Source organism: Micromonospora sp. WMMA1998, assembly GCF_027497375.1.
In the GTDB taxonomy this organism is placed as follows: domain Bacteria; phylum Actinomycetota; class Actinomycetes; order Mycobacteriales; family Micromonosporaceae; genus Micromonospora; species Micromonospora sediminicola.
In genome coordinates this window covers 3,956,145-4,012,318 of sequence record NZ_CP114911.1, presented here as the reverse complement: position 1 = coordinate 4,012,318, position 56,174 = coordinate 3,956,145, and the positions used below count along the sequence as shown (strand labels likewise).

The following is a 56,174-nucleotide window of genomic DNA, read 5'->3' as shown; positions in this document are numbered from 1 at the left end:
CCCTCGGCTGGGGCTGACCGGTCCCCGGCGCGTCCCCGCTCGGCTGATCCCGTCGGTTGCGCCGGTCCCCTAACCTCCGGATCAGGCACATCCCGATGCAGGAGGAAACCCCATGCGCAGCGCGCTGTTCTCCGCGGAGAACCTCGAGAAGGAGTCCCAGCAGCCGGGCATGCGGCTGCAGAACTCCAAGATGCTGAAGATCGAGCTGAACGGCGAGGCGATGGCCCGCGTCGGGTCGATGGTCGCGTACCAGGGCCAGGTGCAGTTCCAGGCGCTCGGCTCGGGCGGCATCGGCAAGTTCATCAAGCAGCGGCTCACCGGTGAGGGCGTCCCGCTGATGAAGCTCTCCGGGCGCGGCGACGTGTTCCTGGCCGAGCTGGCCAAGGACGTGCACATCATCGACCTGGAGCCCGGCGACGCGCTGTCCATCAACGGCTCCAGCGTGCTCGCCTTCGACTCCACCCTCCAGTACGACATCAAGATGGTCGGCGGCGCCGGGATGGCATCCTCGTCCGGCCTGTTCAACTGCGTCTTCAGCGGGCACGGCCGGATCGCGATCACCACCAAGGGCACTCCGGTGGTGCTCAACGTGGACGCGCCGACGTACGTCGACCCGCAGGCGGCGGTCTGCTGGTCGGCCAACCTCCAGACCGGCTACCACCGGGCCGAGCAGCTCGGCCTCGGCACGCTGCTCGGGCGCAGCACCGGCGAGGCGTTCACGATGAGCTTCGCCGGGCAGGGCTTCGTGGTGGTGCAGCCGTCGGAGGAGCCGCCGGTGGCCGGCAGTGGCGCCCAGCAGCAGCAGGGTGGCCTGCTCGGCGGCCTGCTGCAGTGACCGGCCGCGCTGGGTGCGCCCTGGGGAGCACCCGGCGCGGTCTCAGTTCAGCTCGCCGGCGCGCAGCCGGGCCAGCCAGGCCGCGGCGTCGGCGTAGTCGGCGTCGGAGAGGCCGGCCGGCGCGGGCGTCGGCCGGTCGGCCGCCGCCGTGCCCCAGCGGTGCCGGGGGTACGACCCGAGGAAGCGCACGTCGGCGCAGACCCGGCGAAGCCCGCGGAGCGCCTCGCCGAGGCGTACGTCGGCGACGTGCCCGGTGCAGTCGAGGAAGAACACGTAGCGGCCGAGCGCCTCGCCGGTCGGGCGGGACTCGATCCGGGTCAGGTTGACCCCGCGCACGGCCAGTTCCATGAGCACCCCGAGCAGCGCGCCCACCCGGTCGTGCGCGATGTAGACCGCCAGCGAGGTGAGGTCGTCGCCGGTGGGCGGCGGGGGCGGCCCGGGGCGGGAGACCAGCGCGAACCGGGTCACCGCGTCCGGATGGTCGGCGATCTTGTCGGCGAGGACGCTGAGCCGGTGCCGGGCGGCGCCGATGGGGGCGCAGATCGCGGCGTCGTACTCGCCGCTCGCCGCGCCGGCCGCGGCGGCGCCGTTGGAGAGCACGTCGACCACGGTGGCGTCGGGCAGGTGGTCGCGGAGCCAGCCCCGGCACTGGGTGGACGCCTGCGGGTGGGCCGCCACGCTGCGCACGTCGGCCGGCGTGACGCCGGGTCGGCCGGCGAGGACGAACTCCACCGGTAGGACCACCTCGCGGGTGATCACCAGCGGGTCCCCCTCGGCCAGCTCGTCGAGCGTGACGCCGACCGCGCCGCCGATCGAGTTCTCCAGCGGCACGAGGGCGGCGTCCGCCTCCCCGGCCCGTACGGCGTCCAGCGCCTCGCCGACGCTGCGGGCCGGTGTCCGGTCCCCCCGCTCGGCGGCGGGCACGGTGCGCAGCGCCTGCTCGGCGAAGGTGCCCTCGGGGCCCAGGTAGACGAAGCGGGTCGGCGGTGTTCCCGGCATGGCGACCAGCCTACGCACCCGGGGCGCCGTCGCAGGCCAGGGTGCGGATGCCGGGCGGACCGGCGGCGCGCACCTCGACGCCGCACACGTCGGTCCCGGCGGTGACCAGGGTGGGTGCGCCGGACGGGCCGCGCGTGACCACCTGGAGTTCCTCGTGCCCGGTGACCGCAAGGACGGTGTAGTGCCAGCCCTGCGCGCAGAGCGGTCCGGTGCGGACGGTGACCTTCACGTCCCGGGGCAGCACCCCGGCGGAACCGCGCAGCAGCGCCACTATCCGGTCGCCGGACGGCTTGCCCCGGCAGGGTGTGGCAGCCGGATCGGGGGTCCGGGTGGTGGGCGGCGGCGCGGCCGGGGTGACCGGTGGGATCGGCGGCGCGCTCGCGGTGGGGGTGGCGGACGCCGAGGCGCGGGGGCCGGCGGTGGCGACGGGCTCACGCAGCTCGGGCGGGGTGCCGCACGCGGTGAGCGCGAGCAGGGCGAGCAGCGTCACCGGGGCGGACCGGCGGCGGGGTGCGGTGCGGGGCACTGGGCAGTCCTCGACATCGAGGGGCGTCGACGCGGCCCGAGGGCCGAGCCCATCGTAGGAGGATCATCCGCCGGGGTGAAGCCCGGTGGTCAGACCACCGAGAAGAACGTGAGGGACCCGGCCACCGAGGCGCCGGTCAGCACCGGTGTGGAGATCGCGTCGACCGTGGTGCCGGCGTCGGAGCCGGGCCGGCGGACCCGGAGCAGCCCGCGGGCGAGGCGGCCGGAGTGCAGCGCGAGCAGCGGCGGGATCTTGTCGGTCTCCTGCTCGGTGAGCTCGCTCGGGCTGGCGGTGAAGTCGACCAGGCGCAGGCCGCCCTCCAGCAGCGGCAGGCCGATCACGTCCTCCGGCGCGCCCAGGCAGAGCAGGTCGCAGCCGGACGAGGAGATCGCCACCACGCAGGTGTCGGCGTCGATCAGCAGGCACGGCTCGGCGGCCCGGGAGACGGTGCCGGACCACTGCCCGACGTTGTCGGACCCCTGCTCGGCCGGTGCCTCCCCGAACACTTCCGAGAGTGAGAGCTCGACGTGGGCCACCGCGCCTCCTATGTACACCGACGGTCTGTCCACGCTAGCCGGTCGGCACGGCGGCCTTCCGGCCGCGCTGCGCTGCCGGTCGCCGGTGCCACCCGTGGTTCGGACGGCTCGGGGACCGGGGGACAGGCGTCGGTGCGACGGGAACCCCGGGGCCGGGCGGCCGGCGACGACGCGGACCGACGGAACCGGTCGGGGCGGAGCCGTGGACCGCGTGGCGTCGTCGGAGACGTTACCGGCGGGCGGCCCGCTTGTCAGCGGCCGTTCGGCCCTCGTCATACCACCGGTAGTCGGCGGATGGACGGTACGTGCCGTTGAGCCACGTCGACGGCGCCTGGGCGACCCGGGACAACTTCTCGGCGGTGGCCGGGCTGATCCGGTTGCCGGCGGCCACGAGCAGCCGGTCCAGCTCCCGGTGGGTGGCCATGAGGCAGTCCTTCGGCAGGCCGTAGACGCTGATCACCCCGGAGCCGACGAATGTCAGCACCGGGGTGACCGGGATCGGCAGGCCGACCGCGTCGGAGAGCGCCTTGCTGGCCCGCTTGGCGTCGCGGCGCGCCTCCGCCACATAGGGCGGACGCTTGCCGTTGATCTGCACCACGTCGCCGGCGACGAGGACGCGGGCCCGGCCGTGGTCGGCGATGGTGACCGCGAAGAGCCCGCTCGGCCCGATCGCGAGGAACCCGGCCCGGTCGTCGTGGCCGTGGTCGAAGAGGGCGTCGGCGGGATCCGTCCGGGGCCACTCGATCACGTGCCACGCGGGGCCGAGGTGGTCGAGCTGCCCCAGGGCACGGGCCCCGGCCGCTTCCAACCGGCGGGCGCCCCGCTCGGCCCGACGGCGGCGCGCCCACTCCAGGGGAGTGGGTCGGGCCGGCTCGAGCACCGACGTGGCCTCGACCCGGGGATGCGGCACCGAGCGGGGCGGCAGTGCCCGGCTCGGTACGGCTCGACGAGCGGGAAAGACAGTCATCGCGACCTCCGGCAAAAGGTCTCTCGAAGTTATGTCTCCACTACCCTACGTTGAACCCCGGGGGGCTCGGCAAGTTGGAGCGCCGGAGTGAGTGCGGATGAATGCCATATTCATTCACACTTCTTTTCCGGATGGTGCGGAAGCCTGCCCTACGCTGCGAGGGTGACCCACTACGTGGACAGCGAAGTGGCCCGACTCGGCACGGTGCTGCTGCACCGCCCGGGACCGGAACTCGCCCGCCTCACCCCACGCAACAACGACAGCCTTCTGTTCGACGCTATCCCATGGGTGGGACGGGCGCAGGAGGAGCACGACGCCTTCGCGGCCGCCCTGCGCTCGCGCGGGGTGGAGGTGCTCTACCTGGCCGACCTGCTCGCCGAGACCCTCGCCGTGCCGGACGCCCGGGCCGAGCTGACCGAGCAGGTGCTGCGGTCCCGCCGGCTCGGCGACACCCTCCGCCGCCGGGTCGCCGACCACCTGGCCTACCTCGATCCGGCCGCCCTGGCCGACGTCTTCGTCGCCGGGCTCGCCCACGAGGAGCTGCGCGTCGGCGCCGACCGGCCCGGCGGTCTGGTCTGGACGCTGATGGACCGGCACGACTTCGTCATCGACCCGCTGCCGAACCTGTTGTTCACCCGCGACTCGTCGGTGTGGATCGGCGACCGGGTCGGGGTCACCAGCCTGGCCATGCCGGCGCGTCGGCGGGAGACCACGCTGACCGACGCGATCTACCGCCACCACCCGCGCTTCGTCGGCACCGAGTTCGTCTACCACCCGCGTCTGGAGCACCTGGAGGGCGGCGACGTGCTGCTGCTCGCCCCGGGCGTGCTCGCCGTCGGCGTCGGCGAGCGCACCACCCCGGCCGGCGCGGAGCGGCTGGCCCGGCAGGTGTTCGCCGCCGGGCTGGCGCACACCATCCTGGTGGTGCCGATCGCCCAGGAACGCGCCACCATGCACCTGGACACGGTCTGCACGATGGTCGACGTCGACGCGGTGCTGATGTATCCGAACATCGCCAGCGAGCTGTCCGCGTACACGGTCATCGCCGGCGCGGACGGCGACGAGCCGCGGGTCGACGGGCCGGCGCCGTTCCTGCGGGCCGCCGCCGACGCGATGGACCTGGACCAGCTCCGGGTGATCGACACCGGCCTGGACCCGGTCACCGCCGAGCGCGAACAGTGGGACGACGGCAACAACACGCTCGCGCTCGCGCCGCGCCTCTGCGTGGGCTACGAACGCAACGTGGAGACGAACGCGCAGCTGGAACGGGCCGGCATCGAGGTGATCGCCATCGCCGGCTCGGAGCTGGGCTCCGGCCGGGGCGGCCCCCGTTGCATGTCCTGCCCGCTGGTACGCGAGCCGCTGCGCGGGTGAGACCGGCCCGGCCGGAGCCGCTCAGCGCAGGGTCAACTGGCGACCGAGCAGGCCCTGCCGGGCGCGGCGCCCGGCCGCGTCCAGCGGCTCCCGCTCCGCCACCGCCTCGGCGTAGCGCTTGGCGAACTCGGCGACCGGCGCCTCCCACTCGGCGGCCGGGGTCTCCTCCGGCAGGTCCCAGACCGGCACCAGCCGGCCGTGCGCCCGGAACATGCCGGCGAACCGGGTGTCGTCGCCCAGCCGCAGCGAGCCGGCCGCGGACAGTCGGGACAGCGCGTCCAGCGCGGTGTCCTCATCCTCCGGCAGCACCCAGCGCACGTGTGCCTTCTCGGTGACCTGGCACCAGTACGCGGCCCGGGCCGCCGCCAGCTTGACCGTCGGGTAGATCGCCGCGTTGGCCCGCTCCAGCGACGCCTGCACGTTCGGGTCGTCGGCGGCACCCGGGTCCAGCCAGAACTCGAACCCGTCGTGCATGCTGATCTCCAGCGGGCCGTCCACCAGGACGTCCTGGAGGCGGGGGCCCGGCCCGGGCAGCGGCGGCACGCTCACCTGGCCGCCCGGCTCGGTGCGCAGCGCGCTGAGCAGCGCGTCGGCCAGGTCCCGGGAGACGTCGCCGGACTGCTGGTGCCGCTGCAGGCCGATGAAGACCCGCCCGTCCGGCTTGGTCATCGCCGGCGCGGCCATCGGCAGGACGGTGGCCAGGGTGACCGGGCGGTCGCCGTACTCCCCGACCAGCTCAGGGGTCAGCCGCAGCGGCGCGGACGCGGCCGGCACCAGCTCGCGGAGGGCGATCCACTCCGGCTCGTCGGCCAGACCCTCGAACGGTCGGGGCACGAAGACGTCGCGCACCTTCTCCCGCTTCGGGGTGGCATCTGCGGCCCGTTGGCTCTTTCGACGCTTGCTCACGGCCCCACAGCCTAGATGCCGATCCGGACCCGCCGGGGGCGGACCCGCGGGCCCGGCCGGCTCAGCCGGCGGCGACCAGGTCCGGTCGGTGCGATCCGGCCGGGTCGAACTCCGCCCAGACGCTCTGACCGAGGCCGTCCCGGTCGACGCCCCACCGGCTGGAGAGCCCGGAGACGATGTGCAGACCCCGCCCGTCGACCGCGTCCGGGGACGCGATCCGCATCCGCGGGCCGGCGCCGGAGTCGCCGTCGGTCACCCGGAGCTGGACGCTCGGCCCCCGCTCGGTCGTCCGCAGCCGCCAGGCCACCCGCACCACCCCGCCGGGCAGCGGGTCGGCGTGCCGGACCGCGTTGCCGACCAGCTCGGCGAGGACCGCCACCAGGTCGGCCAGCAGGGCCGCGGGGACGAGGCCGGTCAGCTCGTCGGCGAGCCGGTGCCGGGCCAGGCGCGCACCGGTCGCGTGGTGGGGCACCACCACGCACCACGATCGTTCGGCCGAACCCGTCGACACGTCGTTCCTTCCACCCCCGTGGGCGCCCGGGTCAACCCCGGGGCAGCCGCACCTCCGCGACCGTACCTCCACCGGCCCTGGGTCGGAGGGATACCCATCCATTCTGCTGTTCAACGATCTGGCGGACGAGATAGAGCCCCAACCCGGCCCCCGGATAGCGCCGACGGTCGCCGGACTCTCCCTGCCAGAACCGGTCGAAGGCGCGTTCCACGTGCTCCGGTCGGATGCCGATGCCGCGGTCGGCGACCCGGAACGACACGGTCCGTTCGTTCGCCTCGGCCCGGATCTCGATCGGGGTGTCCGGCAGCGAGTACTTGCCCGCGTTGGTGCCCAGCTCGGTGAGCACGGTGGTCAGGCTGTGCCGGTCGCCGAGGGCCTTCGGCAGGTCGGCCGGCAGGTCGAGCACGACCCGGTGCCGGATGTCCGCCGGCAGGTCGGCGACCGCCGCCCGCAGCGCGTCGACCAGGTCGAACGGGGCGGTCGGCTCACCGCCGGAGCGGTGTTCGGTGGCGGCGGTCAGCAGCCTGTCGACCAGCCGGGCCAGCTCGTTGGCACGCTGCCCGATGATCCGGGCGGCCTGCCGTCGGTCGTCGTCGCTGAGCGACTCCCAGTGGTCGGTGAGCGTGTCCGCGTACCCCTTGATCACGGTGACCGGGGTACGCAGCTCGTGACTGGTCACCGCGACGAACAGGTCGCGGTCGTGGTCGCGCCGCTGCTGGTCGGTGATGTCGCGGAAGGTGACCACCCGCAGCGCGGTCGGGCCGGGCAGCTCGCCCGAGGTGATCCGCAGCCAGCGCCCGTCCACCATCCGGTGGTCCAGCACCTGGCCGGGCGGGGGCAGCGGGAACGGCAGCGGCCGGCTCAGCGCCTCGTCCGCCGGCCGGCCGGTCACCTGGGCTGCCGCCGGGTTCCAGAGCCGGACGCGGTGGTCGCGGTCGACCACCGCCAGGCCGTCCGCGAGCGCCGCCACGACCGGGCCGTCGCCGTGCACCGGCAGGCCGGTCTGGTCGCCGTACATGTGCGCGATGCAGGCGGCGACGTAGCCGACGACGGCGCGCTGCGAGGCGTCCAGCGGCTCGCCCGCCGGGTAGAGGGCGTGCAGGCTGCCGACGGTCAGCCCGCCGATCTCCGCGCGCGCCACGATCATCCGGCTCAGACCCCGGCCGGCCACCTCGTCGGCGAGCGCGCCGGGGATCGCGTCCACCCGGACCTCCCGCACCGGTGGGCCGGCCAGGAGGCAGACGGTGGCCGGGTCGGTGGCCGGCAGCGGGCGGCCGATCACGAACTCGGCGCTGCCGGTAGCGGCGATCACCCGACCGCCGGCCGGGGTGAACTCCACGAAGACCAGGCCCGCCGCGCCGATCGCGGGTTCGACCTCACGGAGCAGGCTGGTGAGCACGGCGAGGCCGGACTCGCCCGAGTTGATCATCTTGATCACGGACGTGTGACCGGCGATGAGGGCGGGGTAGTCGGTTCGCTCCGGCATGTCCCGAGTGTGCCGCGCCGTCCGCGCCGTGGACACCCCCGCCCGGGCGACCGTCCGCCGGACGGATCGACGAGGCTCACCGGCCCAACCGGGCCAGGGTACGGGCGGGCCGGTCGGTGATCACCCCGTCCACCCCGGCGGCGAGCACGAGTTCCAGGTCCTCCGGCTCGTTCACGGTCCAGACGTAGACCGAGTTCCCGGCCGCCCGCAGCGCCGGGACGAGCTGCGGGCGGGCCCGCACCAGCTCCACCCCCGGCCCGGCGATCCGGCTGCCGAAGGGCAGCCGGCCCAGCCGCAGCCAGCGCGGCAGCACCTCCAGCAGCAGCACCGTGGGCAGCGCCGGTGCGAGTTCCCGGATCCGCCGAACGGCCAACGGGGAGAACGACATCACGGTCACCTGGACCGGGTCGTCCGGGCCGGGCTCGGTGAGGCCGTGCCGGCGCAGCAGGGCGACCAGGCGACGCTCGACGTCGCCCCGGTGACGCGACGGGTGCTTGGTCTCGATCAGCATCCGGACCGGTCGCCCGGCGGACAGCACGGCGTCGAGCAGCCGTTCCAGCGTGAGCAGCCGGGTGTGCGACTCGTCGAGCGGCGCGGCGCCCTCGGCCACCGCCGCGGCGGGGTGCCAGGAGCCGAAGTCCAGCGCCTCCAGCTCGGCGAGCGTACGCGCGCTGACCAGTCCACTGCCGTTGCTGGTCCGGTCCAGCCGGCGGTCGTGCACGCAGACCAGGTGACCGTCGCGGGTCAGCCGGACGTCGCACTCCAGCCCGTCCGCACCCTCGTCGAGCGCCCGCAGGTAGGCGGCGAGGGTGTGTTCCGGCAGGTCGTGCGAGGAGCCGCGATGGGCGAAGACCAGGGGGGCGGTCATGGCCGGGAGGTGCCTCAGGCGACCCGGCCCGGCTGCCCGTCGTCGGTGACCACCGGGCGGCCGGCGGCGGCCCAGTCACCCATTCCGCCCTCGACGTTGCGGACCTGGTCCCAGCCGTTGCGGAGCAGGTAGCCGACGACCTGGCCGGAGCGCCCGCCGGAGCGGCAGATCACCGCCACCTCACGGTCGTCGGGGATCTCGGCGAGCCGGGCCGGCAGCTCGGTCATCGGCAGGTGATGGGCGGCCGGCGCGTGACCGGCGGCCCACTCGTCGTCCTCACGGACGTCGAGCAGGTAGACGTCGTCGGGCACGGCCGACGCGGGGACGCTGGGAAGCTGGGCTCCGAACACGATTGCCAAGCCTAGCCGCCCGGACCGGTCAGAGCCGGGTGACCCAGCGGGAGTTGGCGCCGGCCCACTCCGGCACCCGCCGGTCGCGCAGCGCGGTGAAGAGCCCGTCGCCGCCGTTGTCCAGCACCACGTACGAGACCTGGTCGATGGTCTGCGGGTAGGAGGGGACCCGGACGCCGCGCAGGGCGTCCGCGGGCAGGCCGCGGAGCGCGAACAGCAGTTCGTCCAGGGGTACGCCGTTGGTGTCCACGGTCAGCGCCCCGCCGACGGCGCGCAGCACCCGGTCCAGTTTCACCGGGTCGGTGCGCAGGTGCGTCTCGCCGGCCCGGTCGAGCACGGCCCGCAACATCTGCTGCTGGTGCCGTTGCCGGTCGAAGTCGCCCCCGGGCAGGTCGTAGCGCTGCCGGACGTAGTCCAGCGTCCGGGCCCCGTCCATCCGCTGGCAGCCGACGTCGAACCGGGTCTTCGTGTGGATCGAGCGGACCGGCGTGTCCACGCACATGGTGATGCCGCCGAGTTGGTCGATCACCTGCTTGAAGCCGGAGAAGTCGATCAGCGCGGCGCCGTCGAAGCGGATCCCGGTGAGCCGGGTGAGGGTGGCGCTGAGCAGGCGGGCCCCGCCCTCGCCCCCGCCGCCGTGCTCGTACGCGGCGTTGACCTTGTCCTGGCCGCCCGGGAAGCCGGGCGCGGCCGGGACCGCCACCAGCAGGTCGCGCGGGACGGAGATCAGGTACGCCTGCCGCATCCCGGCCGGCACGTGCACGATCAGGATGCTGTCCGAGCGCTGGTCCTCCGGGTTGGCGCCGGGGCGGTGGTCGGAGCCGATCAGCAGGTAGTTGAGCGCCCCGTCCAGGTCCGTCCGCTTCTTGCGGGCGGTCGGGTCGAGCAACTGTTCCTTGGCCACCGTGCGGTCGTAGCGGTGGGTGAGCCAGTTCAGCCCGGCCACGCCGAGCGCGGCGAGCAGGACCAGGGCGAGCCCGGCGCCGAGCAGGAACCGGGGCCAGCGGGCCGGTCGGGCCGGCCCGCGTCGGTTCCGTGCTGGCCTGGACGTGACGATCCCCCCGTGGTCGCGACATGAGACCCGCTCACGTCAGGCTACGGGGGGATCGGCCGGCGGATGCCGGCTTCGGTCATTTACGGGTGGAGAGAACGGTCGGGTTGGCCACGATGAAGTCGGCCAGCTTGTCGTTCTTGACCGCCTGGAACATCTCCATGGTCGTGGCGTTGAACGTCTCCCGGCCGTTGCCGTTGCCGGCGAACGTCCCGCCGTTGGTGCGCAGCGTGACCAGGTCGTTACCGCTGAGGTTCTTGAGCGTGAAGATGAAGTCGGCGATCGGCACGCCGCCGGTGTCCAGGACGAACGCCTTGCCGGCCGCCTTCATCAGCGAGTTCAGCTTGATCGGGTTGGTCAGCATGCCGCCCTCGGTGGCCTTCTTGGCCATCGCCTTGATCAGCTGCTGCTGGTTCTGCTGCCGGTCGTAGTCGCTGTTCGGCAGGCCGTAACGCTGGCGGGAGTAGTCGAGCGCCTCCCAGCCCTCCATCTCCCGGCAGCCCTTCTTGTGCACCACGGGCTTGTAGGGCTTGCCGGTCTTCTTCGCGTCCGCGTTCCACATCGGCTTGCCCTCGACCATCGACATGTGGTGGGAGGGAACCTCGTGGCTGACGCAGATCCGCACGGTGCCGAGCGCGTCGATGACGTTCTTGAACCCGCCGAAGTTGATGATCGCGGCGCCGTCGAAGCTGATCCCGGTCATGCCCTTGATGGTCTTGGCCATCAGCTGGGCACCGCCCTCCCAGCCGCCGCCGTTCTGCGCGCCGTGGAAGAAGGCGGCATTGATCTTGTCGGTGCCGCCCTTGTAGCCGCTGTCCTTGAACGCCGGAATGCGCGCCTCGGTGTCCCGCGGGATCGAGATGAGGTATGCCTGGTCGTGGCTGGCCGGGATGTGCAGGATGATGATCGTGTCCGACCGCACGTCGTCGGCCGCCCAGCGCGCCCGGGCGTCGACGCCGAGCAGCAGCATGTCGATCGGGCCCTCCAGGCTGCTGCCGCCCTCGGCCTCGCTCTTGCCCGCCTCGCCGAGCAGGTTGCGCTGGGCGATGTTGTTGGTCGCCTGACCGATCACCGCCTTGCTGCCGACGATCGCGATCCCGCTGGTCACCATCAGGACGGCGCCGAGAACCAGGGTGAGTTTGGCCCAGAGCGGGTCCCGGCGCTTGGTGCGCTTCTTCTTCCCGCCACCGGGTCCACGGCCACCGGGGCCGGGCTGGGTGGGGATGATCGGGGGGACCCGCCCGGATGATCCGGGCTCCAGTGAGTGCGGGCGGCGGCTGGTCTGGACCGACATGCGTGCTCCAGCTCGATGATCGGGGGCGGGACCACTGTACGTATCTGTTGCCGTTCTCGCGACCTCCTGAGGCGGCTATTCCCGTCAATACCGGCCGATCTCCCCGAGTTGTGGCCGAACGGGCGAGGGAGAGCGACCGGACGACGGTTGGCCGGTGTGGCGCCCGCAGTGGGGTCAGTCGCCCGCGCTCTTCTGGTTGGCCCGCATCCACTCGGCCATCTTGTCCCCGACGATCGCCTGGTACATCGCCAGCGCCTTCTCCCGGTCGGAGACCACCACCGACTGGCCGTCGATGGTCTGCCCGCCCAGGTTGGGGCTGGTGACGAACGTCAGGTTCTCGCCGCGCAGACTGCGGAACTGCACCGCCATGTCGGTCAACGAGAACCCCTGGTCGACCGTGACGGCGGCGGTGACCGCCTTGAGGAAGTCGTTCAGCTTCTTCGGGTTGCTCAGCGTCCCGGTGCTCGCCGCCTTGTCCATCAGCGCCTTGAGGAACTCCTGCTGGTGGCGCATCCGGGCGAAGTCGCCGTCGGGGAACTGCTTGCGCTGCCGGACCCAGTCCAGCGCCTCGGCGCCGTTCATGTGGTTCACGCCCTTGGTGAACGTCCGGTACGGCTTGTGGATCGAGGTGATCGTCCGCTCCACCTTGAGGTCGACCCCGCCCAGGGCGTCCGTGACGTCCTTGAAACCGGCGAAGTCGATCGCCATGACGTGGTCGATCCGTACGTCGGTGAAGCACTCCACGGTCTTCACCGCGAGCGGGAGGCCGCCGAACGCGAACGCCGCGTTGATCTTGTTGCGCGAGCCGGAGTCGCAGGTCGCGCCCGCGTTCTCCGGGATCGGCACGTACAGGTCGCGCGGGATGGAGACCAGGTAGGCGCTCTTGTGGTCGGCCGGGATGTGCATGACGATCACGGTGTCCGCGCGCCACTTGCCGGCGCCGTCGACCGGGGCGTCCGGGTCCCGGGAGTCGCTGCCCACGAGCAGGATGTTCAGCGCGCCGTCGACCTGCTTCGCCGGCCGCCCGCCGGTGATCTCGGAGAACGGGTCGGTGCGGGCCAGGTCGCCGTCGAGGTTGCGGGCGTAGAGCCAGGCGCCGACGCCGCCGAGCAGCGCCAGCACGAGCACCGCGATGCCGGCGACCAGGCCGATCCGGCCCCAACGCGGGCGGGGGCCGCGCCGACCCGGTCCGCCCGGGCCGCCACCGGATCCGCCGGGCCCGGTCGGTCCCACCGGGCCGCCGGGGCCGCCCGAGCGGGGCGCCTCGTCGGCCGAGGGGTACCAGCGGGCATCCGTGGCGCGGGCGCGCGCGGTGGCGCCCCGGCCGGAGCCGGGAACCTGGGCGCGGCCCGCTCCGCGGTTCAGGGGACGCGGGAACGGAGCGCCGGCAGACGAGGTCGCTGACATGTAACCGAGGGTAGGTCGGCCGGGCCACCGTCGCCCTCAGGCGCGCACCGGTGTCAGCCGGCTGCCAGCCGGGTTCAGTACCCTAGCCGCCCGCGGAAGTACTCGATCGTGCGTCGGAGGCCGTCTTCGGGCGTCACGGTCGGCTCGTATCCCAGCAGCTCCCGGGCGAGCGTCAGATCAGGGCGGCGCATCTCCGGGTCGTCCGAGGCTCGAGTGATGTAGCTCACCTCCGACGTGCTTCCGGTGAGTGACACGATCGTCTCGGCCAGTTGTCGCATCGACATCTCGTGCTCGGTGCCGCAGTTGATCGGGCCGGTCTGCGTCGAGTCGAGCAGCAGCAGGATGCCGCGCACCAGATCGTCGACGTAACAGATCGAGCGGGTCTGGTCACCGGTGCCGTGCACGGTGATCGGCTCGCCGCGCAGCGCCTGGGAGATGAAGGTCGGGATGGCGCGGCCGTCGTCCGGGCGCATCCGCGGGCCGTACGTGTTGAAGATCCGCACGATCGCGGTGTCGGTGCCCCGGCTGCGGTGGTAGGCCATGGTGGCCGCCTCCGAGAAGCGCTTCGCCTCGTCGTAGACGCTCCGGATGCCGATCGGGTTGACGTTGCCCCAGTACGTCTCGCGCTGCGGGTGCTCCTTCGGGTCCCCGTACGCCTCGGAGGTGGAGGCCATCAGGAACCGGGCGCCGTCGGCGGTGGCCCGCTCCAGCAGTGCCAGCGTGGCCACCGAGCCGACCCGCAGGATCTCCACCGGCAGCTTCTCGAAGTCGGTGGGGCTGGCCGGCGACGCCATGTGCAGGATCGCGTCGAACCGCTCGGCCACCGCCGGGTGGTCGGTCGGCAGGCCGTCCGAGATGTCCGCCTCGACCAGCGTGAAGGTCGGCTCCTCCAGCAGGTGGACCAGGTTGTCCTTGGAGCCGGTGACGAAGTTGTCCAGCACCACCACCGTGCAGCCGCGCTCGACGAGCCGGTCGACCAGGTGGGACGGGACGAAACCGGCGCCGCCGGTGACGAGGATGCGGTGTCCGGCACCGAAGCGGGGAGCGACGTTCATGCCGGCCAGCCTATACAGGTGAGGAGGGGCCCCCGCCCATGACGGGGGCCCCTCCTGTCCATCGTGTCGATCAGTGCGCGCCGGCGCCGGTCAGCGAGCGCACCTCCAGTTCGGCGTACTTGTCGTCGTCGCTCTCCTTGGACAGGATCGTGCCGAGCCAGCCGCACAGGAAGCCGATCGGGATCGAGATGATGCCCGGGTTCGACAGCGGGAACCAGTGCCAGTCGTGGTCCGGGAACATCGCCGTCGGCGCCCCGGAGACGACCGGGGAGAAGAACACCAGCAGCACCGCGGAGACGAGGCCGCCGTAGATCGCCCAGACCGCGCCCGAGGTGTTGAACCGCTTCCAGAACAGGCTGTAGAGGATCGCCGGCAGGTTGCCGGAGGCGGCGACCGCGAACGCGAGCGCGACCAGGAACGCCACGTTCAGGCTCTGCGCGAAGATCGACAGGACGATCGAGACCGCGCCGATCACCAGGGCGGAGACCCGGGCGACGGTCACCTCCTGCCGCTCCGACGCCTGCCCGTTCTTGATGACGTTGGCGTAGAAGTCGTGCGCCAGGCTGGACGACGACGCCAGGGTCAGTCCGGCGACCACGGCGAGGATCGTGGCGAACGCGACCGCCGCGATGATCGCCAGCAGTGTCGCGCCGCCCAGGCTCCCGCCGAGGAAGTCCACGCCCAGCGCCTCGGCGAGCTGCGGCGCGGCCGTGTTGCCGGCCTTGTCCTGCGCGGTGATCGCCTGGCCGCCGACGATGGCCGCCGCGCCGAAGCCGAGGGCCAGCGTGAGCAGATAGAAGCTGCCGATGATGCCGATCGCCCAGAGCACGCTCTTGCGGGCCGCCCGCGCCGTCGGCACGGTGTAGAAGCGGATCAGGATGTGCGGCAGGCCGGCCGTGCCGAGCACCAGCGCGATGCCCAGCGAGAGCAGGTCCATCTTGCTGTAGAACGTCTTCAGCGCGTCGCCGGGTGTCTCCACGCCGTAGCGCAACCCGGGTTCGAGGAAGGCCGCTCCCTTGCCCGAGGCGTCGGCCGCGTCGCCGAGCAGCGAGGACAGGTTGAACTTGTACTTGGCGAGCACCAGCAGGGTCATCACCAGCGCGCCGCTCATCAGCAGGAACGCCTTGACGATCTGCACGTAGGTGGTGCCCTTCATGCCACCCACGGTGACGTAGATGATCATCAGGGCGCCGACCAGGATGATGGTGGCGACCTTCGCGGTGTCCGCGTCCATGCCGAGGAACGTGGTGCCGGGCTTGATGCCGAGCAGCAGGGCCACCAGTGCGCCGGCGCCGACCATCTGGGCCAGCAGGTAGAAGATCGACACGGTGATGGTGGAGACCGCCGCCGCGGTCCGGACCGGCCGTTGCCGCATCCGGAACGCCAGGACGTCCGCCATCGTGTACCGGCCGGAGTTGCGCAGCAGCTCGGCCACGAGCAGCAGCGCCACCAGCCAGGCGACCAGGAAGCCGATCGAGTAGAGGAAGCCGTCGTACCCGTAGAGGGCGATGATGCCGGCGATGCCCAGGAAGGACGCCGCCGACATGTAGTCGCCACCGATCGCCATGCCGTTCTGGAAACCGGAGAAGGACCGGCCGCCGGCGTAGAAGTCGGTGGCGGTCTTGGTCTGCCGGCTGGCCCAGACGGTGATCGCGAGCGTGATCGCCACGAACACCAGGAACAGCGTGATGGTGAGGTTCCGGGCGGTGGTGCTGCCCGCCTCAGCCGCGAGGACCGTGTTCATGGGTCACCTCCCCCATCTCGGCCCGGATCCGGTCGGCGACCGGGTCGATTCGCCGGTTGGCGAACCGCGAGTAGAGCCAGGCGATGACGAACGTCGAGACGAACTGGAGCAGGCCGAAGACGAGGGCGACGTTGATGTTGCCGATCACCTTCGTCCCCATGAATCCCCGCGCGTACGCGGAGAGGATGACGTAGAGCGCGTACCACAGGAAGAACGCGACGGTCATCGGGAAGATGAAGCCGCGCAGCGCGCGCCGCAACCCGGCGAACTCGTCCGACCGTTGGACGGCGAGATACCGGTCCGCCGTCGACTCGGAGGGTGCGGACGCGGGTGTGTCCGTGGACATCTGTGGATCACCACCTTCGCAGGCGTGGGGAATTTCCGCGCACGCTAGAGAGCGCGCTCCCCGCCCCGGAAGGCCCGGCCGAGAGGCGGCAGACCCCTGCGCCGAACGGCACCCCCACTGCGCCGAGTGACCCACGTCACTCCGCTAACCGGTCCGCCCTCTCCGCGTCGATCATGAAGTTGACGGCAGTGGGCGTACGATTTGTCACCGCCAACCTCATGATCGACGGGTCAGTCGGTCAGCTCGCGGTAGCGGCCTCGGTAGTGCAGCAGGGGCGGGGTGTCCTGGGGGAGGTCGACCGCCTCGATGGTGGCCTCGACCAGGAGGCCCCAGCCGTACTCCCGGGCGGTGTCGAGCCGGCACCCGGCCCAGCCGCCGGCGTCCGCCGGCACCGGCCCGTACGGCGTCTCGGTCCACGCGTCGAGTGCGAACAGCCCGCCGGGCGACGGGAACAGGCCGGCGAACCGGTCGGCGAGCTGCCGGTGGTGCGGGCCCAGCGGCGTGACCGCGAACCGTCCGGCCTCCTCGACCGCCGCCCACAGGTCCGACTCCGGGTCGACCAGGCCGAGCAGCTTGTCCGGCTCCCCCTCGGCCACCAGCGTGGACGAGACGGTCAGCCCGGCCGGGCCGGGCGCGGTCCAGAGCGTCACCGGGGCGGCCAGCCGGCCGCGCAGCCGGCGTACCGGCGAGCGCTGCCCGGCCGGCACCGCGAACGGATCGGTGTGGTGGATCTCGGCACCCGGCTCATGATTCACGTGAAACATTGTGCCGCCCCGGACCCGGGCCCAGCCGAGGAAGCGCCGGTGCAGGTCGGTGGCATCGGTGAGCTGCGCATTCGCCTCCGCGAGCAACCCGCCGAGGTGGAACAACAGGCCGGTCCGGTCGCCCCGGAACTCGACGAGCAGCCCGAGTCGGGCCGGCTGGCAGGGCCAGGGCGCCCCGCACGCCCGGCACCGCCACGCCGGCCGCATCGGCAGGTGTGCCCGCCCCGCCCAGATCTTGGAAGCTCCGGGCCCCTCCAGGGGCCCTTTCCTTCCAAGGTCTCCGCGTTCGTTCGGCATGCCTCCACCCTGGACTCGGCCGTGTGGGCGGGGGAGGATTCCAGGGCTTACTACGCAGCGCGGTCACGTACTTACCGGAGAGGTAAGGATGAACATCGAGGTGTGGATCCGGGCGTTGAAGGCCGCCCGGGCCGGCGCGGACGTCTCCCAGGAGGCGCTGGCGGCCAGCATCCGCTGGAGTCCGTCGACGGTCGCCGCGATCGAGACCGGCCGCCGCCGACCGACCATGGAGTTCGCGGTCGCCGCCGACCAGGCCCTCTCCACCGGCGGCCTCCTCGCGCAACTGCTCAAGGCCGCCGATCAGGAGCGCGGTCCGTCGTGGTTCGTGCCGTGGCGGGGATACGAGCAGCAGGCGGTCAGGCTGCGCGCGTTCGAGGCGTGCCTGGTTCCGGGTCTGCTCCAGACCGAGGAATACGCCCGCGCCGTGGTCTCCACCGGCGGTCTGCACCCACCGGCCGTGATCGAGGAGTTGGTGGCCCTGCGGATGGAACGGCAGCGACTGCTGCACCGGGACGCACCGCCGCACTGCGTCTTTCTCTTGGACGAGACTGCGGTCCGGAGGCCGGTCGGTGGACCGGCGGTACTCGACCGACAGCTCGCCCGGTTGCTGGAACTCGCCGAGCTTCCGGCTGTGCGACTTCACGTCGTGCCGCTGGCGGTCGGGGAGCACGCCGGCCTCGGTGGCGGTTTCGTGCTGGCCGAGTTGGCGGACTCCGAGCGGGTGCTCTACCTGGAGAATGCCGCGCGGGGACACGTGGTCGACGACCCGGAGACAATCGGCTTGATCGAGCGGAAGTGGGATAGCCTCCTCGGCGAATCGCTGTCCACAGGAGCATCCCTGGATCTGGTCCGGAAGTTGAAGGTGACGCCATGACCTCCGACGAGCCCTGCTGGCGCACGTCGTCCCGATCGACCGACTCGGGCGGCAACTGTGTCGAGGTGGCGGACAACGTTCCCGGTGTGGTGCTGGTCCGGGACAGCAAGGACCCCTCCGGCCCGACCCTCACCCTCACCGCCGACACCTGGCGATCCCTGGTCGCGCACCTGCGGCGGGCGAGGCTGGACTGATCGGCCTACCCTGCCGGCATGGCTCTCGTCCCACCGCAGAAGCTCGCCCAGGACCGGGTGGTCACCGCCGACGCCGTCCTCGGCGGGCAGGTCGACCTGCGCGCCTACCCGTACAAGCACCTGATGGTCATCGCCCGGCACAGGTGGGGCAGCAGCGGGTTCCCGCCGCTCATGGAGGCGGTCGAGCACTTGTCGAACTACGGCTGGGAACTGGTCAACGTGCTCAGCGTCGGCGACGGCCACCACGTCTACGCGGCCGTGCGCCGCACCACGTGAAGATCGCTCCGGGCAGCACGACCGCCGCCGGAGGAAGGTCCAGCTTTCTGCGATATGACTGAGCGTCATAATTATGACTGCCAGTCATATCGCAAAGAGGAGCACCTGGCGCTGACGCGCTGACTCGGGTGCCCGTCATGCGGAGAGGGACCGGCGGGCGGCGGCCAGCACCTCCGGGTCGGCGCAGCCGGCCGCGTAGCCGGCGATCCGGCGGCGGATGTCCCGGCCGAGCAGCCAGACACCGATCCGGTCGGCCACCGGACGGAGGAACGCCGGGCGGCAGCGGAAGTTGTAGCGCCAGGTGGCGACCGTGGTGCCGGGGTCCGGCCCGGGCGCGAAGCGCCACCCGCCGCCGAACCGTTCGAAGAACCACGGCCCCCGCACCATCTTCATCCCGACGTTCGTCGGCGGTGCCCAGGAGACGTACTCGCTGACCATGACCAGGCCGTGCCGGGAGCGGGTGTACGTCCGCACGCCCCGGCCCGGCCGGGTCGCCCCGTCGACGAAGTGCTGCTCGCGGACGAACGGATCCCAGCGGTAGCGGACCGGGGCGACGGTCTGCGAGACGGCGAACGCCAGGTCCGGCGGGACCGGAACCGTGGTGACCGCCTCGACGACCGGCATCAGCGCCTCGGCGTGACCGCGGCCAGCAGCTCCGGCTGCCGGCGGTCGAGCGCGTCCCCGGCCAGGTACGCGCCGAGCAGCGCGGCCCCCGCCCCGTATGCCAGGCCGAGCGGCAGCGCCAGCCAGAGCCAGACGTCGCCGAGCAGCGCGGCGGCCACCACGAACGGCACCGCCGCCACCGTCGAGCCGACCATGGAGAGCAGCGTGAGCAGGCTCTTCGCGATCCCCGCGCCGGTGTTCATGGCGAACGGGTTGCTCGTCTCCGGCAGCGAGTAGGCGCCCAGCACCGAGATGAACCCGTTGATCGCCAGCCCGCACCCGTACGCGGCGAACAGCCCGCCGGCCATCACGCCGAGCCACTGCGGGCGACCCAGCACCAGGGCCAGCACGACCGCGACCACGACCAGGATCGGCACCACGTAGAGCGAGAACGCGGCCATCCGGGCGCGCAGCTCCACCCGCCCCGGCACGCCGGCCACCACGTTCGCCGCGTACCCGCTGCCGTCGAAGCCGAACTGGTTGGCCAGCGTCACCGAGGCGAGCACCCCGACGAAGACCATGGAGAGGCTGACCAGCACGGGGCTCGCGTCGGCGGTGGCCTCGCCGAACGCCGCGCCGCCCTCGACCACGAAGCTGGCCCCGCCGAGGTTGACCATCAGCGGCACGAACACGCCGACCACCGCGACCGTGATCAGGTTGGCCCGCCGCCGGGCGTCCCGCCACCAGTAGCGGCACTCCCGGGCGACCAGCGCGCCGAACCGGTCCCGCCGGGTCCAGCCGACCGCACGGGGAAAGAGCTGCGCGACCGCGCCGCCGACCGCACCCCGGGGCGCGCGGGCCGGCCCGGCGCTCGCCGCGCCCACCATCGCCGACTCCAGCGACCGCGACCACCAGAGCAGGAGTACGCCGAGCGTCGCGGCCGTGATCAGCAGCTTCGCCACCGCCGCGCCGGCCCGGCCCTCGGCCACGTCGACGCCGGCGGTCCAGGGCGCGCCGAACGGCGTCCAGCCGACCACCCGGGCCACCCCGGTCAACCGGTCCCAGTCGGCCTGCTGCACGGCGGCGACCACGAACAGCTGCAACGGCCCGAGCAGCGCGGCCAGCACCGCGAGCAGCACCGCGGCCAGGTCCCGCACCCGGCGGGAGCGCAGCATGGTGGCGAACGCGCTGGTCACCGCGCGGGCCCCGGCCACGCAGACCAGCAGCCCGCCGAGCGCCCCGAGCATGCCGACCAGCGCGGCCGACCATCCGCCCAGCGCGCCGGCGGTGACCACCAGCCCGGCCACCGTGATCACGGTGGCCAGTGCCGGCACGCTCACCAGCGCGGCGGCGAGCAGGCCGGTGACCAGGGTGCGGCGGGACAGCGGGAGCAGCGCGAACCGGGCCGGATCCAGCGTCTCGTCCACGCCGAAGAAGACGAGGGGCAGGAGCAGCCAGCCGAGCGTCAGCACGCCGCCGCCGAACGCGGCGGCCATCAGCGCGTACCGGGACTCGCCGGCCAGGCCCGGCGCGGCCAGCAGGAAGAACCCGACCCCGGCGAACCAGAGCCCGAACAGGACGCCCAGCACGAACAGCGCGATCCGCCACGCCTGGCCGCGGAAGTTGTTGCCCAGCACCCGCAGCTTGAGCCGGACGAAGTGCCGGGGCGAGACGGCCCGGGCCGGCGGCTCGACGGCGGTCACCGGGACAGCCACGACAACTCCTCACCGGTCGCGGTCCGGCCGCCGACCACCTCGACGAAGACCTCCTCCAGCGACCGGTCGCCGCGCACCTCGGCCAGCGTGCCCACCCGCTTGATCCGGCCGTCGGCCAGGATGGCCACGTGGGAGCAGAGCCGCTCGACCACCTCCATCACGTGGCTGGAGAAGATCACCGTGCCGCCACCGGTCACGTAGCGGTGCAGGATGTCCCGGATCAGCGCCGCCGACACCGGGTCGACCGCCTCGAACGGCTCGTCGAGCACCAGCAGGCGCGGGCCGTGCAGCAGCGCGCAGGCCAGCCCGATCTTCTTCTTCATGCCGGCCGAGTAGTCGACCACCAGCGTGCGGCCGGCGTCGGAGAGCGCCAGCACGTCGAGCAGCTCCGCCGCCCGCTGGTCGACCACCTTCGGGTCCATGCCCCGCAGCAGACCGTGGTACGCCAGCAGCTCCGCCCCGCTCAGCCGGTCGAAGAGGCGGACCCCGTCCGGCATCACGCCGAGCAGGCTCTTGGCGCGTACCGGATCGGCCCAGACGTCGTACCCGAGCACCCGAGCCTCGCCGGCGTCGGGCCGCAACAGGCCGACGGCCATCGAGAGGGTCGTGGTCTTGCCGGCCCCGTTCGGGCCGAGCAGGCCGTAGAACGAGCCGGTCGGCACGGCCAGGTCGACGCCCGCCACCGCGACCTTGGTGTCGAACCGCTTGGCCAGGCCACGCAGGGAGAGCGCCGGGTGCTGATCGGTCATGGTCCGACCGTAGCCCGCGCGGACCACCGCGCACTCCGGCCGAAGGACGATCTTCCCGTCATACCTGAGGGGTACGAGTCGGATCACGGACCGGATGCAACCGGAGTCCCGGCTGGTGGGTGTCAGGCGCAGGGACGGCAACGGGGAGAGAGATGGATCCGGACGGTGGGTTCGAGGAGTTCTACCGCAACAGCAGGCAACGGGTCGTCACGGTGCTGTACGCGCTCGGCGGTGACCGCGGCGAGGCGCAGGACGCCGCCCAGGAGGCGTACGCGCGGGCCTGGCAGCGCTGGCCGCGGATCAGCGCCTACGACGACCCGGAGGCGTGGGTGCGTACCGTCGGGCACCGGCTCCTGATCAACCGGTGGCGGAAGGTGCGCAACAGTGTCGTCGCCTACCGTCGGCACGGCCCGCAACCTGCGGTCGGCCCACCGTCGGAGAACACGGTCGTGCTGATCACCGCGCTGCGGCAGTTGTCCGCCGACCAGCGGGAGGCCATCGTCCTCCATCACCTGGCCGACCTGTCGGTCGCGGAGATCGCCGCGCAGACCGGCGTGCCGACCGGCACGGTCAAGGCCCGCCTCTCCCGGGGGCGTAGGGCCCTCGCCGCCCTCCTCGACGTGACCCTCCCGGAGGAGGTCCGCAATGCCTGATCCGATCTTCTCGGGCCTCTACCAGGACACCGACCAGCTCGTCTGGGCGCCCATCGAGCAGGTGCGCCGCCGGGGCCGGCAGCGTGCCCGGCGTGCCCGGATCGCCACCAGCCTGGCCGCCGCGGTCGCGGTCGGCGTCGTCGCGACCGGTGTGGTCGCGCTCGCCGGCCCGCCGGAGAAGACCGCACCGCCGGTGCCCCCGGCGACCATCGAGCCCACCACGCCGACACCCGCGCCGAGCCCCACCCGGTCGGCCGAGCCGACGCCGAGCGGGAGCCCGAGCCGCACCACCCCGTCCACGCCGGCCGCCACCAGCCGCGGGCCCTCCGCCCGGCCGCCGAGCCGGGCGGTCCCCGCCGCGGCGATGCTGCAACTCGCCGACCTGCCCACCGGCTTCACCATGACGACGGCGGTCGACGGCGACTGGTCCCTGGAGTCGGTGACCATCTACTGCGGGAACGAATCGCCGTCGCTCCAGGTGGGGCAGGTGGCGAGCAGGTCGGTGCAGTTCGACTCGCCCAGCGACTGGATCGTCGAGCGGGTGACCCGGCACTCGGGCACGTCCGCCGCCACCGTCATGCAGCGGGTCCGCCAACTGGTCACCGGCTGTGCGCCGACCCGCCCCGGTGACTCGCTGACGATCCTCGCCGAATCGTTGGGCGGGGACGACGCCCTGCTGGTGGGCAGTGAGATAGAGGGGACTCCCAGCCGGTGGCTCGTCGTCCGCCGAGGCGACCTGGTGGCACAACTCCGGGTCGACCACCAGACGACCCCGGCCGAGGCCCGCCGGACCGCGTCGTCGGTGGCGGACCGCCTCTGCGCCGGCACCGACGCCTGCTGATCCGTGGTCGCCGCCCCCGTCGGCCGGTGGGGGTGGCCCGCCTCACAGGCGCAGCGACTCCGGGGTGTGCAGGCGGAGCATGGTGGCGCCCACGTCCCGGGGCAGCCGCCGCCGGCTGGCCATGGAGACCACCACCATCACGGTGAACGCCAGCGGCACCGTCCACGCGGCCGGCTGGGTGGTCAGCGTCGCGGGCCAGCCGCTCAGCGGCGGGCCGAGCACGGTGAGCAGCACCGCGCCGATCGCCGCGCCGCCGCCGACCAGCACCCCGGCGGCGGCGCCCAGGTCGGTCAGGCCGCGCCACCAGATGCCCAGCACCAGCAGCGGGCAGAAGCTCGACGCGGCCACCGCGAACGCCAACCCGACCACCTGGGAGACGTCCAGCCCGGAGACGTTCAACGCGAGCACCGCCGGCACCCCGCCGGCGATCACCGTGGCGATCCGGAAGCCGCGTACCGAGCCCCGGCCCAGGACGTCCGTGGAGATCACCCCCGCGACGCTGGTGAGCAGGCCGGACGAGGTGGACAGGAAGGCCGCGAACGCGCCGGCGGCGACCAGCGCGGCGAGCAGCCGGCCGGTGGTGCCGTCGCCCAGCGCCGCGCCGGGCAGCAGCACCACCACCGCGTCGGTCTGCCCGGTGACCAGCAGGTGCGGGGTGTAGATCCGGCCCAGCACGCCGTAGATGGTGGGTAGCAGGTAGAAGACGCCGACCAGGGCCAGCACCACCAGCGTGGTGCGGCGGGCGGCGGCGCCGTCCGGGTTGGTGTAGAAGCGCACCAGCACGTGCGGCAACCCCATGGTGCCCAGGAACGTGGCCAGGATCAGCGAGTATGTGGCGAACAGGCTCCGGTCGTCGTCACCGGCGGTGTCCGGCAGCAGCCAGTCGACGGCGGCGGTCGCCGCGCCGGACACCTCGGGCACCGGGTCACCGGCGGCGAAGTCGAGGCGGTCGCCGGGGCGTACCTCCCGGACGTCGCCGTCGGGCAGGGTGAGCGTGGCGCGGTGCTCGACCACCACGGTGGTCGCGGTCCGGAACGTCGGCCCGTCGGGCGGGGCCACCGCCGGACGGGCGTCGGCCTGCCACTGCAACGCCAGGAAGATCGCGGGTACGGCGAGCGCGGTGAGCTTCAACCAGTACTGGAAGGCCTGGACGAAGGTGATCGCGCGCATCCCGCCCAGCGCCACGTTCGCGGTCACCACCACGGCGACCAGGAGCGCGCCGACGGCGTAGGGCGCGCCGGTCAGCGTGGCCAGGGTCAGCCCGGCGCCCTGCAACTGCGGCACCAGGTAGAGCCACCCGATGAAGATCACGAAGACGGTGGCCAGGGTGCGCAGCCGGCGCGAGCCGAGCCGCACCTCGCAGAAGTCGGGCAGGGTGAACGCGCCGGACCGGCGCAGCGGCGCGGCCACGAACAGCAGCAGCGCCAGATAGCCGGCGGCGAAACCGACCGGGTACCAGAGCACGTCCACGCCGTACTTGAGGATCAGCCCGGCCACGCCCAGGAAACTGGCCGCGGACAGGTACTCGCCACCGATCGCGGCGGCGTTCCAGGTGGGGCTGACCGCCCGGGAGGCGACCAGGAAGTCGGAGGTCGTGCGGGCCAGCCGCAGCCCGTAGAAGCCGATGCCGACGGTGACCAGGGTGACCGCCACGATCGCCGGGACCACGTAGCCGTTGGACATCAGCGCTCCGGCCGGTGGACCAGGTCGACGAAGTCCTGCTCGTTGCGCTCGGCCAGCCGCACGTACGCCCACCCGACCACGATCAGGAACGGGAACGCGGCCACGCCGAGCAGCAGCCACGGCAGGTTGACCCCGAGCACGGTGACCCGGCCGACCGACGGCGCGATGGCGAACAGCCAGGGCAGCCCGCCCAGCCCGATCAGCACCAGCAGGCTGAGCCGCAACGCGAGCGAGAGTTGGGCCCGCATGAGCCCCTGCACCAGGGTCTCGCCGACCCTGGTCTGTTGGGTCAGCTCGGAGCGGGTGCGGTCGGCCCGGCTGCCGGAACGGGACACCTCGGCCAGCACGATCCGGGTCCGCCGCGGCGGGTCGGCCGGTCGCGGCGGGCGCGGGCCGGGCACCGGGGTCGCCTCGACGGGCCGCCCCGGCCGACGCTCTTCCTCGGCTCCGGTCACCCCCGGCAGTCTCGCCTGCTCAGCCCGAATGTCAAGAGCATGCCGGCCACCCCTGTGCACAACCTGTGGATAACGCTCCACACCTGTGGACAAGCCGGTGGATGAGCCGGGAGTCGTTGTGGACGACCGGGCGGGATGTCAGGGTGACCCGGTAGAGAGGAGGTGTGACAGTGACCAGCCCGGCACGGCCCAGCAGCGGTGACTTCTGGACGGTGGACGACCTCCAGGACCTCCCCCAGGACGGCCAGGACTACGAGATCTTCGACGGGAGCCTGCTCGTGTCCCCACACGCGGACGTCCGCCACGGGGCGATCGCCAACCGCCTCCGCAGGCTCCTCGATCGGCAGGCCCCGGCCGGTCTGCTGGTGGGGCAGGACGTCGGGGTCAGCGCCAAGCGCTCGTCCTACTTCGTGCCGGACGTCTTCGTCGCCTACGAGGAGGCGCTGGAACGGGGTGGCGCGGCGCTCGCTCCGGCGGACGTGCTGCTCGTGGTCGAGGTCGTCTCACCCGGCAACGCCGGGCGTGACCTGGTGCTCAAGCGCCACGAGTACGGCGTGGCCGGCATTCCGCACTACTGGCTGGCGGAGCCGCGCAAGCAGACCCTGACGGTGCTGGAACACGTCGGTGCCGGCTACCGCGAGGCGGCGGTCCTCTCCGCGACGGACGAACACCGCACCGATCGACCGTTCCCGCTCGTCCTGCCGATCGCCGACATCTTCTGAGCGTCGCCCGGAACCTTCCTGCCGCCCCGTGAGTGGGCAGGTGGGGCGAACCTGGTACCGGTTCCTACTAGCGTCCCCCTGAGCCGCCGCGAGGGCCGGTCCCACCGGACCGGCCCTCGCGGTGGTCGTGCGGATCAGCTGGTCGGGACCACCAGGTCCGCGGTGAGCGTGCCGGTGGCCGGCACGACGAACAGCCCCAGCTTGCGGGTGCCGTCCGGGCCGGTCACCAGGTAGCGGCCGGAGTAGTCCTGGTCGGCGAGCCTGACGTCGTAGGTGAAGTAGACGCGCTGCTTGCCGGTGACCCGCATGGTGAACCGTCCGTCCGACATCGAGCCGGCCCCGGCGATATCGCCGGTGTCGGCGCTGCGGGCGATGACCCAGCCGCTGGTGAACGGTGCGCCGTCCGGGTCGGTGAACGTGCCGGTCACCGTGGTGCCCGGCCGCATGGTGGTGTCGTGGGTCGCGGTGCCGCCGGCGGTCACCGTCACCGGCGTGGCGGTGTAGCGGCTGACCGCGTCCCCGGACCAGTGGGGGGCGTACGGGTGGGCGCTGAACACCACCGGCCAGTCGTACGGGCCGAGCCGGTCGAGCGTGTACCGGCCCTGCTCGTCGGTGGTGGCATCGTTGACACCCACACCGGGGTGACCGGTCAGCACCGAGACGTCGACCGAGTTCGCCGGCTTGCCCGTGGACGCGTCCGTGACCGTGCCGGCGATCCGGCCGGCCGGATCGAGCCGGACCTGCGGCCCGGCCGTCACCGTGCCGACAGTCGCGGCGATGGTGGCGGCCTGCCGCTCGTCACCGGTGCCGCCGTCGGCGCCCACCCACTGCCGACCGTATGCGGTCTGGCCCGGGTCGGCGAAGAGCCGGTAGGTGCCGGCGGCCAGCGGACCCACACGGATTCGACCGGCCTGGTCGCTGCAGTTCCCGTGCCCGTCCACCAGCCTGGCCTGCTTGGGCAGGAAAGCGTCGAGGCAGACGTCGGCCACCGGCCGTCCGGTGGCCCGGTCGACGATGGTGGTGCTGATGGCCGCGCCCGGCCGCAGCTTCGGAGCGAGGTCGGTGGTTTGGCCGGCCACCACCTTCACGCCGGTGAGCTGGCGGGCGAAGTGCAGAGAGTCGGGTGAGTGGAGGTAGAGGTCGTGCCGGCCCTGGGGCAGGCCGGTGAGGGTGACGACGCCGGTGCCTCCGCTGCACGTCTCGTCCGAGTTGACGCAGAAGTCGGTCACCGGGGCGCCGCTGACCGAGTCGACGGCGCGGATCCGCACGGATCCGGTACCGACCAGCGCGTCGGTGATCCGGGTCCGTTGGCCACCCCGCACCACCACCAGGTTCGCGTCGGTGTAGTCGAGCTTGCCGCGGTAGTACTGGGTCCGGTCGCCGGCCTCGAAGCGCACCTTGTAGGAGCCGGCCAGCAGCGCCGGGACGGTGAAGGTGCCGTCGGCCCCGGTCTGGGTGTCGACCCCGCCGTACATGTTGGCGGTGTTCACCGCGACCTGGGCGGAGGCGAGCGGCTCGCCGGCCGCGGTGGTGAAACGGCCGGTGAGGCTGCCGGTGGGCAGCACCGTCTCGTCGACGACGGTCTCCTCGTCGGCGGTCACCCGGTAACGGCCGGCGTCGACCTCGTCGAGCTTTCCGGGGACGTACTGGGTCTGGTAGGAGCCCTCGATCGGCCGGAAGGAGAGGGTGTAGCTGCCGGGGACGGCGGCGATCCGGAAGCGGCCGTCCTCGTCGGTCGACCCGTAGGCGTGCTCGGAGTTGTCGGACTCGTCGGCGAAGACACTCAGCCAGGCGACGGGTGCGCCGGCAGCGTCGGTGATCCGCCCGGTGAGCAGCCCGGTGGCCCGGAGTTGGTCGTCGGCGGTGACGCTCTCGCCGCTGCCGACCGTCACCGGGTCGGCGTCCCAGATCATGGCCTTCTGCCGGTAGTACTGGTTGGGACGGTCGACCGGGTGGAAGCCGACGATGTAGCGACCGGCGTCCAGACCGCCGACCGACCAGCGGCCGTCGTCGTCGGTGGTGGTCCAGCCCGCCGTGGCGTAGCTGTCGGCGTCGAACACCTCGACCTGGGCATCGGCCGCACCGGCGCCGGCGCTGGTGGTCAGTCGTCCGCTGACCGTGCTGGTCTCCGCGGCCTGCGCCGGGGTGACCCCGGGCAGGACCAGGAGGCCGGTGACGACGGCCGCCGCGGCGGCACGACGTGCGGGGGCAAAACGCATCTGCGTCCCAACGTGAGAGTGGTCGGGGCGACCCCACGCAGGCTCCGCCCACACCGCCCCCCGCGCCCCGTCCGGGATCGGCTCGGAAAGGATAGCGACATGGTGTGACAGGAATCGATCAGCCGTATCGGCGGAATCGACTGTGGATTCACGCCAGGCCGACCCGGACCGGGTGGGCGGTGGCGGAGCCGAGCCAGGTGTGCGGGTTGCCGAACCAGCACCAGCCGAGCTTCGGCGCGCCCTGGCTGATCCAGAGCGCCGGTACCCGCTTGTCGCCGCAGCGCGAGCCGACCAGCGAGAAGCACCGGTTGCTGGCCAGCGCCTGCGGGCGCAGGGTGACGAGGGCCAGGCCCTCGTCGATGGTGATCGGCAGCCGGCCCTTCGCGGTCATGTCCTCCAGCGCGGCCGACGGTGGCTGGTTGCGGTACTCCTCGCCGCGGTCCACGTCGAAGAGCAGGTACGCCGGCCCGGGCGGCACCTCCAGCTCCTTGATCGGGTGGAACGTGGGCAGGTCGTCGGCGGGGAAGTTCCGGTCCAGCACGCCGGGCTTGCGTCTGCCGGCGAGTGTGGTGAGCGCGATCCGCTCCGGGACCGGCGTCAGCTCCCGTGTGGTCACCAGCAGGAACGGCGTTCGCGCGTCGGTGGGGACGGCCAGCCCGACGGTACCGGCGACCGCCGCGTCGCGCAGCGGGCTGAGCAGGGAGCGGAACGCCTCCTCGGTGCGCCCGGCGAGGGCCGGGTAACCGAGCCGGATCAGGTGGTCGAGCTGGCGGTCGAATTCGGCGCCCGGATCGAAGCGGTCGTCGGTCATGCGTTCTCCGCTCTCTCGTACCGTCTGCCGTACATTGTACGTCAGGGCGTCAGCGGCTCCAGTCCTGCTTGGCGGCGCGAACCAACTTGTCCTTCAGCTCGCGGGTGTGCCGGCGGCTCACCGGCAGCTCGCTCCCGTCGATCACCACCACGTAACCGGAGTTGACCAACCGCAACTCGGCGATGAGCCGCAGCTGCACCAGGTAGGAGCGGTGGATCCGGACGAACCCCGCGTCCGCCCAGCGTTCGGCGAGCGTGGCCAGCGAGACCCGGACCAGATGCGACCCCTCCGCGGTGTGCAGCCGGGCGTAGTCGCCCTGCGCCTCCACCCAGCGCACCGCCGACCGGGGCAGCATCCGGGTGGTGCCGGCCAGCTCCACCGGGATGGTCGGATCCTCCTCCGCCCGGGCCAGCGCCGCCGGGTGCGACGGCACCACCCGCGAGCCGATCACCCGGCGCAGCGACTCGGCCAACCGCTCGGCGCGGACCGGCTTGCGCACGTAGTCGGTGGCGCCCAGGTCGAACGCGTCCACCGCGCCGTCGTCGTACGCGGTGACGAAGACGATCGCCGGCGGCCGGGCGAACCGGCGCAACACCCGGGCCAGCTCCATGCCGTCCAGGCCGGGCATCCGGATGTCGAGGAACACCACGTCCACGTCGTCGTCGCGGAGCACCCGCAGCGCCTCGGTGGCGTCCCCGGCGGTGTGCAGCCGAGCCACCCGGGGGTCGGCGCGCAGGTGGTAGGCCAGCTCGTCGAGCGCCGGCGGCTCGTCGTCGACCGCCAGCACCCGCAGGAATCCGGAGGCGCTCACCGGCGCCGACCCGGTTCGCTCGCTCACGATGACACCCGGACGCCCGGGTGGAACTTCGGCACCCGCATGCTGACCTTCGTACCCGAGCCGAGGCCGGTCTCGACGACCAGGCCGAACCGGTCCCCGAAGGCCGACCGGAGTCGCTCGTCGACATTGGAGAGGCCGACGTGCTGCCCCGGGTCGTCGGCCGGGTCACTGCCCGCGCCGGACACCTCGGCGATGCCGGCGGTCAGCGTCGTCGGATCCATCCCCACTCCGTCGTCCTCCACCGTGATGTGACACTCGGCGCCCGCGTCCCGGGCCTCGATGCTCACCATGCCGGTGCCCGGCTTGCGGGACAACCCGTGCCGGACCGCGTTCTCCACCAGCGGCTGGAGACAGAGGAACGGCAACGTCACCGGCAGCACCTCGGGGGCGATCTGGAGACGCACCTGGAGCCGCTCGCCGAAGCGGGCCCGCTCGATGGTCAGGTAGCGGTCGATCGAGCGCAGCTCCTCGGCGAGCGTGGTGAACTCGCCGTGCGCCCGGAACGAGTAGCGGGTGAACTCGGCGAACTCCAGGATCAGCTCCCGGGCCCGCTCCGGGTCGGTGCGTACGAACGAGCCGATCGCGGTCAGCGCGTTGTAGATGAAGTGCGGGCTGATCTGCGCGCGCAGCGCGCGGACCTCGGCCCGGGCCAGCCGCTCCCGCGACGAGTCCAGCTCCGCCAGGGCGAGCTGGTCCCCCGCCCAGTGCGCGGTCTCCAGCGTGGCCTGCACCAGGCCCGGCGCCGGCCGCTCGTCGGCCACCGCCACCAGCGCCCCGACCACCCGCCCGTCCGCGCTCAGCGGCGCCACCACCGCGCCGCGCACCGGGCAGTCGACCAGGTCGCAGTGCAACTCCGACTCGTGCAGCACGGTCGAGCGTCCGCTGCCGACCGCCCGCCGGGCCGCCGCGACCAGCTGGTCGGTGTGGTGCGCGCCGCGCCCGTCGATGGCCAGCAGCGCGTCCCGGTCGGTCAGCGCCAGGCCCGCCGCGCCCACCAGGGCGCGCAGATGGCGTACGGCCTTCGCCGCGTCCGCGGTGCTCAGGCCCGCGCGCAGCGGCTCGGCGGCGAGACCCGCCGTGTGCAGCACCTCGTACGTGGCCCGCTGGGTGGCCGTGGCGATGCCCCGCCGGGCGCGCAGCCGCAGCACCGCCCAGAGCGCCGCGGCCAACGCGGTGACCAGCGAGACGACGGCGAAGACGGCCGAGAGGTTGCCACCCACGCAGCGAAGGCTAGTACGCGCCCTTGCGCGCCAGCACCACCCCGACGGTCCGCCACAGGATGCTCAGGTCGTATGCCAGCGACCAGTTGTCGACGTAGTAGAGGTCGAGCCGGACCGCCTCGTCCCAGGAGAGGTCGGAGCGGCCGGAGACCTGCCACAACCCGGTCATGCCCGGGCGCACCAGCAGCCGGCGCCGGACGTCGCCCAGGAAGTCGCCGTCGTCGGCGGGGAGCGGGCGCGGGCCGACCAGCGACATCTCGCCCCAGAGCACGTTGATCAGCTGGGGCAGTTCGTCCAGCGACGAGGCCCGCAGGAAACGGCCCACCGGGAAGACCCGAGGGTCCTGCTTCATCTTGAACAGCATGCCGTCGGTCTCGTTCTGGTCGACCAGACCGGCCAGCCGCTCCTCGGCGTCCACGTACATGGTGCGGAACTTCCAGACCCGGAAGGTGCGCCCCTCGTGCCCGACCCGGGGCTGCCGGAAGAAGACCGGCCCGGGGTCGGAGATCCGGATGGCCAGCGCGACCGCGGCGAACAGCGGGCTCAGCAGCAGCAGGCCCAGGCCGGCGGCGACCCGGTCCATCAGGCTCTTGAGCAGCAGCGCCGGCCCGGAGAGCGTCGGCTCCTCGACGTGCAGCAGCGGCAGGCCCTCGATGGGACGGATGTGCACCCGCGGGCCGGCGATGTCGGTGAGCTGGGGTGCGACCACCAGGTCCACGCCGGAGCCCTCCAACTGCCAGGCCAGCCGGCGCAGCTCGCCCGGCTCGGCGCTGGCCGAACCGCAGACCGCGATGGTGTCGCCGCCGACCTCCCGGACCAGGGCCAGCACGTCACGACCGGCGTAGACCGGCACCGGTGTCTCCATGCCCCGCGCGGCGGCGTACCCGTCGGTGAGGTGGATGGCCACCGGCACCAGCCCGACGCCGGGGTGACGGGTGACCGTGGTGAAGACCTCCAGGCACTCCGGCAGCGTGCCGACCAGCACCATCCGGTGCCCGGCGTGACCGGCGCGGCGGCGCAGCGTGTGCAGACCGGCCCGAGCGATCATCCGGCCGAGCAGGATCAGCAGCATGGCGCCGAGCAGCGCGAACCCGACGGTCCACCGGGACAGTGACGTCACCGTGGCGAAGGCCAGGAACGAGACGGTGGCGGCCACCGCCACGCCGGAGCGGATGACCCGCTTGTACTCGTCGGGCCCGAGCCCCAGGTAACGCCGGTCGTACGTCCGGTTGCCCCAGAGAATGAGCACCCAGCCGAGCGGCAGGAGCAGGAACGCCACGGTGTAGAACCACGCCTGCGGCGAATTCTTGAAACCGGAGTCGGCCTGCTCGAAGATCTGCACCGCCAGGAAGCTGGCGAGAGCCGCCGCCCCGAAGTCGAGCAGCAGCAGAATCGCGATGTAGGGGCGGTGCCAGCGGGAAACCCGACGCCGGGCGCGAGCCCACGCCAACCGGGGTACGCCGTTGTGCGACGGCGGAGTCGGCGGCTGGATCTCAAAGCTGTCGACGTGCCGCACGCTCTTGCTCCGGCCTGTGTCGGTTACCGGGCGCTGGAGGCTTGTCGTCACCTCAACCCATGTCCTCCCGCATGACCCGCGCCCTCACTCGCCGTGAGGTCCCGGGTCGCTCACCGTCCCAGTCTCCCACGTTGCCCGTAGGGATCTGGCCGGCTCCGAGTCAGTTGTGAAGCCGGGGACCGAGCCACTATACCGATGGATGGCGGCTCGGGTAGAGCCGGCGACCGGGACCTTCGGCGATCGCCGGACGATTCCGCTCAGTAATCGGCGGGTGCGGTTACTCACCGTACGAGGCGGGACAACCTTCGGTCAGCCAGCGGTTTGCCACCGGTCTGACAGGTGGGGCAGTACTGGAGGCTCGAGTCGGCGAACGAGACCTCCCGCACCGTGTCGCCACAGACCGGACAGGGCAGGCCCTTCCGGGCGTGCACCTTGAGGCCCGAGCGCTTCTCACCCTTCAGCTCCGCGGCCCGCTGCCCCATCGACCGCCGCACCGCGTCGCCGAGCACCGTCCGGGTCGCCGCGTGCAGGGTGGCGAGCTGGTCGTCGGTCAGCCGGTCGGTGATCGCGAACGGGGAGAGCCGCGCCGCGTGCAGGATCTCGTCCGAGTACGCGTTCCCGACGCCGGCGAGCACCGCCTGGTCGGTCAACACGCCCTTGACCTGGCCCCGGCGGCTGCGCAGCCGCTCGGCAAACGTCGGCAGGTCCGCCTCCAGCGCGTCCGGACCCAGCTTCGCCACGCCCGGCACCTGGGCCGGGTCGGTGACCAGGTAGGCGGCCAGCTTCTTCTGCGTGCCGGCCTCGGTCAGGTCGAAGCCGGAGCCGTCGTCGAGGCGGAGCCGCACCGCGATCGGTCCCTTGCCCGGCCGCAGCGGCGTCGTGGACGCGAACGCCTCCCGGTAGTGCAGCCAGCCCGCCCGGGCCAGGTGGACCACCAGGTGCAGACCCTCGTCGAAGCGGACGTCGAGGAACTTGCCGTACCGACCGGCTCCGGTGACCGTCCGCCCGGCGACCGTGCTCGGCGGCGGGTCGTACGTCTTCAGCGCGTTGATCGAGGCGACCTCGAAGCGGTCGACCCGCCGGCCCACCGCCCGCTCTCGCAGGTAACCGGCGAGCGCTTCCACCTCCGGTAGTTCAGGCACGGGACAACGGTAGCCTTCTTTCCCGTGAGAATCGTGGTGGCGCACAACCGGTACCGGGAAGCTCAGCCCTCCGGCGAGAACACCATCGTCGACGCGGAGATCGCCGAGCTCACCGCCGCCGGCGTGGAGGTGCTGCCGTTCCTGCGCAGCTCCGACGAGATCCCGTCGATGTCCAGGGCCGCCAAGGCGCTGCTGCCGATCTCGCCGATCTGGGCCCCGAAGGCCCAGCACGACCTCGACCGCCTGCTGACCGAGCACCGGCCGGACGTGCTGCACCTGCACAACCCGTACCCGTTGCTCTCGCCCTGGGTGGTGCGGACCGCGCACCGGCACGGCGTGCCGGTGGTGCAGACCGTGCACAACTACCGGCAGGTGTGCTCCTCCGGCCTCTACTTCCGCGACGGCGTGATCTGCCAGGACTGCCGCGGCCGGGCGTTGGGCGTGCCGGCGGTCGTGCACCGCTGCTACCGCAACTCCCGGGCGCAGAGCGCGCTGATGGCGACCACGCTCGCCGTGCACCGGCCCACCTGGAAGTCGGTGGACCGCTTCATCGCGCTGACCACGGCGGTCGCCGACCATCTCCGGGACTACGGCATCCCGGACGAGCGGATCGTGGTGAAACCCAACGCCGTGCCCGACCCGGGCGCCCCGGCGCCGGTCGGGAACGGCTTCCTCTTCATGGGCCGGCTCAGCCCGGAGAAAGGGCTGGACCTGCTGCTGGCGGCGTGGCGGCGGCACCCGGTGGGCACGCTAGGCCCGCTGCGCATCGCGGGTGACGGCGAGTTGCGCCCGTTGGCCGAGGCGGCCGCCGCCGAGCGGCCCGACGTCCACTACCTGGGCCAGCTCGACCGGGCCGGGGTACGCGCCGCGCTGGCCGACAGCTCCGTGGTGCTGGCCACCTCGACGTGGCACGACGTGCTGCCCACCGTGATCATCGAGGCGCTGGCCGCCGGTCGGCCGGTGCTCGGCACCGCGCTCGGCGGCATCCCGTACCTGGTGGGGGCGGACACCCCGCGCGAGCCCGCCGGCACCGGTCCGGCCGAGGTGGCCACCGCGGCCCCGGGCGACGGCCGGGTCGCGTTGCCGTCGGGGGTGCAGCGCGGCGAGGCCGGCTGGGTGGTGGCGCCGGAGGTCGAGGCGCTGGCCGCCGCCCTGCCACTGGCCACGGCGGAGGCGCCGGTGCTGGCGGGCGCGGCGCGGAGCCGCTACGAGCGCGCCTTCCACCCCGACGTGATCACCAAGCGCCTGATCGACGTCTACGCCGGCCTGGCCGGCCGCCGGCTCTCGCGCTGACCGCTGTGAAAAGGGGGCCCTTCCTATGTACGAGGCGTTAAGAAGGGGCCCCTCCTTACCCCTCAGCGCAGCGAGGCGCGGGCGGAGAAGGCGATGCTGGCCAGCAGGAAGCCGCCGTTGACGACCGTGAACGCCACCATCACCCAGAACGCGAGCGCGGGCGCGAACACCAGCACCAGCCCGGCCAGGAAGATCACCGCGCCGTAGTCGCGGACCAGCTTCACCACGCGGACCGGGAACGAGGTCGAGGTGACCATGCTGGCCGCGTTCGGGCCGGCCTGCATCACCGAGGTGACCAGGTTGACCATCCAGGTGCCGGCGAAGACCGCGACCAGCCAGACCGGGGTGGACGGGCGCTGCGCCACGGCCGTGGCGGACAACGCGGCCACCAGCGCGATCTGGGCGGCCACGTCGCAGAGCACGTCGACCCGGGCGCCGGCCGCGCTGCCCTGACCGGTGACCCGGGCGAGCTGCCCGTCGGCGCAGTCCAGCGCGTACGCCACCTGCCAGCCGACCAGGGCGACCAGCCCGACCAGCCAGGCCGGGACGGTGCCCGCGGCCACCTCGTCGGCGAGCGCGACAACTGCCACCGAGGCCCCCAGCCCCAACACCAGGTTGGTCAGCGTCAGCGCGGTCGGGCGCAGCCCCAGCCGCTGGGCGACCAGCGCGAAGGCCGCCCCGATCCACTGGCTGATCGACTCGCTGAACAGGCCGCCGCCCCGGTTGACCCGGTGGAAGTCGGCGACGGTGGGACGGGGCTCAGCCAAGGTGGTCGCGGAGGGCACCGGCGTAGTCTGCCAGCCGCCCCCGGGTCTCGGTAGACGACATCGCGAGGTGTTCGAGGATGGTGTAGCGGTCCGGTCGGGTGGCCGGCGCGAACTGCACCGCCTCGACGAACTGGTGGTCGGTCAACCCCACCTCGGCCGGCAGCCGGGGCAGCCCGTGCCGGGCCAGGCAGGCCGACATCTCGGTGAACCGGCGCTCGTCGCCACGAAGGAACGTGCAGAACAGCGCGCCGAGCCCGGCCAGTTCGCCGTGCGAGGCGGTGCCGGGGAAGAGCGCGTCGACCGCGTGCATGATCTCGTGGCAGCCGCCGCTGCACGGGCGACTGGTGCCCTCGATGGCCATCGCCAGACCGCTGGAGATCAGCGCGTCCGCGAGGACCGTGACGAACCCGTCGTCGGTCATGTCGCCCGGATGGTTCAGCACCGCCTCCGCGCCGGCCCGCGACAGCGAGGCGGCCAGCCCGTCGAACGGCTCGCCGCGGACCGTACGGGCCAGCTCCCAGTCGGCCAGGGCGCTGATGTTGCTCACCACGTCGCCCACCCCGGCGCGGTTGTGCCGCTCCGGGCCGGCCTCCACGAAGTCCAGGTCGACGATCACCGCGATCGGGATGTGCACGCCGTAGGAGCCCTTCAGGCCCTCGGTGATCAGGCTCGCCACCGGGGAGGCGATGCCGTCGTTGGCCAGGCTCGTCGCCACCGAGACCATCGGCAGCCCGCGCCGGGTGGCCGCGTACTTGGCCACGTCGATGGTCTTGCCGCCACCGATGCCGACCACCGCGTCGTAGGAGCGGGCGCGCAGCTTGCCGCCCAACTCGTCGGCGGCGTCCAGGGTGCCCCCGGCCACCGTGAACACGTCCGCCGAACGCAGCGACGGTCGGAGCAGTTCGGCGATCTTCTCGCCCTGCCCCGGACCGACCACCACGGCGACGTCGCCGCCGGCCGAGATCCGGCCGTCGGAGAGGATCGCCGCCAGGTCCGCCACCGCGCCCCGCCGCACGTCGATGTGCAGCGGGGTGAGGACGCTACGGGCTAGTAGCGGCACGCGATCTCCCGCGCCCGGGCCAGGTCCTCGTGGTTGTCGACCTCGACCCAGGAGACGTCACCGATCGGCGCCGCCCGCACCTCGCCGCCGGAGTCGGCGAACTCCTGGTAACCGTCCTCGTAGTAGAGGTTCGGGTCGCGCCGCCAGGTCGCCTCCAGCGCGTCCGCGAGCGCGTCGGCCACCTGCGGCTCGATCAGCGTCGCGCCGATGTACTCGCCGTACGCCTCGCCCGGGTCCATCAGCTTGGTGATCCGGGTGAGCTGGCCGGCGGCGTCGAAGGTGGTCTTCATCTCCTCCTCGGCCAGCGTCTTGAGCGTGTCGACGGCCAGCAGGATGCCGGGGCCACGCTCGGCCAGCAGCGTCTTCTCCACGCTCACCGGGTGCACCGTGTCGCCGTTGACCAGCAGCACGCCGCGGGCGAAGTGCTCCCGGGCGAGCCAGAGCGAGTACGCGTTGTTCCACTCCTCGGCCTTGTCGTTGTGCACCAGCGTGAGCGTCACGCCGTACTTCTGCTCCAGGTCGGCCTGCCGCTGCCGGACCGCGTCCGCCGCGTAGCCGACCACGATCACCACCTCGGCCAGCCCCACCTCGGCGAGGTTGCGCAACGCGATGTCGAGGATGGTGGTCTCCCCGTCGACCGGCACCAGGGCCTTGGGCAGGGTGTCGGTGTACGGCCGCAGCCGGCGCCCCGCACCGGCGGCGAGCACCATCCCGATCATGCCGACACGCTCCTCTTCTCGACCGGATTCCACGTGGCGAGGATATCGTCGGCGGCCGGGCGGCCGTGGTGCAGCCCGTGATCGCCCTACAGCCCGATGGAACGGAGGGCGGCGAAGCCGTCCTCGGCGATCCGGCGGATCAACCCGTCGTTGACGTTCCGGTGCTCGTCGAGCAGGGCGACGTCCGACTCGGCCAGCCAGCGGAACTCGGTGTGCTTGCCGGCCTCCAGCCGGGGCCGGCTGAGGTCGCCGTCCACCCGGACCAGGAAGTCGGTCTCGACCCGGGCCAGCCCGTCGTCGGCGGTGTACCGGTATTCGCCGACCAGGCCGAGCACGTGCGACACCGCCCAGCCGGTCTCCTCGGCGACCTCGCGACGCAACGCGTCGTCGATCTCCTCGCCGGGTTCGAGGTGGCCGCCGACGATGTCCCAGCAGTTGGGGAAGATGCGCCGCTCGGGGGACCGGCGCTGGATGAAGATGCGGCCGTCGTCGTCGACGATCAGCGCGCCGGCACAGCGGAGGGGCTCGGTGGGCACCCTCCGACAGTAGCCATCCGCACCGGTTCCGGCGATGCCCGTTCTTGTCCCGGTACGCATCGATGGCCCACCATGTCCGTACCCAGTCGCCGTCCCACAGGAGTGATGTGTGATGCAGGTTCGGGAAGCGATGTCCAGTGAGGTTCTCGTGGTCGGCCCGGAGCACACGCTCCGCCAGGCGGCCCGGATGATGTCGGCCCGCGGTGTCGGGTCGGCGGTCGTGATCGACCCGGACTCCGAGGGGGTCGGGATCATGACCGAGCGCGACGTGCTGAAGGCGATCGGCGCCGGGCTCGACCCGGACGTCGAGCGCACCGGTGCCCACCTGACCTGGGACGTGGTCTACGCCGGCCCGGACTGGACGGTGGAGGAGGCGGCCGCGGCGATGGCCCGGGGCGGATTCCGCCACCTGGTGGTGCTCGACGGCCGGGAGGTCGCCGGGGTGATCTCGGTGCGGGACCTGATGCGGGTGTGGGCGCGGGAGCACGCGCCGACCGGGACCTGATCCGGTCCGGGAACGGGCGATGGCCCGGCCGATACCGGCCGGGCCATCGTCGCTTGCGGTGCTGTCAGGTCGTGTCCGCCCCGGTCAGGGGCCGACGAAGACCGCGGTGCCGCGCCAGTCCACGTTGTCCACGCCGGGACCGCTGCGGACCGTGGCGGAGCCGGTCGGCACGCCGTCCGACCACGCCATCGAGGACAGGTTGCCGGTGGTCCGGGAGACGACGTAGAGGTTGTCGCCGTCCAGGATCAGACCGCCCGCGTCGGCGAACGCCGTGGTGCCGGCGACCGTGGCCCGCTCCGCGCCGACCGTGCCGGTGTCCGGCGTGAAGTAGCGCCAGAACAGGGTGCTCTGACCGGCCAGCGAGTAGTAGAGCCGGCCGCTCTTGTAGAACATCGCGGTCACGTTTGGCAGCTCGGCGGCGAAGTTGACCGTCATACCGGCGTACGTCTGGCCCTCCGGCGCGGAGCCGGTGATGACCGTGTCCCACTTCGCGTCGTGGTAGGGGTCCAGCTTCTTCGGGCTGCCGAACTCGGCACCGTCGAAGGAGCGCTTGTAGAGGTCGCCACCGACGCCGTAGAACAGGTCGCCGCCGACCCAGAAGGCGCCCTTGACGGTGGACCAGCGGGTGTTGTCCGGGTTCGCCACCGACATCGCGTTGCCGACCGTGGTCGCGCCGTCGTACGACCGCTTGGTGATGCTGTCCACCGTGGTGGCCGGCGGCACCGGCGGAAGCTTCACGATCTCGATGCCCTGCACCAGCGGGTTCTCCAGGACCCGACCGAAGTCGATGTCGATGTTGCCGTCGCTGGTGATCGGGAACGCCCGCATGGTGCCCTTGTTGGTGGCGCCGATCGCGGCGATCGGGTCGAAGCTGTTCAGCTTGAGCACACCGTCGATGCTCACGTTGAACTTGCGCTTGCCCGCGGTGGCGGTGCCCGCGTACCGGTTGGCCAGGTAGAGGCGCACCTGCACCGGCGTGCCGGCCGGGACCGGGAAGTCCCACTGCATGTCCGGCGCGGTCGTCTGGTCCCACCGCTCGCTGTTGAACAGCTCGACCGGGGTGCCGGCCGGGACGGTGGCGTCGACCGAGGCGCTCGTGGTGTACGTCGTGACCGTGCTGCCGTCGTTGTGCAGGCTGCTCGGCGCGGCCAGGGTGTCCGCGGCCCAGGCCGGGCCGTTCGCGCCGGCCAGCTGGTCCCCGCCGGCGTTGACCCGGTAGAGCACGTCCGAGGCGTCCGGCGTCGGAGCGGTCTTGACCACCTCGATGCCCTGGATGAGCGGGTTCTCCAGCACGCGGCCGAAGTCGATGTCGACCACGCCGTCGCTCACCAGCGAGAAGGACCGCATGGTGCCGCGGTCGGTGCCACCGGCGGAGGCGACCGGGTCGAAGTCGTTCAGCTTGAGCACGCCGTCGATGGTGACGTCGAGCTTGCGCTTGCCCACGGTGGCGGTGCCGGTGTACCGGTTGGCCAGGTAGAGGCGGACGTCGACCCGGGTGCCGGCCGCGACGGGGATGTCCCACTGCATGTCCGGCGCGGTCGTCTGGTCCCACCGCTCGGTGTTGAACAGCGTCGCCGGGGTGCTCGCCGGCACGGTGCTGTCGAACGTGGCGTTGGTGGGGTAGGCCTTCGCGCTGCTGCCGCTGTTGTGGTTCGGGCTCGGCGCGGCGTCGGTGTCGGCCGCCCAGTCCGGGCCGCCGTCGGTCGCCGGGATGGCCGGGCCACCCGCGTTGACCCGGTAGAGGACCTCAGTCTGCGCCGCCCGGCCGGCCTGGTAGACGTCGCCCGGCAGACCCTTGGTGCTGGTCGAGTGGGGCGCGTCGCCGCCGTCCAGCGGGAAGAAGGCGATCTTCTTGCGCAGGTGCTCGCCGGCGCCGATGTAGTCCTGGTCGCTGCCGAGCCAGAGGCCCTGCGGGGTGACCATCATCTCGGTCACGCCGTAGCCGCGCGGGTGGCGGCCCGGGTTCCAGGACAGCGGCAGGCCGCTGGCCGGGTCGAGGGCCGCGATGCTGGCCCGCGGCACCGCGCCCGGTCCGGCCTTGTCGCGGGCGATCGGGTTGTTCGACCAGCGGAAGTGGCCACCGACGTAGATGGCCTTCTCGCTGATGCCGACGGAGAGGAAGGTGTCGCCGCCGCTGAAGTTGGTCCAGGTCGGCTGCTGGCCGCCACCGGTGGCGTCGGCCTCCCAGCGGGCGGCCGAGTCGCAGAGCGTGCCCGGGTAGGACGCGCCGGTGGTGACCACCACGAAGTACTTGCCGTCCGGGGAGAACTGGACGTCGCGGACCCACGAGTCGAACGCGGCGTACTTGCAGGCGCCCGAGTAGCCGTCCGTGTTCCAGTCGGCGACGGTGGCTCCGCTGTCGCCCAGGTTGATCCGCACGATCTGGTCGTGCACGACGCCGTCGGCCTTCTTGAAGTTGCCGATGACGACCATCTGCTTGCGGTCGGGCGAGACGGCGAGCTTCTCCGGACCCACACCGGCCTTGGCGGTGCCGGTGCTGCCCTCGGTCCAGTTGTGGTTCTCGGTCAGGTTGGTGGTCAGGTAGTCGTCCACCGCACCGGTGTCGGCGTCGATGGAGGCCAGGCCGCCGCGGTTCACGCCGGTGCCCGCGGTGGTGAAGATGCCACCCACCAGCAGGCGGTTGCCGACCTTGACGATGTCGTTGACCAGACCGTTGAAGGCCGGTCCCTTGAACGTGGTGACAAGCGAGCCGTCGGCGATGTTGAGCAGCGCCAGCTTCCGGCGGTTGACGCCGTTGACGGTGTTGAACGAACCCGCGATGTAGACCGTGCCGGCGGTGGGGCCGGCGACGACGGCCGAGACGTCGCCGTCGATGACGGGCGCGAACGCGGGGTCGACGATGCCGGTGGCCTTGTCGAAGGAGAGCAGCTTGGTGCGCGCGATGTCCTTGGACGTGTCGCGGTTGCGCACCTCGGTGAAGGACCCGCCCGCGATCACCTTGCTGCCGGCGTCGTAGATGGCGTAGACCGCGCCGTCCTTGATGTTCGGCGTGGTGGTGGCGGGGGCGCTGCTGACCATGGTGCTGTGGTCCGGTGCGGCCAGCGCGGGGCTGGCCGACAGCACACCACCGACACCGAGGAAGGCGGCGGTGACCAGCGCGAATGATCGGCGCGTGGTCGCGGGAAGATTTAGCACGGGCAGCTCCGGAGGAGTGACGGAGAACGAGATGGCCGGCCCGGCCGATCGGGCGAGGGGTGCAGGGGTCGCCGATCGGGGGCGCACGGCCGGTTGACGCGTGATGGGCACACACTTCCGCATTTCAGCTATGGCGTCCACCCCGGATGACCTTTATACCCGTCCACACGACCTGACGGATACCGGGAGAGGTGAACCGGCCACACGAACGGTGGAGGTCAGTTCACCGGGCCCCCCGGCGTGGCCGTCGGCGCGGGCGCCGAGAAGTACGGGTCCCCGGCCAACTCGCGGTACGCGGCCAGACCCTCCGGGTCGTCGTCGAAGGTGCTGTCGTACGTGGTGCCCTTGGTCTGCTTGGCCGAGAAGTAGACCACCGCCTTGATCTGCGGGTGCTGCTTGATGTAGGTGCGCGCCTCCCGCAGCCACGCCGCCCGCTGGCCCGGCCCGCCGTCGTGGGTGACGCCGAACTCGCCGATCAGCACCGGTCGCGGCCGCTGTCGGGCGAAGGCCATGAAGGTGTCCATCTGCTCGGCGAAGCCGTCGTAGTTCTTGCCCGGGTAGACGTCCGTGCACAGCCAGTCGACCTGGTCGTCACCCGGGTAGTAGGCGGCGGCGTTACGGCTGGAGTCCACGAAGCCGAGCACGTGCGGGCACCACACCCAGCCGGCGTTCGTGGCTCCCACCTCGGTGAAGATGGCCCGGATGTGCTTCCACGCGGCCACGTAGTCCTCCGGCGACCGGACGCTCTGGCGCAGGTTGGGCCGGTCCATCTCCCACCGCCACCGCAGCAGTACCGGCACCCCGAAGTCCTTGATCTTCTTGGCCCGCTGCCGGATCAGCTGGTCGTACACGCCGTCGGTGATCGACCGGGTGTCCGCGCCGGACCAGGAGATCATCTGCAGCATCTGGGCGGCCTGGAACGCGTTCTCGGTCGGGCCGGGGAAGTCGTCCTCCCACTCGTGGAACATGTGCGCCAGCGTCACCTTGCCGCCGGTCTGCTCGCCGAAGGCGGTGAGGGCGCCGACCCGACCGTCGGGCGTCTGCCAGGTCGGTTTCACCCACGCGCCGAGCCAGGCGCCCTGCGCCGGCATCTCCGGGCCCCGCCCGGTGGTCTCCAGGCCGCCCACCGGTCGGGGCTTCACCGGCGCGGTCTGGCTGCCGGTCGACGGGGCCGGGGTGAGTGGTGCGGGTGTCTCACCCTGGCAGGCCGTCAGGGCGAGTGTCGCGCCCATCAGGAGTGCCGTCGAGCTTCGGACCCACTTCATGGTTGCCGTGCCTCCCCGTTTCGGTGCCACCGGCCGAGCCGGTGATCGATGTCGTGTGCGGTCGCCGGTCATCGCCCCCGGTTGCGCCGCAGTGCCCGGAGGGCGTCGAGTCGGAGCACGCCCCGGAGCCGCCAGACCGCCACGGCGTAGCCGGCGCCGCCCAGTGCGGCGACCACCAGCAGGGACGCCATACCCGGATCGGTGACCGCGTGCAGCGCCAACGACGGCACACCGAAGCAGGCCAGCGCCAGCCCGGCGGCGGTGAGCGTGCCCCGACCGAACGGATGCAGCCGGAACGCGCGGTGCAGCTGGACCAGCGGCACCAGATTGGTGATCAGGATGGACGCGGACCAGGCGATCGCCGCACCCATCACGCCGTAGCGCGGGATGAGCAGCACGTTGGCGACCACGTTGACCAGCGTGCCGGAGAGCGCGTTGTAGAACGTCCAGGCCGTCTTCCCGGCCATGTTCAGCACGGTGTCGACCATGCCGCAGCCGGTGGCGACCAGCATCGTCAGGGCCAGGTAGACGGTGACTGTCCGCCCGGCGTCGTAGCCGGAGCCGAACAGGGACAGCATGGGCTCGGCGAACGACGCGAACAGCAGGTAGGCGGGCCAGGCCAGCAGCACCAGCCACGCGGTCGCGGCCTGGTACAGCCGGCCGGCCGCGGCCCGGTCGTCGCGGGCGAGATGCTCCGCCAGCCGGTGCTGGACGGCGGTCGACAGGGCCTGACCGGAGAGCTGACCGAGGGTCAGGAACCGGGTGGCCGCCGTGTAGAGCGCCGCCTCGGACAGCCCGCGCAGCGCGCCCAGCAGGACGATGTCGAGCCGTTGCACCACCATCTGGGCGAGCCCGCTCAACGCGCGCGGCCCGCTGTACCGCCAGTACGGGACGAACACCTCCCGCCAACTCACCGGCCGCGGCGAGCCCGGTCCGGCCGCGCGTTCCGCCCGCCGGACCAGGCGGGTCAGCCAGAACAGGGCGGCGAGCGCGGCCGGCACGTACGGCAGCGCCCACGCCAGCGGCAGCGCCGTGGTGGCGGAGAGGCCGAGCACGGCGACCACCAGCACGGCGAGGAACTGGAGCAGGGTGCGTCCGAGCCGCTCGATGAGCAGCAGCGGACGCATCTTGCCGAAGCCCCGGCAGGCGGACAGCGTGAAGTCGCAGAGCGCGGCCACCGGCACGAAGAGCAGCAGCGCACGCAGCGCGGGCACCGCGCCCGGGACCGGTTCGGCGAAGGTCAGCTCGACGATCCGCGGGGTGAACAGCCAGCCGACCGTCGTGAGCAGAACGCCCATGACCAGCAGCGGAAGCAGCCCGGCCAGCACCGAGGCCCGGATCCGCTCCGGTTGCCCCAGCGTCCGGTAGCGGCTGATGAAGTAGACGGAGCCGATGCCGGTGCCGAGGCGGGCGGCCGCGTACGCGATCATGAAGGCGCTGGTGGCGGCGAAGAACAGACCCGCGTCCGCCATCGACCAGCCACGGGTGACCACGATGTTCAGCCCGAAGCCGGCGACCGCCGCCACCGCCACGCCGAGCAGGTTCAGCACCCCGTGCCGGGCGGCCCCGCCCAGCTCGGCGCCCGCCGCCGGTCGGGTGGGGGTTACCGTCGCCACGACGGTACGCGTCCCCACCAGGCGGCGAGCCGTTCGTCGTACGGCGTGAAGTGCGCCTCCAACCGGGCGCGCAGCTCCGGGTCCATCGCCGAGCGGGACCGCGCGTTGTGCTTGCCGAACGAGATGTCCGCCCAGTGCGGCAGGCCGAGGAAGTCGCAGACCCCGTCGAAGGCCGGTCGGGGGTCGGCGAAGAAGTCGTCGGCGTCGATCACGTGCAGCCGGTCCCGCCCGAAGATCGACTCGAGTCGCTCCAGCTGCTCGACGTACTGCCCCCGGGTCAGGTAGGCGTTGTGCTGGTAGTGGTGGCTGTGCGCGGTCGGGTCGGCGAGCAGGCGCTCCCGCTCACCGGCGATGCGGCTCTGCTCCAGTTCGAGCGCCCGCTCGAACGTCTCCGACTCGAAGCCCCGGGCCGACTCGTGCGCGTGCGCCGAGTACGCCCGCTCCACCGGGTCGCGCAGCAGCACCAGCAGCCGGACCTCGGGCAGGTCGGCGGCGATCCGCTCGCCGGCCAGCGGGTGGAACATGTAGTACGGGCTCGACTCGCCGGTCACCCCGCGCACGCCGAGCTGCGCGCGCACCGCCTCGGCCCGGCGGTTCGTCGGGAAGTGCCCGAGATACCAGTCCATGCCCCGGTCGTAGCCGGTGTCGAAGTAGTGGACGCCCTTGTGGTAGACCGCCGGGAGCACGCCCGGGTGCTGGGAGAGCGTCTTGAACAGCGACGTCGTGCCGCACCGCTGGGCGCCCACGATCAGGAAGTCGGGGGTCATCCGCGAGTTCGCCGTCCACCGACCGACCGTCCGCGTCACCGACCGCACGGCCCGTCGGGCCTTGGCCTTGGCCAGCGTCATCTCAGCACTCCTCCCGCACCCGGCCGGGTCGCCAGGTGATCCTCCACCGCCGGCAACAGCCAGGCGGCCACGTGTCCCAGCCGGGCGCCGGCCTCGGCCTGCCGGTCGCGCAGGTAGCGCGCGGCCAGCTCGACCAGATAGAGCACCGCCACCAGGTCCTCGGTGCCGGCCGGCGGCGCGAACGGCGCGAGCGTGTCCGCCGCCCCGCCCAGCAGCTCGCGGGCCGCCGTCGTCGGCTCCACCCCGGCCTTGGTGATCGCCGTCTGGAGCCGTCGGTGCAGCGCGTCGTAGCCGACCGGCACGTCCGCCGCGAACCGCTCCCAGTCCCAGATGAGCATCCGCCCGTCGGCCAGTGCCGCGCTGTTGCCGCCGTTCCAGTCGCCGTGCCAGGCGCCGAGATCGAGCGTCGGATCGAGGCCGACGACGGTGGCCAGGACCGCGCGCAGCCGCGCGGTCTCCGGCCGGTCATCCAGCGCCTCGACGTCGGCGGCGAGGCGCTCGGCGTAGCCGCTGCCGCCGAAGGGCCGGCGGTCGACGCCCAGGCAGCGGCTGACCGCCACCATCGCCTCGCGTTCCCGGCCGGCGGCCGCCGGCGGCGTCGCCCGGGGCAGCCCCACGGGAAGCGCGCTCTGCACGAGCAGGGCGTGCGGGCCCCAGACGCCGTGGTGCAACACGTCGGCCACCACGATCCCGGGCAGGTCGACGGTGGCCAGCCGGCGCAGCACCTCGGCCTCCGCGTCGACCAGGCCGCGGGTGAGCCGGTCCACGCCCAGCTTGGCGTAGCCCAGCGGCCGGCCGTGGTCGTCGAGCAGCTGGATCACCGGCTTGCGGTTGGCGCGGGCCGGACCGATGTGCACGCTCAGCAACGCCGGCCGACCGAGCACCTCGGTCAGGTGCTCCTCCAGCGTCCCGGTGGTCGCCCCGACCTGGAGACGGTCCCGGAAGGCGAGCCGGCCGAGACCGGTGCGGAAGGCGGTGGCCAGCAGCGACCGGCGCAGCCGGGCCTTCGTACCCACCGCCTCCGTCGAGTGCCGCACCGCGCTGGCCGCGGCCCGCCGCGAGCCGGCGGGCACCAGCAGCCGGGGTCGCGCGGCCGACGGCACCACGGCGTAGCCGGCGCCGCCGCGGCGCAGCGTCGGGCCGGCCGGTTCCGGCCAGACCACGGCCGCCAGCTCGGGCAGGTACGCCGCGCGCGCGTCATCGACTCGTGGGGTTGCGGTCATCAGCGGGTCCGTTCCCGTCGGTTGGTCGGCACGGCGGACGCCGCCGCGGCCAGCGCCTCCCGGCGCAGCGTCCGGAGGTGCCAGTCGTTGCGGGCCAGCACCGCCACGCTGATCAGGCCGTACGCCAGCGTGGTGTTCAGGGCGCCGTAGAGGAACTGGAAGAACAGCATCAGGATCAGCACCGCGCTGCCGGCGATGCCGATGGGCGTATGGTCGCGCCGGAACCGCCACAGGCACCAGAGGAAGAACGCGCTGTAGCAGAAGGCGCCGACCCAGCCCTGGCCCACGAGCAGGTTCCAGACCTGCCCGTTGCTGCCCAGCTCCCGGTTGCCGCACTGCTGGCAGTCGGCCGACTTGCCGATCGCGATCGACCGGTTGCTGCCGATCAGCGCCCGGTTGGCGCCGTAGCCCAGCACCGGCGAGTGGTTGGCCGCTTCGACGGCCCCGTTGGACAGGGTGGCCCGGATCTCGTCACTGTGCCCGTTCTGCATCCGCTCGTCGAGCAGTCCGCCCAGCGGCGAGGCCAGCACCAGCACCCCGGCCAGCGCGGTGGCCAGCGCCATGCCGGCGAGGACGGCGATCCGGCCGCGCAGCGCCAGCCGCAGGGCGACGTAGACGGCGGCGATCACCAGCCCGATCCAGAGGCCGCGGTTGAGTGAGAACACGATCGGGAAGATCGCGGCGGCCACCAGGAGGTATCCGCCGAGCCGGCGCAGCCCGCGGCCGTACACCACCCAGCCGACCAGGAACCAGATGAGCAGGATGCCCATGTTCTCGCCCCAGGTGTTCGTGTACTCGAAGGGGGCGGCCGGGCGCGGGGAACTGGCCTCGCCCTCCAACACCTCCTGCACCTGGGCCACCTCGACGTGCATCAGCCGGTTGACGAACGGCTCCTTGGCGATGACGTCGGGCAGGATGTAGTTGAGCGGGGCGGTGAACTTCAGGTCGGGCAGCAGCGCGCCGACGTAGCCGCCGATCACGGTGACCACGGCCAGGAACCCGAAGAGCCGCAGCATTCGGATCCGCGGCAGTTCCTTCTCGCTCAGGTTGAGCACGTAGAGCATCGTGATGGTCAGCGCCGTGTAGTTCATCACCCGGATGCCCCAGCCGATGTACCGGCCGAAACCGTCCGGGGTCAGCGTGTTCGGCGCGGTGACGTCCAGCATCAGCCCGGAGAGCACCACCCAGCCGAGCAGGATCAGCCAGAACCCGAAGCCGGGGGGCACCCGGATGCGGTCGCGCCGGCGCAGTTGGAATGCCATCGGCACGGCGAGGATGGCGAAGATGAACGACGGCAGGCCGAGCGCCCACCACACCGGGTAGAGCACGAACAGCGCGATCAGCGGCCACGCGGTGGGCAGACCTCGGCGTCCGGCGGCGCGTACGCCGGCCGGCGCCCCCGTCGGCACCGGATCACTCGGCACCGGCTCCGGCCGCGAGGGCTGGAGCGGGACGAGCGTCTTCATGTGACCGCTACCCGGGCCGTCGTCGGGGCGTAGACGATCCAGGTGGTGCCCGGCTGCGGGCGGACCTGGTAACCGGCCAGGTCGGTGACGTTGCAGACGAGCTTCTGCCCGGGCTTGCTCCACTGCGCCTTGGCGCTCGACGGCCCGGACACGACCAGAGCCGCGCCCTTGCCGTAGACGTTGGCGCTCGGCAGGGAGCGAGGGCTCGGCTTGCGGACGGTGAGCGTCCGGTATTCCATCGTGAGCACGACCACCGAGGCGGCGGTCACGGTGGTCTTGCCGACCCGCCCCGACCACTGCTGCTTCGCCTGGTCGTAGGTCCAGGTCTGGGTGCGGTGACCGGACACCGAGACGGTGAGCTTCCCGGCGGGCGTCACGTCCCGGGTGGCCAGCGGCGTGCCCGTGGTCGCGTAGTCGAACAGCGGCGCCGGTGCGGCGCCGCCCTTCGGCGCGGTGGCCCGCAGTGCCGTCGTGGAGGTGTTTCCGCCCGGGAACGCGGAGCTGCGCTGCGCCGGCGTCACGCCGCTGAGGTCGGCGGCCGTGAGCTGGCTGACGAAACCGGTAGGACCACCGTCGTAGCCGAGCCAGGGACGGAGCACGCCGACGCTGCGGACGTCGACCGGACGGATCTCGGCGACCGGGCCGATCTTCGCGGCGTCGCGGGACTGGTAGACCGCGCTCAGGTGCAGGCTGCCCGACTCGGCGAACTCCTGGTAGACCAGGTCCGCCGCGTCGAGGCCGGTCGCGGTGCCGGACTCGCTCACCCGGATCGGCACCGCCAGCGCCTGCCGCGCCTCCACGCCCGGCTGGGTCAGCGGCTGCCCGGAGAGCGGCCCCGCCGGCAGGCTGGGCGTCGGGCTGGGCTTCGGCGCCGGGGTGCCGGGGTCGACCAGGTCGGTCGCACCCGGGGGCGGCGGGTCGCTGCACGCGGCGCCCAGCGCGACGATCAGCACCCCGACGGCCGACGCCACGACAGACCGTCGGAGCCTCACTCCTGGTCCTCCACCGGGTCGAAGGCCATCGAGAGCCGGCCCTGGCCGTCGACGCCGTCGATGTCACGCTTCGACCGGTAGACGGTGGACGGCGGCTGCCGGACCGCGCCGCCGGCCTGGACCGGCGCGGGCGAGCCGGGCTTGGCGGCGGGCACGGCGCTCGGGGCCGGGTTCGGGGTCGGGGTCGGGGTCGGTTTGCGGGGGCCCGGGGCCGGCTTGCGCGGGGCGGAACCGCCCGACGACGAGCTGACCGGCCGGGGCAGGATCATGGTGCTGTCGCTGGTCGGCTGGCCGCCACCCGGGCGGAAGACGGGCTCGGGGCGCGGTCGGGGCGACGGCCGCCGCTCGTCCCGCTGGTTGTCACCGGCGGGGGCACCGCCGGCGGCCGGACCGCCGGCCTGCTCCGGCAGGCGGGGCGCCATCACGCTGCCCAGCACCGGCGCGTCCACCTGCTCGAACTGCTGGAGGGCGGCGGTGATCTCGCTGGTCCGGGTCCGTCCGCTCTCGATCACGAGGATCACGCCGTCGACGTGCCGGGCCAGGGCCTGCGCCTCGACGGCCTGGGTGGGCCGGGCGGTCTCGATCAGCACGTGGTCGAAGCGGTCGGCGAGCTCGTCGAGGATCCCCAGCATGGTGGCGACCGGCAGCTCCACGTCGGTGTCCAGCTCGCCGGGCAGCAGGGCGCGCAGCGTGTTGAGCCCGGGGGCGGGGGTGAGCGCGGCGAGCCCGCCGACGTCGTGCCGCAGCACGTCGGCGAGGGTGTGCCGGGGCTTCGCCCCGCCGAACATGGCGGTCAGCGGCGAGTCGGGCCGGGTGGTGACGATCGCGACCTGGGCGCCGGTGCGGGCGTAGGCGGCGGCCAGGTTGCCGGCGACGAAACCGGCCACCGGACCGGGCGAGGTGTCGGTGAGCAGCAGCTGGCGGCCGCGCCCCGGCCGGGGCTCCGACATGATCGAGAGCAGCACGTTGCGCAGCCGGCCCAACTCACGCGAGACCCGGTGGGTGGGCGGCAGGATGCTCAGCGACGGCGCGCGCAGCGGCAGCTCCAGCAGCGTCGACAGGCCGGTGCGGGCGGTCACGTCGCGGCCGCGCCGGACCCGGGTGTCGAGCCGGTCCAGGACCAGGGCGAGCACGATGCCGAAGAGCAGCCCGGCGCCCATCCCGCTGGCCAGGTTCAGCGTGCGGTTCGGCGAACTGGGCTTCCGGGGCAGGGCCGCGTCGGAGATGATCTGGCCGGCGTCGGGCGCGTTGTCCTGCAGGGGGCTGAGCCGCTCGTTGAGTCGGGTCAGCTGGTTGGTGAGGACCTGCTTGCTCGCCTCGGCCTGGGCCCGGGCGGCGGAGTTGGCCGGCGCCGCGGCGATCTTGCCGACAGCCGCGCTCAGCTGCTTGTTGACCTCGGCGATCTGCTGGTTGATCGAGGTGATCTCGTTCTCCACCGCCTTGGCCGCCGTGGCGAGCCGCAGGTCGAGGTACGCCTGCGCGAACGAGTGCGAGCCGTTCTGCGCCGCCTGCGGCGTGGTGCCCTCGTACGCGATCTGGAGCACCTGGCTGTTCGGCGGCACGGTGACCGACAGCGACCGCACCAGGTCCTCGTTGCTGGTGCTGGTCTTCAGCAGGGCGCGAGCCCGTTCGGCCACCACCAGGGAACGGACCACCTGCGCCTCGGTGTCGAGGTTGACCTTGGTGCCCGGCGCCGCGTCGGGGCCGACCTGGCGCACCAGCACCGACGTGGTGGAGGTGTAGGTGGGCGTCTGCAGCTTGGTGACGAGCAGACCCGATCCGATGCCGAGCACGGCCGCGAGCGCGAGGATCCACCATCGGCGGCGGAGCCACTCGAGGTAGGACATCAGCGTGGGCCCGTCCGCGTCGTGCTGCACATCGGGGCGGTGAGGTGAGGGCATCGGAGTGTGTCGCTCCCTTTCGACCGGACCGGCCAGTCAGCCGTGGGACGTCCGCGCCACGGTGAATTCTGAGTCTCCCTGATCGGAGCGGAGAGTGGAAGTCGCCGAGGGTCCGCCACTTCTGCCCGGAGGGTGCCGGGACGATAATGCACTGGTGCGCTTCTGCTATCACATCCAGAGTCACCGTTCGCCCGACCAGCTGACCAGGCTGGTCCACGCGGTGAAGCGGTACAGTCCGGACAGTATCGTGCACATCAGCCACGACGTGAACGGGGCTCCGCTCGACCTCTCCGAGCTGCGCACACTACGCGACGTGACGGTCCAGTACCACGAGGGTGGTTACGGCGACTTCAGTCACGTCGATCGCTACATGGCGGCCGTGGATTGGCTGAACGGTGAGGGTGTGCAGGTCGACTGGTTGGTGAACATCACCGGTCAGGACTACCCGATCCGTCCGCTCGACCAGGCGGAGGCCGAGCTGATCGGCTCCGGCGCCGACGGGTTCATGGAGTACTGGGACGCGTTCGGTCCGGAGAGCCACTGGCCGCAACGTCGGGTCCGCTCCCGCTACCACTTCCAGCACCGTCGGCTGCGCGGGCTCAGCCCGCGGGCCAAGAAGCTGCTCCGGCCGGTGCAGGCGGTCAACCGGATCCAGCCGCTGATGCGGGTGCACGTGTCGTACGGGCTGGTGGTGGGTCGGCGGGCCCGCACCCCGTTCGGGCCCGACCTGCGGCTGCACGGCGGGTCGGCGTTCTCGTCGTTGACCTGGCCGGTGGTGGCGTACCTGCGGGACTACTTCGACCGGCGGCCGGATGTGGTGGACTACTTCCGGCACTGCCTCTCGCCGGTGGAGGCGGTCTTCCAGACCATCGTGTGCAGCGCGGACCGGTTCAACCTGGTGCCCGACTGCAAGCGCTACTTCGACTTCCGCAACAGCACGTTCAACCACCCGAAGTCGCTGACCGCCGACGACCTCCCCCGGGCGTTGGCCAGCGGCGCCCACTTCGCCCGCAAGTTCGACTACGAGCGCAACCCGGAGCTGCTCGACGTCCTCGACGCCCACCTGGCCGCGGCGGCGACCCCGAGGGCCTGACCGGTTCCGGCGGGCCGGTGACCGGCCCGCCGGACCTCGGCGGCTCAGCGGTAGTCGTACCGCCGACGCAGCGGCCAGGTCATCGCACCGACCATCCGGCGGCGGCCGGGCGCGTACTCCCGACGCCACTTCTCGTCGAGGCTGAGCGCGATCGGCCCGGTACGCATCCGGATCCGTCCGCCGGCCACCGCGTGCGACCCGGCCTGCTCGAACTCGGTGCCGTGCAGGAACGACAGCGGGTCGACCTGGCCGGTCACGTCGGCCGTCAGGGCGGCGATCCGGCCCAGCTCCGTCCGTGGGTCGCGGACCAGGTCCTCGTACCGGACGACCGCCCGCGGGACGCCGGACCGGGCGAGCGACGAGATCATCGCGTTGACGGTGACCCAGCGCCGCGCGGTCAGCCGGGCCGAGCGCTGGTTCATCCGGCCCTTGGTGGAGGTGCCCTCGGGCAGCTCGACGAGCTGGCTCCAGGAGTAGGCCACCCCGCGCGGGTCGCGGAGGATGTGCACCAGCCGCAGGTCGATCTCCGGCGCGCGGGCCAGGATGTACGCCAGCGAGGGTCGCTTGGTCGAGTCGACCACCACCTTGGCGCCGGACACCTCGGCGATCGCCCGGTAGAGCTTGGTGATCAGGGTCGTGTAGCGCTCCAGGTCCTGCCGGAAGCCCGGCACGACCCGGGCGCCCTTGATCATCGGCACCTTGCCGGTGGCGTCGACCCGGCGTTGCAGGGCGCGGACCTCCTGCACGTCGATGTTCGCCCAGCCGCCGTACGCGCGCCGGCCGACCTCACCCCAGAACGGGCACTCGTCGAAGTGCTCCCCGCAGGCGCAGCGGAAGTTCCGTTCCACCCCGGACTGCCACAGGTAGAACAGCTCACCGACGTCGCAGTGGTCGACGAACTGGCCGAGCATCAGGTCGAGCAGGGTGGAACCGCTGCGCGGCATCCCGCAGACGTAGAGCACCGTCACCCGGTCGGTGCCGGACGGAGCGCCCGCCCCGGATCCGTCCGCTGCCGCAGGCTGCTGGGCCGTCATCGATCGCTTCTCCTCGTCCCCGGTGGATGTCAAGCGGCAGTGTAGGCGCGATCGGAGGAGCCGGGGATTGGCGGAATGCGTGAAGGAATCCGGCCGGCAGGACGTGAATCGTGACTCCCACTTCTGTTCCGCGTGCGGTGCCGTTAGATTGTTCCGGCGCTCAGCTGACCGTCCCACGGAAGTGGCACGGGTGTGCGGTGGGGGAGGCGGTTGGAGACGTGGAGCCCGGTGAAGTCATGCTCGTGGGTTCCAGTGGCGGGCACCTTGCCCAGCTGCTGGCGCTCGCACCCTGGTATCGCGACCGCGCTCGTTCCTGGGTGACCTTCGACACCCCGGACGCGCGCTCGCTGCTCGACGGGGAGCAGGTCGTGTGGGCACACCACCCCACCACCCGCAACGTGAAGAACCTGGCCCGGAACATGCTGCTCGCGGTCCGGACGCTCAAGCGCCGCAACGTCGACGCGGTGGTCACCACCGGCGCCGGTGTCGCGCTGCCGTTCGTCGTGGTGGCGCGGCTGCGCGGGATCCCCACCGTCTACATCGAGGTGTACGACCGGATCGACAGCCCCACGCTCACCGCCCGGCTCTGCCGTCCGTTCCTCTCGGCGATGCTGGTGCAGTGGGAGGAGCAGCGCCGCTTCTATCCCGACGGCACCGTGGTGGGGAATCTGCTGTGACCTCGTTCATCCCCCGGCAGCGGCAGACCGACCCGGAGCCGGACACCGTGCTGGCCATGGTCGGCACCGACGTGCACAGGTTCGACCGGCTGGTCGGCTGGCTGGAACGCTGGTGGACCGCGCGCGCCGACGGTCCGCGGCAGGTCCGGCTCGTCCTCCAGTACGGCAGCAGCACCCCTCCGAACCTGCCGGACGCGGTGCCGTTCCTGGCCCACGACGAGTTGCAGCGGGCGATCGCCGAGGCGAACGTCGTGGTCTGCCACGGCGGGCCGGCCACCATCACCGAGGCCCGACGCAACGGCCACCTGCCGATCGTGGTCCCGCGCGACCCCGCCCACCACGAGCACGTCGACAACCACCAGCAGCTCTTCTCCCGCCGGCTCGGCTCCGCCGGCATGGTGCGGCTGGTCGAGACCGAGGCCGACCTGGTCGAGGCGCTCGACAAGGCGCTCGTCGACCCGGCGACCTTCCGGCTGGACGCCGACCCGGACCGCCCCGACCCCCGCGCCGCCGCGGCGGCGCGCGTCGGCCAGATCGTCGAGGACCTGGTACGCCAGCGTGCGTCGGGACGACGCCGGTGGTGGCGGTGACCGCGCCGGTCCGCGTGCTCTTCGTCGGCGGCCTCGGACGCAGCGGCTCCACCCTGCTGGAGCTGATCCTCGCCCAGCACCCCGACGTCTGTGCCGTCGGTGAGGTGGTGCACCTCTGGGAGCGGGCCCTCGGTGGCGACGAACGCTGCGGCTGCGGCGAGCGCTTCACGGTCTGCGGCTTCTGGCAGCAGGTCGGCGACCACGCGTTCGGCGGTTGGGACGCGGTCGACCGGGACGAGGTGCTGGCGCTCAAGGCCGAGGTCGACCGGACCCGGCACATCCCGCAGCTGGCCCGGGGCGACCTGCCGGCCGAGCAGTTGGCCGCCGTGCGCCGCTACGCCGACCTCTACACCCGCATCTACCGGGCGGCGACCGAGGTCACCGGCGCCGAGGTGGTGGTGGACTCCAGCAAGCACGCCTCGACGGCGTTCGCCCTGCGCTGGGCGCCCGATCTCGACCTGCGGGTCGTCCACCTGGTCCGGGACAGCCGGGCGGTCGCCTACTCCTGGGCCAAGCAGGTCCGCCGCCCCGAGGTGGTGGACGGCGAGGCCTACATGCCGACCTTCTCCCCGTTCACGGTGAGCAGCCTGTGGACCGCGCAGAACGCGGCGTTCCACCTGCTCGCCCAGCGGGCGCCGGTGGTCCGGCTGCGCTACGAGGACTTCACCGCCGACCCGCGCGGCACCGTGACCCGGGTGCGCCGGTTCGCCGGCCTCACCGACACCCCGGACGCGCTGCGGGTGCTCGACGAGCCGCCGGTGCCGCTGGTCCGGGCGCACAGCATCGCCGGCAACCCGCTGCGGTTCAGCGCGGGTCCGCTGAAGGTGCGCCAGGACAACGCCTGGCGGGAGAACCTGCCGACGCGCAGCCGGGCCGTGGTCAGCGCCGCGACGCTGCCGCTGCGCCTGCGTTACGGATATCTCGGCGGCGGCCGAACCAACAGCACGGAGGCGTCGTGACCGGGAGCAACCCACCGCAGGTGACCGCCGTGGTCCCCACCCGGGACCGGCCGGTGCTGCTGCGCGCCGCCCTCGACGCGATCCTGGGCCAGGACTACCCGGGCGGGATCGACGTGGTGGTCGTCTACGACCAGTCCGAGCCCGACCACACCCTCGCCGAGGACCCGCGGATCCGGGTGATCACCAACAGCCGTACCCCCGGCCTCGCGGGTGCCCGCAACACCGGCATCCTCGCCGCGCAGGGCGAGCTGGTGGCGTTCTGCGACGACGACGACGAGTGGCTGCCCGGCAAGCTGGCCGCCCAGGTCGCCGCGCTGGAGGCGACGACGGATGGCGCGTTCGTCAGCTGCGGCATCCGGGTCGACTACGACGGCCGCCAGGTCGACCGCTCGTTGTCGATGGAGCGGGTGCCGCTGGCGTCGCTGCTGCGCGACCGGCACACCGAACTGCACCCGTCCACGTTCCTGATCCGGCGGGACGCGCTGGTCGACGCGATCGGGCTGGTCGACGAGGAGATCCCGGGCAGCTACGCGGAGGACTACGAGTTCCTGCTCCGGGCCGCCCGGCACGCGCCGCTGGTCAACCTGACCGAGCCGTACGTGACGGTGCGCTGGCACAAGCGGTCATACTTCGCCCAGCGCTGGGAG

56 protein-coding genes (2 of these 56 cut by a window edge) are annotated in these 56,174 nt (G+C 72.5%); 16 read left to right on the top strand and 40 right to left on the bottom strand.

Annotation, left to right across the window (positions count from 1 at the left end):
* Together O7600_RS18170 and O7600_RS18165 are read left to right on the top strand one after the other, a co-directional pair.
* Positions 1–17 carry the end of a metallopeptidase family protein gene (locus O7600_RS18170; RefSeq protein ID WP_172968049.1) on the top strand. The gene continues 328 nt to the left of window position 1, outside the view, so the window shows 17 of its 345 coding nt (coding positions 329–345); the start codon falls outside the window, past its left edge; its stop codon occupies positions 15–17.
* 95 nt (positions 18–112) lie between these two features.
* Positions 113–835 carry an AIM24 family protein gene (locus tag O7600_RS18165; protein ID WP_281588923.1) on the top strand — a complete coding sequence of 241 codons (723 nt, stop codon included), beginning with the start codon at positions 113–115 and terminating at the stop codon, positions 833–835.
* A 42-nt stretch (positions 836–877) separates the two neighbouring features.
* Here the strand turns inward: O7600_RS18165 and pheA are convergent, their stop codons facing one another.
* The 4 genes from pheA to O7600_RS18145 all read right to left on the bottom strand — a co-directional run bounded on the left by pheA (position 878) and on the right by O7600_RS18145 (position 3,863).
* A complete protein-coding gene (pheA, locus tag O7600_RS18160; protein ID WP_281588921.1) occupies positions 878–1,834 on the bottom strand; it encodes a prephenate dehydratase in 957 nt (318 codons plus the stop codon).
* A gap of 10 nt (positions 1,835–1,844) precedes the next feature.
* Positions 1,845–2,360, bottom strand: coding sequence for a hypothetical protein (locus tag O7600_RS18155; RefSeq protein WP_281588919.1), 516 nt, complete (start codon positions 2,358–2,360; stop codon positions 1,845–1,847).
* An 89-nt stretch (positions 2,361–2,449) separates the two neighbouring features.
* A complete protein-coding gene (locus O7600_RS18150) occupies positions 2,450–2,896 on the bottom strand; it encodes a hypothetical protein (RefSeq protein WP_281588917.1) in 447 nt (148 codons plus the stop codon).
* Positions 2,897–3,125: 229 nt separating this feature from the next.
* Positions 3,126–3,863, bottom strand: coding sequence for a hypothetical protein (locus tag O7600_RS18145; RefSeq protein ID WP_091567941.1), 738 nt, complete (start codon positions 3,861–3,863; stop codon positions 3,126–3,128).
* Positions 3,864–4,025: 162 nt separating this feature from the next.
* Here O7600_RS18145 and O7600_RS18140 point away from each other — a divergent pair, with 162 nt between their 5' ends.
* The gene (locus O7600_RS18140; RefSeq protein WP_091567945.1) at positions 4,026–5,237 is read left to right on the top strand and encodes an arginine deiminase; all 1,212 of its coding nucleotides are present in this window, start codon (positions 4,026–4,028) and stop codon (positions 5,235–5,237) included.
* A gap of 21 nt (positions 5,238–5,258) precedes the next feature.
* Here the strand turns inward: O7600_RS18140 and O7600_RS18135 are convergent, their stop codons facing one another.
* The 12 genes from O7600_RS18135 to O7600_RS18080 all read right to left on the bottom strand — a co-directional run bounded on the left by O7600_RS18135 (position 5,259) and on the right by O7600_RS18080 (position 17,226).
* The gene (locus tag O7600_RS18135; RefSeq protein ID WP_281588913.1) at positions 5,259–6,143 is read right to left on the bottom strand and encodes a DUF5926 family protein; all 885 of its coding nucleotides are present in this window, start codon (positions 6,141–6,143) and stop codon (positions 5,259–5,261) included.
* A 61-nt stretch (positions 6,144–6,204) separates the two neighbouring features.
* Positions 6,205–6,621, bottom strand: coding sequence for an ATP-binding protein (locus O7600_RS18130; RefSeq protein ID WP_281588911.1), 417 nt, complete (start codon positions 6,619–6,621; stop codon positions 6,205–6,207).
* Between the two features lie 64 nt (positions 6,622–6,685).
* Positions 6,686–8,140 carry an ATP-binding protein gene (locus O7600_RS18125; RefSeq protein WP_281588909.1) on the bottom strand — a complete coding sequence of 485 codons (1,455 nt, stop codon included), beginning with the start codon at positions 8,138–8,140 and terminating at the stop codon, positions 6,686–6,688.
* A gap of 76 nt (positions 8,141–8,216) precedes the next feature.
* Positions 8,217–9,008 (bottom strand): glycerophosphodiester phosphodiesterase family protein, encoded by a 792-nt coding sequence (locus O7600_RS18120; RefSeq protein WP_281588907.1) that lies wholly within the window; start codon positions 9,006–9,008, stop codon positions 8,217–8,219.
* A 14-nt stretch (positions 9,009–9,022) separates the two neighbouring features.
* The gene (locus tag O7600_RS18115) at positions 9,023–9,358 is read right to left on the bottom strand and encodes a rhodanese-like domain-containing protein (protein ID WP_091567965.1); all 336 of its coding nucleotides are present in this window, start codon (positions 9,356–9,358) and stop codon (positions 9,023–9,025) included.
* Between the two features lie 28 nt (positions 9,359–9,386).
* Entirely contained in the window at positions 9,387–10,304 is a 918-nt protein-coding gene (locus O7600_RS18110) for an LCP family protein (RefSeq protein WP_281588904.1), read from the bottom strand.
* A 184-nt stretch (positions 10,305–10,488) separates the two neighbouring features.
* The gene (locus O7600_RS18105; RefSeq protein ID WP_281588902.1) at positions 10,489–11,703 is read right to left on the bottom strand and encodes an LCP family protein; all 1,215 of its coding nucleotides are present in this window, start codon (positions 11,701–11,703) and stop codon (positions 10,489–10,491) included.
* A 174-nt stretch (positions 11,704–11,877) separates the two neighbouring features.
* A complete protein-coding gene (locus tag O7600_RS18100; protein ID WP_281588900.1) occupies positions 11,878–13,110 on the bottom strand; it encodes an LCP family protein in 1,233 nt (410 codons plus the stop codon).
* A 74-nt stretch (positions 13,111–13,184) separates the two neighbouring features.
* Entirely contained in the window at positions 13,185–14,165 is a 981-nt protein-coding gene (locus O7600_RS18095; protein ID WP_281588898.1) for an NAD-dependent epimerase/dehydratase family protein, read from the bottom strand.
* A 70-nt stretch (positions 14,166–14,235) separates the two neighbouring features.
* Entirely contained in the window at positions 14,236–15,909 is a 1,674-nt protein-coding gene (locus O7600_RS18090) for a cation acetate symporter (protein WP_098747521.1), read from the bottom strand.
* Positions 15,887–16,255, bottom strand: coding sequence for a DUF485 domain-containing protein (locus O7600_RS18085; protein ID WP_174527607.1), 369 nt, complete (start codon positions 16,253–16,255; stop codon positions 15,887–15,889). Before O7600_RS18085 ends, O7600_RS18090 begins: the two co-directional genes overlap by 23 nt.
* Positions 16,256–16,485: 230 nt before the next feature.
* Entirely contained in the window at positions 16,486–17,226 is a 741-nt protein-coding gene (locus O7600_RS18080; protein WP_281588894.1) for a flavin reductase family protein, read from the bottom strand.
* A gap of 178 nt (positions 17,227–17,404) precedes the next feature.
* On the opposite strand from O7600_RS18080, the gene O7600_RS18075 reads away from it, so the two are divergent.
* The 3 genes from O7600_RS18075 to O7600_RS18065 are packed head-to-tail and all read left to right on the top strand — an operon-like array spanning position 17,405 to position 18,660.
* Positions 17,405–18,190, top strand: a complete 786-nt coding sequence (locus tag O7600_RS18075) for a helix-turn-helix transcriptional regulator (RefSeq protein ID WP_281588892.1) — start codon at positions 17,405–17,407, stop codon at positions 18,188–18,190.
* Positions 18,187–18,384, top strand: a complete 198-nt coding sequence (locus O7600_RS18070) for a DUF397 domain-containing protein (RefSeq protein WP_281588890.1) — start codon at positions 18,187–18,189, stop codon at positions 18,382–18,384. The genes O7600_RS18075 and O7600_RS18070 overlap by 4 nt, the downstream gene beginning before the upstream one ends.
* An 18-nt stretch (positions 18,385–18,402) precedes the next feature.
* On the top strand, positions 18,403–18,660 hold the full coding sequence (locus tag O7600_RS18065; RefSeq protein WP_281588888.1) for a hypothetical protein: 258 nt from the start codon (positions 18,403–18,405) through the stop codon (positions 18,658–18,660).
* Positions 18,661–18,795: 135 nt separating this feature from the next.
* Here O7600_RS18065 and O7600_RS18060 read toward each other — a convergent pair whose 3' ends face one another.
* From O7600_RS18060 to O7600_RS18050, 3 genes are read right to left on the bottom strand one after another with little or no spacing between them, the layout of a single operon-like run.
* Positions 18,796–19,284 carry an SRPBCC family protein gene (locus O7600_RS18060; protein ID WP_281588885.1) on the bottom strand — a complete coding sequence of 163 codons (489 nt, stop codon included), beginning with the start codon at positions 19,282–19,284 and terminating at the stop codon, positions 18,796–18,798.
* Positions 19,284–20,978 (bottom strand): ABC transporter permease, encoded by a 1,695-nt coding sequence (locus tag O7600_RS18055; RefSeq protein ID WP_281588883.1) that lies wholly within the window; start codon positions 20,976–20,978, stop codon positions 19,284–19,286. The genes O7600_RS18060 and O7600_RS18055 overlap by 1 nt, the downstream gene beginning before the upstream one ends.
* Entirely contained in the window at positions 20,963–21,727 is a 765-nt protein-coding gene (locus O7600_RS18050) for an ABC transporter ATP-binding protein (RefSeq protein WP_281588881.1), read from the bottom strand. The genes O7600_RS18055 and O7600_RS18050 overlap by 16 nt, the downstream gene beginning before the upstream one ends.
* Before the next feature lie 152 nt (positions 21,728–21,879).
* Here O7600_RS18050 and O7600_RS18045 point away from each other — a divergent pair, with 152 nt between their 5' ends.
* A complete protein-coding gene (locus tag O7600_RS18045; protein WP_281588880.1) occupies positions 21,880–22,380 on the top strand; it encodes a SigE family RNA polymerase sigma factor in 501 nt (166 codons plus the stop codon).
* Positions 22,373–23,221 carry a hypothetical protein gene (locus O7600_RS18040; RefSeq protein ID WP_281588879.1) on the top strand — a complete coding sequence of 283 codons (849 nt, stop codon included), beginning with the start codon at positions 22,373–22,375 and terminating at the stop codon, positions 23,219–23,221. Before O7600_RS18045 ends, O7600_RS18040 begins: the two co-directional genes overlap by 8 nt.
* A 42-nt stretch (positions 23,222–23,263) precedes the next feature.
* Here O7600_RS18040 and O7600_RS18035 read toward each other — a convergent pair whose 3' ends face one another.
* Both O7600_RS18035 and O7600_RS18030 read right to left on the bottom strand, forming a co-directional pair.
* Complete coding sequence (locus O7600_RS18035; RefSeq protein ID WP_281588878.1) at positions 23,264–24,904, bottom strand: cation acetate symporter; 1,641 nt, start codon at positions 24,902–24,904, stop codon at positions 23,264–23,266.
* Positions 24,904–25,305, bottom strand: coding sequence for a hypothetical protein (locus O7600_RS18030; protein ID WP_099164869.1), 402 nt, complete (start codon positions 25,303–25,305; stop codon positions 24,904–24,906). The genes O7600_RS18035 and O7600_RS18030 overlap by 1 nt, the downstream gene beginning before the upstream one ends.
* A gap of 224 nt (positions 25,306–25,529) precedes the next feature.
* Here O7600_RS18030 and O7600_RS18025 point away from each other — a divergent pair, with 224 nt between their 5' ends.
* Positions 25,530–26,081, top strand: a complete 552-nt coding sequence (locus tag O7600_RS18025) for a Uma2 family endonuclease (RefSeq protein WP_281588876.1) — start codon at positions 25,530–25,532, stop codon at positions 26,079–26,081.
* A 134-nt stretch (positions 26,082–26,215) separates the two neighbouring features.
* Here O7600_RS18025 and O7600_RS18020 read toward each other — a convergent pair whose 3' ends face one another.
* From O7600_RS18020 to O7600_RS17995, 6 genes are all read right to left on the bottom strand, one after another.
* On the bottom strand, positions 26,216–28,300 hold the full coding sequence (locus O7600_RS18020) for a carboxypeptidase-like regulatory domain-containing protein (protein WP_281588874.1): 2,085 nt from the start codon (positions 28,298–28,300) through the stop codon (positions 26,216–26,218).
* Between the two features lie 148 nt (positions 28,301–28,448).
* Positions 28,449–29,111 carry a DUF5701 family protein gene (locus O7600_RS18015; RefSeq protein ID WP_281588872.1) on the bottom strand — a complete coding sequence of 221 codons (663 nt, stop codon included), beginning with the start codon at positions 29,109–29,111 and terminating at the stop codon, positions 28,449–28,451.
* Between the two features lie 49 nt (positions 29,112–29,160).
* Positions 29,161–29,922 carry a LytTR family DNA-binding domain-containing protein gene (locus O7600_RS18010; protein WP_091576795.1) on the bottom strand — a complete coding sequence of 254 codons (762 nt, stop codon included), beginning with the start codon at positions 29,920–29,922 and terminating at the stop codon, positions 29,161–29,163.
* A 23-nt stretch (positions 29,923–29,945) separates the two neighbouring features.
* On the bottom strand, positions 29,946–31,169 hold the full coding sequence (locus O7600_RS18005; RefSeq protein WP_091568039.1) for a histidine kinase: 1,224 nt from the start codon (positions 31,167–31,169) through the stop codon (positions 29,946–29,948).
* A 10-nt stretch (positions 31,170–31,179) separates the two neighbouring features.
* Positions 31,180–32,685 (bottom strand): sugar transferase, encoded by a 1,506-nt coding sequence (locus O7600_RS18000; protein ID WP_281588869.1) that lies wholly within the window; start codon positions 32,683–32,685, stop codon positions 31,180–31,182.
* A gap of 281 nt (positions 32,686–32,966) precedes the next feature.
* Entirely contained in the window at positions 32,967–33,827 is an 861-nt protein-coding gene (locus tag O7600_RS17995) for a DNA-formamidopyrimidine glycosylase family protein (RefSeq protein ID WP_099163264.1), read from the bottom strand.
* Between the two features lie 24 nt (positions 33,828–33,851).
* On the opposite strand from O7600_RS17995, the gene O7600_RS17990 reads away from it, so the two are divergent.
* Entirely contained in the window at positions 33,852–35,120 is a 1,269-nt protein-coding gene (locus tag O7600_RS17990) for a glycosyltransferase family 4 protein (RefSeq protein WP_281588865.1), read from the top strand.
* A 62-nt stretch (positions 35,121–35,182) separates the two neighbouring features.
* On the opposite strand, the gene O7600_RS17985 is transcribed toward O7600_RS17990, so the two are convergent.
* The 4 genes from O7600_RS17985 to O7600_RS17970 all read right to left on the bottom strand — a co-directional run bounded on the left by O7600_RS17985 (position 35,183) and on the right by O7600_RS17970 (position 38,202).
* Positions 35,183–35,905 (bottom strand): CDP-alcohol phosphatidyltransferase family protein, encoded by a 723-nt coding sequence (locus O7600_RS17985; protein WP_281588863.1) that lies wholly within the window; start codon positions 35,903–35,905, stop codon positions 35,183–35,185.
* Positions 35,880–36,947, bottom strand: coding sequence for an iron-containing alcohol dehydrogenase family protein (locus O7600_RS17980; protein WP_281588861.1), 1,068 nt, complete (start codon positions 36,945–36,947; stop codon positions 35,880–35,882). Before O7600_RS17980 ends, O7600_RS17985 begins: the two co-directional genes overlap by 26 nt.
* Positions 36,935–37,666, bottom strand: coding sequence for a phosphocholine cytidylyltransferase family protein (locus O7600_RS17975; RefSeq protein ID WP_281594192.1), 732 nt, complete (start codon positions 37,664–37,666; stop codon positions 36,935–36,937). The genes O7600_RS17980 and O7600_RS17975 overlap by 13 nt, the downstream gene beginning before the upstream one ends.
* A gap of 86 nt (positions 37,667–37,752) precedes the next feature.
* Entirely contained in the window at positions 37,753–38,202 is a 450-nt protein-coding gene (locus tag O7600_RS17970) for an NUDIX domain-containing protein (RefSeq protein ID WP_281588859.1), read from the bottom strand.
* 112 nt (positions 38,203–38,314) lie between these two features.
* Here O7600_RS17970 and O7600_RS17965 point away from each other — a divergent pair, with 112 nt between their 5' ends.
* The gene (locus tag O7600_RS17965; RefSeq protein WP_091568068.1) at positions 38,315–38,707 is read left to right on the top strand and encodes a CBS domain-containing protein; all 393 of its coding nucleotides are present in this window, start codon (positions 38,315–38,317) and stop codon (positions 38,705–38,707) included.
* 84 nt (positions 38,708–38,791) lie between these two features.
* Here O7600_RS17965 and O7600_RS17960 read toward each other — a convergent pair whose 3' ends face one another.
* The 8 genes from O7600_RS17960 to O7600_RS17925 all read right to left on the bottom strand — a co-directional run bounded on the left by O7600_RS17960 (position 38,792) and on the right by O7600_RS17925 (position 51,150).
* The gene (locus O7600_RS17960; RefSeq protein WP_281588855.1) at positions 38,792–41,863 is read right to left on the bottom strand and encodes a malectin domain-containing carbohydrate-binding protein; all 3,072 of its coding nucleotides are present in this window, start codon (positions 41,861–41,863) and stop codon (positions 38,792–38,794) included.
* A 218-nt stretch (positions 41,864–42,081) separates the two neighbouring features.
* The gene (locus tag O7600_RS17955) at positions 42,082–43,128 is read right to left on the bottom strand and encodes a glycosyl hydrolase (RefSeq protein ID WP_281588853.1); all 1,047 of its coding nucleotides are present in this window, start codon (positions 43,126–43,128) and stop codon (positions 42,082–42,084) included.
* 68 nt (positions 43,129–43,196) lie between these two features.
* Complete coding sequence (locus tag O7600_RS17950) at positions 43,197–44,744, bottom strand: polysaccharide biosynthesis C-terminal domain-containing protein (protein ID WP_281588851.1); 1,548 nt, start codon at positions 44,742–44,744, stop codon at positions 43,197–43,199.
* The gene (locus tag O7600_RS17945) at positions 44,732–45,592 is read right to left on the bottom strand and encodes a sulfotransferase domain-containing protein (RefSeq protein ID WP_174527584.1); all 861 of its coding nucleotides are present in this window, start codon (positions 45,590–45,592) and stop codon (positions 44,732–44,734) included. The genes O7600_RS17950 and O7600_RS17945 overlap by 13 nt, the downstream gene beginning before the upstream one ends.
* Positions 45,589–46,815 carry a hypothetical protein gene (locus O7600_RS17940; protein ID WP_281588848.1) on the bottom strand — a complete coding sequence of 409 codons (1,227 nt, stop codon included), beginning with the start codon at positions 46,813–46,815 and terminating at the stop codon, positions 45,589–45,591. Before O7600_RS17940 ends, O7600_RS17945 begins: the two co-directional genes overlap by 4 nt.
* Complete coding sequence (locus O7600_RS17935) at positions 46,815–48,281, bottom strand: O-antigen ligase family protein (protein ID WP_281588846.1); 1,467 nt, start codon at positions 48,279–48,281, stop codon at positions 46,815–46,817. The genes O7600_RS17940 and O7600_RS17935 overlap by 1 nt, the downstream gene beginning before the upstream one ends.
* Positions 48,278–49,252 (bottom strand): DUF3048 domain-containing protein, encoded by a 975-nt coding sequence (locus O7600_RS17930; RefSeq protein WP_281588844.1) that lies wholly within the window; start codon positions 49,250–49,252, stop codon positions 48,278–48,280. Before O7600_RS17930 ends, O7600_RS17935 begins: the two co-directional genes overlap by 4 nt.
* A 17-nt stretch (positions 49,253–49,269) precedes the next feature.
* The gene (locus O7600_RS17925; protein ID WP_281588842.1) at positions 49,270–51,150 is read right to left on the bottom strand and encodes a Wzz/FepE/Etk N-terminal domain-containing protein; all 1,881 of its coding nucleotides are present in this window, start codon (positions 51,148–51,150) and stop codon (positions 49,270–49,272) included.
* A gap of 289 nt (positions 51,151–51,439) precedes the next feature.
* On the opposite strand from O7600_RS17925, the gene O7600_RS17920 reads away from it, so the two are divergent.
* Positions 51,440–52,267, top strand: a complete 828-nt coding sequence (locus O7600_RS17920) for a hypothetical protein (protein WP_281588840.1) — start codon at positions 51,440–51,442, stop codon at positions 52,265–52,267.
* A gap of 44 nt (positions 52,268–52,311) precedes the next feature.
* Here O7600_RS17920 and O7600_RS17915 read toward each other — a convergent pair whose 3' ends face one another.
* A complete protein-coding gene (locus tag O7600_RS17915) occupies positions 52,312–53,301 on the bottom strand; it encodes a sulfotransferase (RefSeq protein ID WP_281588838.1) in 990 nt (329 codons plus the stop codon).
* Positions 53,302–53,537: 236 nt separating this feature from the next.
* On the opposite strand from O7600_RS17915, the gene O7600_RS17910 reads away from it, so the two are divergent.
* The 4 genes in view from O7600_RS17910 to O7600_RS17895 are tightly spaced (at most 56 nt apart) and all read left to right on the top strand, a layout consistent with a single transcriptional unit that may run on beyond the window.
* Positions 53,538–53,978, top strand: a complete 441-nt coding sequence (locus O7600_RS17910) for a UDP-N-acetylglucosamine--LPS N-acetylglucosamine transferase (RefSeq protein ID WP_099163277.1) — start codon at positions 53,538–53,540, stop codon at positions 53,976–53,978.
* Positions 53,979–54,034: 56 nt separating this feature from the next.
* Positions 54,035–54,568 (top strand): glycosyltransferase, encoded by a 534-nt coding sequence (locus tag O7600_RS17905; protein WP_098747576.1) that lies wholly within the window; start codon positions 54,035–54,037, stop codon positions 54,566–54,568.
* Positions 54,556–55,527 carry a sulfotransferase gene (locus tag O7600_RS17900; RefSeq protein WP_348651345.1) on the top strand — a complete coding sequence of 324 codons (972 nt, stop codon included), beginning with the start codon at positions 54,556–54,558 and terminating at the stop codon, positions 55,525–55,527. Before O7600_RS17905 ends, O7600_RS17900 begins: the two co-directional genes overlap by 13 nt.
* A protein-coding gene (locus tag O7600_RS17895) for a glycosyltransferase family 2 protein (RefSeq protein WP_281588833.1) crosses the window boundary here: on the top strand, positions 55,524–56,174 show its 5' portion. Its footprint extends 264 nt past the window's final position; 651 of the gene's 915 nt are visible here — the first part of the coding sequence; it begins with the start codon at positions 55,524–55,526; its stop codon lies off the right edge, out of view. Before O7600_RS17900 ends, O7600_RS17895 begins: the two co-directional genes overlap by 4 nt.

Excerpts from the sequence above, each read along its gene's own strand:
- O7600_RS18165 (WP_281588923.1), top strand. The coding sequence starts at position 113 with ATGCGCAGCGCGCTGTTCTCCGCGGAGAACCTCGAGAAGGAGTCCCAG.
- pheA (WP_281588921.1), bottom strand. The coding sequence starts at position 1,834 with ATGCCGGGAACACCGCCGACCCGCTTCGTCTACCTGGGCCCCGAGGGC.
- O7600_RS18145 (WP_091567941.1), bottom strand. The coding sequence starts at position 3,863 with ATGACTGTCTTTCCCGCTCGTCGAGCCGTACCGAGCCGGGCACTGCCG.
- O7600_RS18125 (WP_281588909.1), bottom strand. The coding sequence starts at position 8,140 with ATGCCGGAGCGAACCGACTACCCCGCCCTCATCGCCGGTCACACGTCC.
- O7600_RS18120 (WP_281588907.1), bottom strand. The coding sequence starts at position 9,008 with ATGACCGCCCCCCTGGTCTTCGCCCATCGCGGCTCCTCGCACGACCTG.
- O7600_RS18105 (WP_281588902.1), bottom strand. The coding sequence starts at position 11,703 with ATGTCGGTCCAGACCAGCCGCCGCCCGCACTCACTGGAGCCCGGATCA.
- O7600_RS18100 (WP_281588900.1), bottom strand. The coding sequence starts at position 13,110 with ATGTCAGCGACCTCGTCTGCCGGCGCTCCGTTCCCGCGTCCCCTGAAC.
- O7600_RS18095 (WP_281588898.1), bottom strand. The coding sequence starts at position 14,165 with ATGAACGTCGCTCCCCGCTTCGGTGCCGGACACCGCATCCTCGTCACC.
- O7600_RS18090 (WP_098747521.1), bottom strand. The coding sequence starts at position 15,909 with ATGAACACGGTCCTCGCGGCTGAGGCGGGCAGCACCACCGCCCGGAAC.
- O7600_RS18085 (WP_174527607.1), bottom strand. The coding sequence starts at position 16,255 with ATGTCCACGGACACACCCGCGTCCGCACCCTCCGAGTCGACGGCGGAC.
- O7600_RS18080 (WP_281588894.1), bottom strand. The coding sequence starts at position 17,226 with ATGCGGCCGGCGTGGCGGTGCCGGGCGTGCGGGGCGCCCTGGCCCTGC.
- O7600_RS18075 (WP_281588892.1), top strand. The coding sequence starts at position 17,405 with ATGAACATCGAGGTGTGGATCCGGGCGTTGAAGGCCGCCCGGGCCGGC.
- O7600_RS18070 (WP_281588890.1), top strand. The coding sequence starts at position 18,187 with ATGACCTCCGACGAGCCCTGCTGGCGCACGTCGTCCCGATCGACCGAC.
- O7600_RS18065 (WP_281588888.1), top strand. The coding sequence starts at position 18,403 with ATGGCTCTCGTCCCACCGCAGAAGCTCGCCCAGGACCGGGTGGTCACC.
- O7600_RS18060 (WP_281588885.1), bottom strand. The coding sequence starts at position 19,284 with ATGCCGGTCGTCGAGGCGGTCACCACGGTTCCGGTCCCGCCGGACCTG.
- O7600_RS18050 (WP_281588881.1), bottom strand. The coding sequence starts at position 21,727 with ATGACCGATCAGCACCCGGCGCTCTCCCTGCGTGGCCTGGCCAAGCGG.
- O7600_RS18045 (WP_281588880.1), top strand. The coding sequence starts at position 21,880 with ATGGATCCGGACGGTGGGTTCGAGGAGTTCTACCGCAACAGCAGGCAA.
- O7600_RS18040 (WP_281588879.1), top strand. The coding sequence starts at position 22,373 with ATGCCTGATCCGATCTTCTCGGGCCTCTACCAGGACACCGACCAGCTC.
- O7600_RS18035 (WP_281588878.1), bottom strand. The coding sequence starts at position 24,904 with ATGTCCAACGGCTACGTGGTCCCGGCGATCGTGGCGGTCACCCTGGTC.
- O7600_RS18020 (WP_281588874.1), bottom strand. The coding sequence starts at position 28,300 with ATGCGTTTTGCCCCCGCACGTCGTGCCGCCGCGGCGGCCGTCGTCACC.
- O7600_RS18015 (WP_281588872.1), bottom strand. The coding sequence starts at position 29,111 with ATGACCGACGACCGCTTCGATCCGGGCGCCGAATTCGACCGCCAGCTC.
- O7600_RS17975 (WP_281594192.1), bottom strand. The coding sequence starts at position 37,666 with ATGATCGGGATGGTGCTCGCCGCCGGTGCGGGGCGCCGGCTGCGGCCG.
- O7600_RS17965 (WP_091568068.1), top strand. The coding sequence starts at position 38,315 with ATGCAGGTTCGGGAAGCGATGTCCAGTGAGGTTCTCGTGGTCGGCCCG.
- O7600_RS17955 (WP_281588853.1), bottom strand. The coding sequence starts at position 43,128 with ATGAAGTGGGTCCGAAGCTCGACGGCACTCCTGATGGGCGCGACACTC.
- O7600_RS17945 (WP_174527584.1), bottom strand. The coding sequence starts at position 45,592 with ATGACGCTGGCCAAGGCCAAGGCCCGACGGGCCGTGCGGTCGGTGACG.
- O7600_RS17940 (WP_281588848.1), bottom strand. The coding sequence starts at position 46,815 with ATGACCGCAACCCCACGAGTCGATGACGCGCGCGCGGCGTACCTGCCC.
- O7600_RS17935 (WP_281588846.1), bottom strand. The coding sequence starts at position 48,281 with ATGAAGACGCTCGTCCCGCTCCAGCCCTCGCGGCCGGAGCCGGTGCCG.
- O7600_RS17915 (WP_281588838.1), bottom strand. The coding sequence starts at position 53,301 with ATGACGGCCCAGCAGCCTGCGGCAGCGGACGGATCCGGGGCGGGCGCT.
- O7600_RS17910 (WP_099163277.1), top strand. The coding sequence starts at position 53,538 with ATGCTCGTGGGTTCCAGTGGCGGGCACCTTGCCCAGCTGCTGGCGCTC.
- O7600_RS17905 (WP_098747576.1), top strand. The coding sequence starts at position 54,035 with ATGGTCGGCACCGACGTGCACAGGTTCGACCGGCTGGTCGGCTGGCTG.